The organism is Luteolibacter yonseiensis, assembly GCF_016595465.1.
In the GTDB taxonomy this organism is placed as follows: domain Bacteria; phylum Verrucomicrobiota; class Verrucomicrobiia; order Verrucomicrobiales; family Akkermansiaceae; genus Luteolibacter; species Luteolibacter yonseiensis.
The window spans coordinates 57,672-115,342 of sequence record NZ_JAENIK010000009.1; the positions used below are offsets into that span (position 1 = coordinate 57,672).

Annotated in this window: 47 protein-coding genes (2 of these 47 cut by a window edge); 27 read left to right on the forward strand and 20 right to left on the reverse strand. The window is 61.9% G+C overall.

The features are described 5' to 3' along the window. A protein-coding gene (locus JIN84_RS07860; protein WP_200350489.1) for a hypothetical protein crosses the window boundary here: on the forward strand, positions 1-987 show its 3' portion. Its footprint begins 1,173 nt before the window's first position; the window shows 987 of its 2,160 coding nt (coding positions 1,174-2,160); the start codon falls outside the window, past its left edge; its stop codon occupies positions 985-987. A 92-nt stretch (positions 988-1,079) separates the two neighbouring features. Here JIN84_RS07860 and JIN84_RS07865 read toward each other — a convergent pair whose 3' ends face one another. Together JIN84_RS07865 and JIN84_RS07870 are read right to left on the reverse strand one after the other, a co-directional pair. Beyond that, entirely contained in the window at positions 1,080-1,256 is a 177-nt protein-coding gene (locus JIN84_RS07865; RefSeq protein WP_200350490.1) for a hypothetical protein, read from the reverse strand. A gap of 591 nt (positions 1,257-1,847) precedes the next feature. Further along, complete coding sequence (locus JIN84_RS07870; protein ID WP_200350491.1) at positions 1,848-2,114, reverse strand: hypothetical protein; 267 nt, start codon at positions 2,112-2,114, stop codon at positions 1,848-1,850. Positions 2,115-2,239: 125 nt separating this feature from the next. Between JIN84_RS07870 and JIN84_RS07875 the strand changes: the two genes are divergently transcribed. From JIN84_RS07875 to JIN84_RS07890, 4 genes are all read left to right on the forward strand, one after another. Beyond that, entirely contained in the window at positions 2,240-3,082 is an 843-nt protein-coding gene (locus JIN84_RS07875; protein ID WP_200350492.1) for a hypothetical protein, read from the forward strand. Positions 3,083-3,317: 235 nt separating this feature from the next. Then, positions 3,318-5,024, forward strand: coding sequence for a 30S ribosomal protein S1 (rpsA, locus tag JIN84_RS07880; protein ID WP_200350493.1), 1,707 nt, complete (start codon positions 3,318-3,320; stop codon positions 5,022-5,024). A gap of 127 nt (positions 5,025-5,151) precedes the next feature. Next, positions 5,152-5,355 (forward strand): hypothetical protein, encoded by a 204-nt coding sequence (locus tag JIN84_RS07885; protein WP_200350494.1) that lies wholly within the window; start codon positions 5,152-5,154, stop codon positions 5,353-5,355. Positions 5,356-5,465: 110 nt separating this feature from the next. Then, the gene (locus tag JIN84_RS07890) at positions 5,466-5,906 is read left to right on the forward strand and encodes a hypothetical protein (protein WP_200350495.1); all 441 of its coding nucleotides are present in this window, start codon (positions 5,466-5,468) and stop codon (positions 5,904-5,906) included. Positions 5,907-5,983: 77 nt separating this feature from the next. On the opposite strand, the gene JIN84_RS07895 is transcribed toward JIN84_RS07890, so the two are convergent. The 3 genes from JIN84_RS07895 to JIN84_RS07905 form a co-directional block, all read right to left on the reverse strand. Then, positions 5,984-9,148, reverse strand: coding sequence for a hypothetical protein (locus tag JIN84_RS07895; RefSeq protein ID WP_200350496.1), 3,165 nt, complete (start codon positions 9,146-9,148; stop codon positions 5,984-5,986). A gap of 95 nt (positions 9,149-9,243) precedes the next feature. Further along, positions 9,244-9,672, reverse strand: a complete 429-nt coding sequence (gene rpiB / locus JIN84_RS07900; RefSeq protein WP_200350497.1) for a ribose 5-phosphate isomerase B — start codon at positions 9,670-9,672, stop codon at positions 9,244-9,246. An 18-nt stretch (positions 9,673-9,690) separates the two neighbouring features. Further along, positions 9,691-10,368 carry a histidine phosphatase family protein gene (locus tag JIN84_RS07905; protein WP_200350498.1) on the reverse strand — a complete coding sequence of 226 codons (678 nt, stop codon included), beginning with the start codon at positions 10,366-10,368 and terminating at the stop codon, positions 9,691-9,693. Positions 10,369-10,546: 178 nt separating this feature from the next. Between JIN84_RS07905 and JIN84_RS23365 the strand changes: the two genes are divergently transcribed. Continuing rightward, positions 10,547-12,040: an esterase/lipase family protein gene (locus tag JIN84_RS23365; protein ID WP_200350499.1), complete on the forward strand. Its 1,494-nt coding sequence runs from the start codon at positions 10,547-10,549 to the stop codon at positions 12,038-12,040. On the opposite strand, the gene JIN84_RS07915 is transcribed toward JIN84_RS23365, so the two are convergent. After that, positions 12,037-13,623 (reverse strand): rhamnogalacturonan lyase B N-terminal domain-containing protein, encoded by a 1,587-nt coding sequence (locus JIN84_RS07915; protein WP_200350500.1) that lies wholly within the window; start codon positions 13,621-13,623, stop codon positions 12,037-12,039. The two genes, JIN84_RS23365 and JIN84_RS07915, sit on opposite strands and share 4 nt — an antisense overlap. Before the next feature lie 137 nt (positions 13,624-13,760). On the opposite strand from JIN84_RS07915, the gene JIN84_RS07920 reads away from it, so the two are divergent. The 4 genes from JIN84_RS07920 to pyrG all read left to right on the forward strand — a co-directional run bounded on the left by JIN84_RS07920 (position 13,761) and on the right by pyrG (position 18,312). Then, positions 13,761-14,117, forward strand: coding sequence for a hypothetical protein (locus tag JIN84_RS07920; protein ID WP_200350501.1), 357 nt, complete (start codon positions 13,761-13,763; stop codon positions 14,115-14,117). Positions 14,118-14,606: 489 nt separating this feature from the next. Next, positions 14,607-15,749: an RNA-binding protein gene (locus JIN84_RS07925; RefSeq protein WP_200350502.1), complete on the forward strand. Its 1,143-nt coding sequence runs from the start codon at positions 14,607-14,609 to the stop codon at positions 15,747-15,749. 162 nt (positions 15,750-15,911) lie between these two features. After that, positions 15,912-16,670, forward strand: a complete 759-nt coding sequence (kdsB, locus tag JIN84_RS07930) for a 3-deoxy-manno-octulosonate cytidylyltransferase (protein ID WP_325099574.1) — start codon at positions 15,912-15,914, stop codon at positions 16,668-16,670. Positions 16,671-16,695: 25 nt separating this feature from the next. After that, positions 16,696-18,312 carry a CTP synthase gene (gene pyrG, locus JIN84_RS07935; RefSeq protein WP_200350504.1) on the forward strand — a complete coding sequence of 539 codons (1,617 nt, stop codon included), beginning with the start codon at positions 16,696-16,698 and terminating at the stop codon, positions 18,310-18,312. Between the two features lie 72 nt (positions 18,313-18,384). Here the strand turns inward: pyrG and JIN84_RS07940 are convergent, their stop codons facing one another. The 4 genes from JIN84_RS07940 to JIN84_RS07955 form a co-directional block, all read right to left on the reverse strand. Beyond that, positions 18,385-20,838: a hypothetical protein gene (locus tag JIN84_RS07940; RefSeq protein ID WP_200350505.1), complete on the reverse strand. Its 2,454-nt coding sequence runs from the start codon at positions 20,836-20,838 to the stop codon at positions 18,385-18,387. Positions 20,839-20,955: 117 nt separating this feature from the next. Continuing rightward, entirely contained in the window at positions 20,956-21,522 is a 567-nt protein-coding gene (frr, locus tag JIN84_RS07945; protein WP_200350506.1) for a ribosome recycling factor, read from the reverse strand. A gap of 18 nt (positions 21,523-21,540) precedes the next feature. Next, complete coding sequence (pyrH, locus tag JIN84_RS07950; RefSeq protein ID WP_200350507.1) at positions 21,541-22,278, reverse strand: UMP kinase; 738 nt, start codon at positions 22,276-22,278, stop codon at positions 21,541-21,543. A gap of 63 nt (positions 22,279-22,341) precedes the next feature. Then, entirely contained in the window at positions 22,342-22,905 is a 564-nt protein-coding gene (locus tag JIN84_RS07955) for a hypothetical protein (protein WP_200350508.1), read from the reverse strand. Between the two features lie 88 nt (positions 22,906-22,993). Between JIN84_RS07955 and JIN84_RS07960 the strand changes: the two genes are divergently transcribed. Continuing rightward, complete coding sequence (locus tag JIN84_RS07960; protein WP_200350509.1) at positions 22,994-23,965, forward strand: KpsF/GutQ family sugar-phosphate isomerase; 972 nt, start codon at positions 22,994-22,996, stop codon at positions 23,963-23,965. 141 nt (positions 23,966-24,106) lie between these two features. On the opposite strand, the gene rpsI is transcribed toward JIN84_RS07960, so the two are convergent. From rpsI to gloA2, 3 genes are all read right to left on the reverse strand, one after another. Further along, the gene (rpsI, locus tag JIN84_RS07965; RefSeq protein ID WP_200350510.1) at positions 24,107-24,502 is read right to left on the reverse strand and encodes a 30S ribosomal protein S9; all 396 of its coding nucleotides are present in this window, start codon (positions 24,500-24,502) and stop codon (positions 24,107-24,109) included. A gap of 18 nt (positions 24,503-24,520) precedes the next feature. Further along, a complete protein-coding gene (rplM, locus tag JIN84_RS07970) occupies positions 24,521-24,952 on the reverse strand; it encodes a 50S ribosomal protein L13 (protein WP_200350758.1) in 432 nt (143 codons plus the stop codon). A 102-nt stretch (positions 24,953-25,054) separates the two neighbouring features. Further along, the gene (gene gloA2, locus JIN84_RS07975; RefSeq protein ID WP_200350511.1) at positions 25,055-25,441 is read right to left on the reverse strand and encodes an SMU1112c/YaeR family gloxylase I-like metalloprotein; all 387 of its coding nucleotides are present in this window, start codon (positions 25,439-25,441) and stop codon (positions 25,055-25,057) included. Positions 25,442-25,543: 102 nt separating this feature from the next. Between gloA2 and JIN84_RS07980 the strand changes: the two genes are divergently transcribed. Continuing rightward, positions 25,544-26,473 (forward strand): GNAT family N-acetyltransferase, encoded by a 930-nt coding sequence (locus tag JIN84_RS07980; protein WP_200350512.1) that lies wholly within the window; start codon positions 25,544-25,546, stop codon positions 26,471-26,473. Between the two features lie 541 nt (positions 26,474-27,014). Further along, the gene (locus JIN84_RS07985) at positions 27,015-28,799 is read left to right on the forward strand and encodes a sulfurtransferase (RefSeq protein ID WP_200350513.1); all 1,785 of its coding nucleotides are present in this window, start codon (positions 27,015-27,017) and stop codon (positions 28,797-28,799) included. 642 nt (positions 28,800-29,441) lie between these two features. On the opposite strand, the gene secD is transcribed toward JIN84_RS07985, so the two are convergent. The 3 genes from secD to tgt are packed head-to-tail and all read right to left on the reverse strand — an operon-like array spanning position 29,442 to position 33,404. Further along, positions 29,442-31,880: a protein translocase subunit SecD gene (gene secD / locus JIN84_RS07990; protein WP_200350514.1), complete on the reverse strand. Its 2,439-nt coding sequence runs from the start codon at positions 31,878-31,880 to the stop codon at positions 29,442-29,444. 52 nt (positions 31,881-31,932) lie between these two features. Next, positions 31,933-32,274: a preprotein translocase subunit YajC gene (gene yajC, locus JIN84_RS07995; RefSeq protein ID WP_200350515.1), complete on the reverse strand. Its 342-nt coding sequence runs from the start codon at positions 32,272-32,274 to the stop codon at positions 31,933-31,935. Continuing rightward, the gene (tgt, locus tag JIN84_RS08000) at positions 32,271-33,404 is read right to left on the reverse strand and encodes a tRNA guanosine(34) transglycosylase Tgt (protein WP_200350516.1); all 1,134 of its coding nucleotides are present in this window, start codon (positions 33,402-33,404) and stop codon (positions 32,271-32,273) included. Before tgt ends, yajC begins: the two co-directional genes overlap by 4 nt. On the opposite strand from tgt, the gene JIN84_RS08005 reads away from it, so the two are divergent. The 6 genes from JIN84_RS08005 to JIN84_RS08030 all read left to right on the forward strand — a co-directional run bounded on the left by JIN84_RS08005 (position 33,391) and on the right by JIN84_RS08030 (position 38,842). Beyond that, a complete protein-coding gene (locus tag JIN84_RS08005) occupies positions 33,391-33,738 on the forward strand; it encodes a hypothetical protein (protein WP_200350517.1) in 348 nt (115 codons plus the stop codon). The genes tgt and JIN84_RS08005 overlap by 14 nt on opposite strands. A 68-nt stretch (positions 33,739-33,806) precedes the next feature. Continuing rightward, positions 33,807-34,301: a hypothetical protein gene (locus tag JIN84_RS08010; RefSeq protein ID WP_200350518.1), complete on the forward strand. Its 495-nt coding sequence runs from the start codon at positions 33,807-33,809 to the stop codon at positions 34,299-34,301. A 117-nt stretch (positions 34,302-34,418) separates the two neighbouring features. Continuing rightward, on the forward strand, positions 34,419-34,805 hold the full coding sequence (locus JIN84_RS08015; RefSeq protein ID WP_200350519.1) for a (deoxy)nucleoside triphosphate pyrophosphohydrolase: 387 nt from the start codon (positions 34,419-34,421) through the stop codon (positions 34,803-34,805). Positions 34,806-34,871: 66 nt separating this feature from the next. Further along, positions 34,872-36,788: a DUF1549 domain-containing protein gene (locus JIN84_RS08020; protein ID WP_200350520.1), complete on the forward strand. Its 1,917-nt coding sequence runs from the start codon at positions 34,872-34,874 to the stop codon at positions 36,786-36,788. A gap of 22 nt (positions 36,789-36,810) precedes the next feature. Continuing rightward, complete coding sequence (locus tag JIN84_RS08025) at positions 36,811-38,109, forward strand: DUF1501 domain-containing protein (RefSeq protein ID WP_200350521.1); 1,299 nt, start codon at positions 36,811-36,813, stop codon at positions 38,107-38,109. 88 nt (positions 38,110-38,197) lie between these two features. Continuing rightward, entirely contained in the window at positions 38,198-38,842 is a 645-nt protein-coding gene (locus JIN84_RS08030; RefSeq protein WP_200350522.1) for a thioredoxin family protein, read from the forward strand. Between the two features lie 69 nt (positions 38,843-38,911). On the opposite strand, the gene JIN84_RS08035 is transcribed toward JIN84_RS08030, so the two are convergent. The 4 genes from JIN84_RS08035 to cimA form a co-directional block, all read right to left on the reverse strand. Further along, complete coding sequence (locus JIN84_RS08035; RefSeq protein WP_234043321.1) at positions 38,912-39,361, reverse strand: type II toxin-antitoxin system VapC family toxin; 450 nt, start codon at positions 39,359-39,361, stop codon at positions 38,912-38,914. Further along, positions 39,303-39,515, reverse strand: coding sequence for a hypothetical protein (locus JIN84_RS08040; protein WP_200350524.1), 213 nt, complete (start codon positions 39,513-39,515; stop codon positions 39,303-39,305). Before JIN84_RS08040 ends, JIN84_RS08035 begins: the two co-directional genes overlap by 59 nt. A 56-nt stretch (positions 39,516-39,571) precedes the next feature. After that, a complete protein-coding gene (locus JIN84_RS08045; protein ID WP_200350525.1) occupies positions 39,572-41,863 on the reverse strand; it encodes a tetratricopeptide repeat protein in 2,292 nt (763 codons plus the stop codon). Positions 41,864-41,979: 116 nt separating this feature from the next. Beyond that, positions 41,980-43,548: a citramalate synthase gene (gene cimA / locus JIN84_RS08050; protein ID WP_200350526.1), complete on the reverse strand. Its 1,569-nt coding sequence runs from the start codon at positions 43,546-43,548 to the stop codon at positions 41,980-41,982. 261 nt (positions 43,549-43,809) lie between these two features. On the opposite strand from cimA, the gene JIN84_RS08055 reads away from it, so the two are divergent. The 8 genes from JIN84_RS08055 to JIN84_RS08090 all read left to right on the forward strand — a co-directional run. Next, positions 43,810-46,224, forward strand: coding sequence for a DUF1549 domain-containing protein (locus JIN84_RS08055; RefSeq protein ID WP_200350527.1), 2,415 nt, complete (start codon positions 43,810-43,812; stop codon positions 46,222-46,224). Between the two features lie 20 nt (positions 46,225-46,244). Further along, entirely contained in the window at positions 46,245-47,681 is a 1,437-nt protein-coding gene (locus JIN84_RS08060; RefSeq protein ID WP_200350528.1) for a DUF1501 domain-containing protein, read from the forward strand. A gap of 299 nt (positions 47,682-47,980) precedes the next feature. After that, positions 47,981-49,033, forward strand: a complete 1,053-nt coding sequence (locus tag JIN84_RS08065) for a hypothetical protein (RefSeq protein WP_200350529.1) — start codon at positions 47,981-47,983, stop codon at positions 49,031-49,033. Beyond that, a complete protein-coding gene (locus JIN84_RS08070) occupies positions 49,030-50,451 on the forward strand; it encodes a hypothetical protein (RefSeq protein ID WP_200350530.1) in 1,422 nt (473 codons plus the stop codon). Before JIN84_RS08065 ends, JIN84_RS08070 begins: the two co-directional genes overlap by 4 nt. 200 nt (positions 50,452-50,651) lie before the next feature. Continuing rightward, on the forward strand, positions 50,652-55,277 hold the full coding sequence (locus JIN84_RS08075) for a LamG-like jellyroll fold domain-containing protein (protein WP_200350531.1): 4,626 nt from the start codon (positions 50,652-50,654) through the stop codon (positions 55,275-55,277). A gap of 79 nt (positions 55,278-55,356) precedes the next feature. Next, entirely contained in the window at positions 55,357-56,013 is a 657-nt protein-coding gene (locus tag JIN84_RS08080; RefSeq protein WP_200350532.1) for a TPM domain-containing protein, read from the forward strand. Continuing rightward, positions 56,010-57,047 carry a hypothetical protein gene (locus JIN84_RS08085; protein WP_200350533.1) on the forward strand — a complete coding sequence of 346 codons (1,038 nt, stop codon included), beginning with the start codon at positions 56,010-56,012 and terminating at the stop codon, positions 57,045-57,047. The genes JIN84_RS08080 and JIN84_RS08085 overlap by 4 nt, the downstream gene beginning before the upstream one ends. Before the next feature lie 135 nt (positions 57,048-57,182). Beyond that, positions 57,183-57,671 carry the 5' end (the start) of a hypothetical protein gene (locus tag JIN84_RS08090; protein WP_200350534.1) on the forward strand. Its footprint extends 3,798 nt past the window's final position, so 489 of the gene's 4,287 nt are visible here — the first part of the coding sequence; it begins with the start codon at positions 57,183-57,185; its stop codon lies beyond the right edge, outside the window.

Here is a 57,671-nt window from a genome sequence, read left to right on the forward strand (position 1 = left end):
ACGGGTATCATTGGTGAACATGCTTCCTTGACGGTCCTGCACGAGTGGGTGGCGGAGCAACCAGCTCTGAAGGATGACGACATCGCCCCCAGGCGGTTGCTCGATCACGAGTATGTTTCCCACATCGGTTTTTATATGGCGCTGGGTGGACTGGGGGTGGTCGGCATCATGCTGTCGCTCTATCGTTTTTTCACGCCGAAGGTGACCCGCGGACTCGCCCTGCGGATGGCCGTGCAGATGACGCGCGTTGATTGGCTGTGGACGCTCGGACTCGGGATCTTCCTGCCGTTTGTCGTGGTGATCATCATCAACCGGCTCACACCGCTGGGAGGCCGGGATCTTGGGATTGTCGGGAATCTGGGATTGCTGCCCATGGCCCATTTTTTCGCACTGCTGGTGTTGTGGCTCATCGTGCCGGTCTGGGCGGTTCACTGGCGGTTGGGAACGCGCCTGCGGATTTTCGGATTCGGAAACTGGAACACGTGGGTGACCGGGTTCGCCGTCGCCTGTGCGGCCGCTTCCCTTTTTGTCATCAAATGGGCGGTCGTTACCGGGACGGTCCCCGAGCTTTGGACGCGCGAGCTGGATTATCCGCATTTCATCATCGCCGGACGTACCGCGTCGGAAGCCCCGCTATGGATCGCGGCGGGACTTTTGATTGTCCCCGTGCTGTGGTTGCTTTACGGAACGGGAGCGGCCTTGCTGAGCGCCACCCGCCGGACGCTTTATCGCGCGACCGCCGCCCGTGTCCTGATTCCCGTTTATGCCAGTGCGATGGCGCTCTGCCTCGTGGCGGCCCCTTTTTACAAAATGATGGAAAACCATTGGTTCCTGCGGGATGGGATGAACCGTTTCGATCCCCAGATGCCTTCCTGGTCGCGATACGAGTACCGCGTCGCCACGCAGGTGCGGAAGGAACTGCGGGAGGTGATGGGGAATGAGGGATCCATCCCCCGCACGCAGAATCAACTCCCAAGGGAACGATGAAACCAAGCAACGCCTTTTCCGCCGGGTAGGATCTTGAAAATGGGAATTTCAAAAAATCGTTTTCTGGAAGCGGCGACACGACCGTTCGGCGATCAGGCCGAGACGCGGGTTGCGGCGAACGTCTGGTTGGATGAGGCCGTCCAGGCGGATGACGCGGAACTGGATGAGGCGGTGAAGCGGTGGGACGAGGTGGACGGAAACCGCCGCCGACGGGCCTGGAAAGCGGCGTTTTCCGGATTGGTGGCCCTGGTATCATTGCTGGTGGGCATTTCATGTTGGGAGAACACGTGGAATCATCTCCGTTCCGCACGGATTTTAATCACCCGGGATTTTAGAGATAACACGGGAGCGAGGGAGCGGATCCTGCCAAGGCTCACCGAGCTCGGGAAATCGTTGTTTCCGGAAAGCGGTCCCGTTCGCGGGGGCGGGTATGCCAAGGAAAAAATCTGGAAGAGCCACCCGGAAAATCCCGCGTATTTCGCCGAGTATGTGCGGAGCTTCAAAGATGAAAAGGACTACCCTACGGGAGGGTTCCTGGAGACCGCCCGGAAGTTGGATGGGAACAACGCATGGTTCACCTACTTCGCGGCGGAGCAGGCGGCGAAAGGAGCGCTGGAACAGAATCCGGACAAGAGCTGGAAAATCCTCGATCAGGCCAGGTTCGACCGGGCGGTGGCACTGTTTCGCGAGGCCCGCACGCAGACCGTGTGCGAATCATACGCGGCGGAAATGCTGGCCCTCCGGATCGCGGCCCTGCCTGCCGGGAACTTTCCTGAATCCTTCGACAAATTGATGGTCCTGGCATCGGCGGATACGGTGACATTTTCGATTTTCTTGAATGTTCAATCCCTTGTTTGTGCTCAATCGTGGATGGCGGCGGAGTCGCACGATGTGGCGAAATTTCGTGAGGTTTCCCAGGATGCTGTGAAGTTTCTCGCGGACATTTCCTCCATCAGGGTGGAGACACTGTTTAACGAGGTGATCAGCTTCGGTGCCGCTGCCAGTGTCAGCACCCGGCTTTCGAAGGACGCGGAGAGGCTGGGGTTGTCCGCCGAAGCGGGATACTGGAAAGCCGTGCTGGCGAGGCTGCAGGAAAACAAGAGAGCCAGGACATCAGGGATATTCAAGCTGGATGGCCGGGAGGCGGATCCGGTGGAATTCGAACCGATTTTGTTGAACACCACCTTGGGGGGGGGCGAGGGCGGCGAAAAATCCTCCCGCGCTGGGTCGGGCGGATCTGAAGCCGGGATGGATGGTGGATCATTTCTTCGCCGCGCGGATTTCGGGTTATGCGACGTGGTTGTTCATGGTGCTGTGCCTTGGAGGTGCCGCGCTATACAGGCTGCGCGTGGGTGGGGTGCCGCGCGGGATCTCGCGTCGTGCGGTCGATCTGCTGGACCGGAAGGACTGGGCGTGGATCCTCGGCGCGGGCGTTTTCCTTCCATTTGTCTATGTCATGGTGGTCATTTTCGCGACGCCCCTGGGTGGGCATCATTCCGGGCTGAAGGGGACGGGCCTGTTATCGCCCTTCGGGCAGTTTCTGGGATTATGGCTGCTGTGGATCACGGTTCCGGGGCGGATCGCAGCATGGAGGCTCCGGAGCTGGGCGGCGGTGCTGGGATTCCCGAAGTCCGGCTGGTTGGGATGGATGGTTGCCGGCGCTGCGGTGGTGTTTGTTCCCATGGCCGGGTATGCGGCCATCTCCCATTCGTTCCCCGGTTTCTGGAGGGATTGGCTGGCTGAACATTATCTCGAAATCGTGGAGCCGTGCGTATTTCCTGTTTCGTTCTGGATCGCGTCGGGGCTGGCGGGGGCGGTCCTGTTGGCCATCTTGGGAAGAATGTCGTTCGCGGTTTTCACCCGCCCGGACCGGATGATTCCCCGTGCGGCCGTTTCCAGGGTGCTGACTTCTGTTTTCGCGTCCGCCCTGTTGCTCACCGCCCTGGCTATTCCGGTGTTTCAAGCCTGCGGGCAATATTGGTTCGTCAGGGACACCTTGGTGAAATGTGACCCGGCGTTGCCCAGGTGGACCGGCTATGAAGCGAAAATCGCCAATCAGGCGAGAAAAGAGCTCCGGGAGGCTCTCGGGCTTTGATTTTTTTGACTCACTACCAAGTGGTTATATCCGGACTTGCGCATGGGACTCTGGCCAAAACCTGGTCTTTTCCTGCGTTTGGCCTTGCCATACCCGGTCCGGAGGCTAGTTTCGGCGTCCGTTTTTCTTTCTACTGGCAGACGGTTGGCGCCCCGGTGTCTGTCAGTTTTATCTTCCGGGGCAATCGCAGGAAGGAAACGCAACCAACAACACAACCCCAAACCAAACCAAAATTATGGCTTACGCATGTGCGGAACCCACTAACACTGAACTGAACGAACTCATCGATTCCAAGTTCCGCGAATTTCGCGAAGGATCGATCGTGAAGGGCACGATTCTCGAAATCCGCCCGCAAGTCGTCCTCGTCGACATCGGCTACAAGTCCGAAGGCGCCATCCCATCGAACGAGTTCGAGGATGAGGAAATCGAAATCGGCGACGAGATCGAAGTGCTTCTCGAAAAGCTTGAAAACGACGAAGGCATGGTCGTCCTCTCCAAGGAAAAGGCCGCCCACAAGCAAAACTGGGAAAAAATCGTCAAGGTTTTCCAAGACGGCGGTCTCGTCCGCGGCAAGGTCAAGTCGGTCGTCAAGGGCGGTCTCACCGTCAACGTCGGCGTCGAAGCCTTCCTTCCCGGCTCACAAGTGGACATCATTCCACCAAAGGATCTCAACGAATACGTCGGCAACGTCTACGAATTCAAGATCGTCAAGGTCAACGACGAGCGCAAGAACATCGTCCTTTCCCGCCGCGAGGTCATCGAGGCCGAGCGCTCCGAACTCCGCCAGACGTTCCTCCAGGGCGTCAAGATCGGCGACAAGGTCACCGGTGCGATCAAGAACATCACCGACTTCGGTGCTTTCGTCGACCTTCAAGGCATGGACGGCCTTCTCCACATCACCGACATGTCGTGGGGCCGCATCAACCATCCTTCCGAACTGCTTCACATCGGCCAGAACGTGGATGTCATCATCCTCGACGTGGACAAGGACAAGGAGCGCGTCTCCCTCGGCCTCAAGCAGATGTCCGACAATCCATGGGAAGACATCGAGCGCAAGTACCCCATCGGCCACAACGTCAAGGGCCGCGTGACCAAGCTCCTGCCATACGGCGCGTTCATCGAGATCGAGCGCGGTGTCGAAGGCCTCGTGCACGTTTCCGAGCTCAGCTGGGTCAAGCGCATCACCCGTCCTTCCGACGTCCTTGAGATCGGCCAGGAAATCTCCGCGGTCGTTCTCGGCATCAGCATCGAGGAGCAGAAGATCTCCCTCGGCGTGCGCCAGCTCGACTCGAACCCATGGGACGAGATCGAACTCCGCTACCCGGTGGGCGCCACCATCAAGGGCCCTGTCCGCAACCTCACCGCCTACGGTGCGTTCGTGGAACTGGAAGAAGGCATCGACGGCATGATCCACGTGTCCGACATGTCCTGGACCCGCAAGATCAACCACCCTTCCGAAGTTCTCAAGAAGAACGACGAAGTGGAAGCCGTGGTGCTCGCCATCGACAAGGCGAACCAGCGCGTCTCCCTCGGCATCAAGCAGACCGAAGGCGACCCATGGAGCCTCATCGACAGCCGCTTCAAGGTCGGCGACCTCGTCAAGGGCACGGTTGCGAAGATCGCATCCTTCGGCGCGTTCGTCTCGCTCGACGGTGACATCGACGGCCTCATCCACATCTCGCAGCTCAGCGAGGACCACGTGGAGAAGGTCAAGGACATCATCAAGGTCGGCGAGGAGATCGAAGCCCGCGTCATCAAGGTGGACAAGGTCGAGCGCCGCATCGGTCTCTCGATCAAGGCCGTCAACTACTCCGACGAGCAGTTGAAGAAGGAAAGCGCCAGCTTCGAGTCCCTCCGCCCATCCAGCGAGATGGTCGGCCTCGAGCAAGCGTTCAACCTCGCCGCCGCCGCCTCCGAAGACTGGAGCCCGGGTCAGGACTAATCAAAACCGCGGCGGCCTCCGGGCCGCCGCGACACCTCAAGGCCGATCCGGGAAACCGGATCGGCTTTTTTGTTTCCCGACGGGAATCCGTTTACAAATCCCGCCGATCCCTCCTAACATCGCGGCCATGAAGAAACCCGTTCTCTGCTTCTGCGCCGCTCTCGCCATTTTCGCCCCTTCATGCGCGCCAAACGCCCGTGAAACGGCGGAAGACCAGGCGAACAAGATGCGCCAGCACCGCATCGCGCCTTCCGAAGATGCCGTGGAAACCAAGCGCACGAGCGAGGGATATCCGCTGCCATCCGCGAGCGACAGCACGTGGCGGTTCTGATCCCGGTCCGATCGCGATCGGTTGACACGCGTCGCTCCTTGTCCGCCGCACGATTGGCTGGCCAAACGCTCCTTTTTGATCGATACTTGTGCGCTGTCTGAAGCGCAGGCATGGGAAATTCACCAGATCCATCGACCGACTTTATTCAAACCGGGGATGACCATCACTTCCGTCGGGAGGATCGGGTTTGCCGTTGGCAACGTATCTCAGGGCACATCGCGGAGCATCCCGAAGAACTTGCCATCGTTCTCGGCAATATCGACCGCTGGCTTGCGCTCGGCCGGGTTCACCCGGCTCCCCTGCATGAATGGCGGGAGCGCATTCACGCCGCGCGGCGTTCTCCAGACGAATTCCGTGCTTTCCTCGATTTTCTCTCGGCGCCGAATCACGACACGGAGCGGATCAAATCCTGCTCTCCATTTGTGGGGCTCACCAGCCATGCCGGTTCCATCAATAAGACGACGTGGGAATCTGAAACGGGTGCTCCTCCGTTTGTAATCCAGCCCTTCAGGGCGTCTTTCGGGCGCACGGAAGACGCCTTAAAAGGCTAAACTACGTGCGGGAAATCTCTCGTAAGCATGCGCACCGGTAATTGAGAATCACGTTATTTGCTGGAACCGGTATCCGTTCATTCCCCGGAAGATCCGAGGTCCTTCAGCCACGTTTTCGCGTCGGTGGAGTAGACCGGCATGGGGATCAGCGAGAGAGCGGTGTCGATGGCCTCCCGACGCTGAGGCCCGGGCAGGTTGCGGATCTGGCCGGCGGCGAGATCCGTGAGTTGTTCCGCTAGAGGAGAACGGTGCTGTTTCTGGCCAAACGAGGTGGGATGGGCCGCGACGAAGCATGTCCACAGCCGTGCCCTGGCTGCGGGATCGGTCTCGGACCACAGTGCCGTGATCTCCCGGGCGACGTGGTAGCGTTGGCCGACGGGACTCTTGAACCCGCCTCCGTAGTAATCGGCGCCGTCACCGTCGCGGACGCCGGGACCTTCGGAGGCGAAGGCGGCGATGTCCGGCGCGAGGCTGCGGAGATCGTAGGCGAGGGCGTAAAGAAAGAGATCATTCATCGAGCCGTTGCTTTTGGTGAAGCGCGGACGGATGAAGTCGGCGAGAAGCCGGCTGCGGTCCGTCCGGTCTTTCGCCATCCGCACGATGGCTTCGAACCCCTCGGCCAGGGCGTCGTCCACGATGCCGGGGGTGGTGGTGATGAGTTTCAAATGGCCGGCGGTTCCGCCGGCTTGGGAAAGGGCGAGGACGGCGGAGGCCCGGGTGTTGGAGCCATATTCGCCCCGCTGGGGTTGTTTGATCTCCCGTACGAGGAGCTCGGTGAAATCGTCAAGCTGGGCGGGTGTCAGTGTGAGTCCGGCCAGTTCGGACATCGCGCTGCCCCGCCGGTAGAGTTCGGCCTCCTTGTCCTTGATGAGGGAGATGAGGAGGGGGATGTCTCTGGCGATTTCGTCCGCTTCGTGCTCGCGATGATAGGAGGTGATTTCAAGGATGAGGGCCTGGCGGTCGGCAGGAGATAGGTCTGCGATGACGCGCTTGGCGAAGGTAGGGGCTCCCGAGACCAGTGTTTGGAAAATCGTATTGCGGGATTTCTTGTCCGCCTTGTTGAACTTTCCGATCATGATTGCTGCCCACGCTTCGGGATTGTTCCTGAGAACTTGGTTGAGGGCCCAGCGGGAGTCCGGACCGTCCGCCGTGGCGGCTTTCGCCAGATTGGCGGGATCCCCTGCGAGGCGAAGCTGACGGATGACGCCCGTCAGTGGCTCCCTGAGTATGGCGGCGGGAAGGAATTTGCGCTTGTCGCCGAGTTTCCAGTAGCGTTCCTGCGCTTTTTCATCCTCAGGACTCTTCCCGTCAAACGGACTGCCGGAAGGGTCGTCCTGCACACGTTTCCGCAAGGCGTTGTATTCCTTGTCCTCATCGGTGACGGCGGGAAGGGCCGCGAGCAGGGTTTCCAGTGCGGGAAGAAGATCCGTGAGGGCTTCGTAGCCGGCCGCATAGGCCAGCCTTTCCAGCGCTTGGGGCGGGATGGGTGATCGGGCGTGTTGAGCAAGGATGGCGGCAAAGGAATCCGACAGTTGCCGGCGGGCTTTGGCATCGACCCGTGGGGTGAGGCGATCCTTGGTCGAAGTGGCGAGGTTTTGGAAGCCGATGTCCGGTGCGGTTTTCCACCGGTCCCCGAGTTTCTCCGGGAGGCTTTCTCCGACCAGGAATCCGGAGAGATTGGTAAACACATTTCGTGTGTACCCTCCTCCCCAGTTCCCCGAAATGGAAGACGCCGCCCAGACGGTGCCGCTGGCTATTTCACGAGGAGGCTGATCCGAATACAGGGTGAGGGTTCCGTGCCCGTCCGCCGTGGAGCTGACGTTGCCGTAGCCATCCCTCTCGCTTTTCCGGGGTGAAAACGTGCGGATGCGATCCAGCCAGAAAATGGTGTCCGCGAGGAACCGGGCTTCCTGGCTGGTGAGCTTGATGACGCGCACATTGTGCATCGGCTGGTCCGCCCAGGGATTCCGCCCGACCGCTCCGATGGTGTTGTAGCCGAAGACGATGAGGCTGGGGTCCTCCACTCCGAAGTGCAGGGCGGTGAGGCTCGAGCTGAAACTATAACATCCGGACGACCCCCAATCATATACCAGCCATCCCGATGAGGGCGGCGCGATGCCATTGCGGTCATCCACGGCGAGCATCCATTTTTCACGGTGGGCGGGGATGCGGTTCTCCCCGGCAAGGGAGAGGGCCGCCTGTTTCGCGGGGAGATCCCAGAATTTTTCCGGCAGACGGGTGGGGAATGAATCTTCGGGATAATAGTCATCCCGTCGTTTTTTCCCTAGGAAAAACGCCGCGGTTTCCGTGGTGGGACGATCTTTGAATGAAGTGAAAGTATAAGGGAGCTGGTTTGAAACGGGAGGAGGTGTTTTTTCCGGGTCCTCGTCCGATGGCTCTTCGTTGACAGGATAGCCAAGCCCTCCTGCCTTGGCGATGGATGCGAGCGTTTCGCCCGGCTTGACGACACGGATGTGAGACCGGGCGGGGATGTCTCCCGCCGAATAACGTTTTGCCTCCGCATCCCAACGGAAGGTGAACCGGCGCTGCTCCCGTGGATCGGTGGCGCCCTCGGGTCCGAAGCCGATTTCAGCAATGCCATCCTTGTCATCGTCGAAACAGGTGAAGGCCCATTCATTCCCATCGTCGGCGGATTTCGGATGCCAGTTGAAAATGACTTCAAGCAGGGTGCGGGGCGTGGCTTCGAGGGTTCTCAGTTCGAACACCGAGACGGAATCATTCTTCGCTCCGTCGACCGAATGGCTCGAGGCATCCGCCCGGTCCAGGATGCCATCCTTGTCGAAGTCGAAATAATAGCCCTCGCTGGTGTAATCGTCTCCATCGAAGGGACGGATCTCCCCACCCTTGGAATTGAAAATCATCAGGACCGCGTCACGCACCGGATCAAGGTCAGGTGTGGTCCGGAACGGAGCGGGATTCGCGACGATGGAGAAGAGCTCTTCCGGTTTCTCCGTCTCATATTCACCATCGATGATCGACCCGACGGATGATTGATACTCCCGGGAGGCGGTGAGCACCAACAGGGGGGCGGCACCGTTTTTCTGTGGTGCGGTGAGAAGCCTTGTTTCAGTGAGAATATAAGATTCGGAGTCGGTTTTCGTCAGCCGGATGACTTCCGCCTCGCGTTTGGAAGGATCGCGCAATTTCGCCAGATCCGCGGTTTCGAGGGACTCCGCGTGGGCTGCTACGGAAGCGAGCACGAGGGCGACGAGAGGTTTCATATGAAATAAGAAAACCGCTGTGGGGATTTATGGGAAGTGAAACCTTGAAAGGCTTGGAGTCCGTGGTCGCAAGACGCGCCTTCACATTCCCATGATCATTCATCGATCGCCCGGATGCGGTCCACGTGGCGACCGCCTTCGAATCCGGTTGTTAGAAAAGTGTCCACGATGGCGAGCGCGGTGGGCAGGTCCATCATGCGTTCGCCGAGGGAGAGCACGTTCGCGTCGTTGTGGAGGCGGGTGAGTCTGGCGGATTCGATGTTCCAGCAGAGGCCGCAGCGCACGCCCTTCGTCCGGTTCGCGGTGATGGCTTCGCCATTTCCCGAGCCTCCCAGCACGATGCCGCGTTCGTACTGCCCGGCCGCCACCGCCTCGGCGACGGGCCGGATGTAGGTGACATAGGAAACGGATGCCTCGGAGTCCGTGCCGAAGTCGGTGACATCATGGCCGGTGGATTGCAGGTGCGCGATGATTTCCTGCTTGTAGCGGAACCCGGCGTGGTCGGAGCCGATTGCGATTTTCATAAGACGATTTGATAAGTTTCAATGGGTCCACCATTTCGAGAGACATTTCTCGGTCGGTTGTGGCAGGGCTTGGCCGGTGGCCGAGTAGTGGGAGGTGTCGTTGAACAACATCAGCCGCGCGCGGACAGGACCCTTGAAGTCCACGATGTTGAGAGCGGCGGGATCCTGGTCGAGATTGTCACGGTAGCGGCGCGGATCGAAGCCTAACAAGGAACTCAGCAGCAGGCGGATGGTGGCCTTGTGGGAAACCACGATCACCGAACCTCCTTCGTGGTGGCGGACGATTTCGATGAGGGCGGGCAGCGCCCGGGCCGTCACCTCCAGGCCGCTCTCGCCGCCTTCCGGCGCGAAGGTGTAGGGATCTTCCTCCCACGCGGCGGCTTCGGCCGGATACTTTTCCTCCACCTCATGGCGGGTGAGTTGTTCCCAGTGCCCGTGGGAAATCTCGCGCAGTCCGTCGCGCGGCTGGATCTCCATGTGATGGGGGGCTGCCAGGATGCGCGCCGTTTCCATCGTCCGGCCGAGGGGAGAGGCATAGACGGCGGCGATCGGGATTCCCGCCAGCCGGTCCGCCAACCGCCCCGCCTGCCGGCGTCCCTCGTCCGAGAGTCGCACGTCGGTGGCTCCTGCGAAACGATCCTCCGCCGTGAGGGTGGTCGCTCCGTGGCGGATCAGGAAAATGCGGGTCTGTGGCATCGGCATGGGATGGGGAAAGGATCGGACGGCGGAAGCTTTAACACAATCCATGCCGGACCGCAGTGTGAAATCCTCGGAAGGCTCGAATTCCCGACGGCGTTTCATCGCGAGCGGAACGGTGGCTTGCCCATGAGCGGGCGGGCCCGTTAGAATGGAACCGCCAAGCCTCACTCCTGCCGTGAAACCCTTCCTCGTCTTATGCCTGTTTCTCGCCGCATGCGCTCCCGCGCGTCTGGAACGCCTGTCCGACCGGAACAACCGTTCATCCTTTGTCAGCACGGATCTCGCCCGTGCGTTCGATGGTGCCGACGATGAAGCCGCCAGCCGCAGCCTTGGGAAATGGATCGCGCGAAACGCCCGTGGCGGCGCGGCGGATTCCGTGCCCGGCTACCATGTCACATGGCATCCCGGCGGCCCCGGCATTTTCGCGCCGGATTATTTCGACCGGATCGAACCCGCGTCGCGCTACGAGGTCAACGGGCTGAAGCACCACCGGGTCGATGGCATCGGCGTGGCGCTCGCCGGTTTCCGTGAAAACCGCGGCCGGACCGCGGTCGAGAAATGGTATCCGCCGGAAGGCATCACCCGCGCGGTCACCGCCGTGGCGATTCCCGGACCGTCGCGGAACGGCGTGCGGTCCGTGGAGATCCGCCTGATCGACCGCATGCGGACCGAGACCTTTGGGAAAAACCGCGCGACCCTCGCAACGGATTTCACCGTGCCATTCACCACGCTGCTGGAGAAAACCGGGCCGCTGCAAACCTCCGGCTTCACCTCCATGGTGCGGATGAAATCCGGCCGCGATCCCGGCTTCGCACTGATGGAACCCTATGATCCGAGCCGCACCCCGCTCATCCTCATCCACGGTCTGTTTTCCACTCCGCTCGCCTGGGCGGAACTGACGAACGAACTCTGGGCCGTGCCCGCCGTACGCAGGCGCTACCAGGTCTGGCACTACCTCTATCCGACCAATCCGCCCGCGCTTTACTCCGCCCGGGTCATGCGCGGCCAGCTCGACGAACTCCGCCATTTCCTCGATCCCGATGGCAGCGATCCCGCGATGAAGCGCAGCGTGGTCGTCAGCCACAGCATGGGGGGACTGCTCGCGAAGACGCTGGCGGTGGAGCCGAAGGACGCCTTCTGGGATGCTGTTTTCACCCGCCCCCTGTCGTCGCTGGATGTCACGCCCGCCGAGCACAAGACCTTGGAAGAAGCGTTCTACTGGAAACCGCGCGGCAATGTGGACCGCATCATCTTCTGCTCCGTGCCGTTCCGTGGCAGCAAGCTGGCCAGCTCGTGGATCGGCAAGGTGGGCGGTCGTCTTGTCGCTCCGAGTCCCAAGTTCCAGGACTTTTTCCGTCAGGTGGAGAAGAAGAACCCCGGAATGCTCCAGCCGGATTACGCATCCCTCACGAAAGGGCGGGTCAGCAGTGTCACCGCGCTCGCCCCGCACCAGCGGTCGATGGAAATCCTCGACCAGCTCCCGCTCACCCGCGGCACCTCCGCGCACATCATCACCGGCTCCATGGACTGGATCGTCCACCGCTCCAGCGCCACCGTCGCCGATGCGGAGTCGAATATCGAGGTTCCCGCCGGGCACGGATCGTTCCATCACCCGAAGGCGGTGGATGAGATCTTGAGGATTCTGGAATTGCCGGACGCGCGACCCTAGTCCCGCAGGCCGATGTAATCAAAAACGAACGCGTTGCTCAGGAATTTCCCCGCTCCCGATCCGCTGCGGTTGTCGATGACCAGGGTGTTCGTCCCCACCTTGAACGCTGATTTCGGGATGCGGTAGGTGAACACTTTTCCGTATCCGCGGTAGATCCCGAAGGTGATGCTGCGGCTGTCGTAGGACGGAGGGGCTCCGGGATCGCGGTTGCTCCATTGGTCGTTCACGCGGACCATCGGTCGCGAGCCGTATTGGGAAACGGTGATGCCGATCTCCAGATCCCGGTCCTTGATCTCCTTGTCCGCAAGCTTGAAGACGATGCGGTTGCCCGCATTCACATCGCCCCACTGCGCGGCGGGGAACTCCGTGAGATTTGAGGGGATCCGGTCGCGGATGGCGAAGGTCACCGGTCCCCATGGGGCGAGCCGCTTGTCGGAGGGATGCATGTCGGTCATCTTGTCCGCGTTGCGGAATCCCGACGGAGTGCCGTCCGGCAGCCCGAGACGCCAGAGGTAGGCGGGGAGTCCCGGATCGGCGAGTGTGGTGGCGATGGCATCCGTGCCGACGGCGATGTCGCCGTCCGCCACCGGGAGTTCCCCCCGCATCAGATAGATCCGGTAGCTTCCCGGCTTGATGGCGGTGGTGGTGAATTTCCCGTCGGGCGTGACCCGCGTCCAGTATTGGGCGGATCTGTTGGACAGATAGACGGTGTAGGGCACCCCGGGGATCCGGCCGGTGGCGGTGCCGGAGACGCGTCCGCGTTCGGAAACCCAGCCCTTGAGTCCGAGGTCCTTCATCCAGCCCATCGCCGGCATCCGGGGGGGCGGCCCTGCGGTGAAACAAAGCGCGTAGGGGCCGTGCAACTGGTTTTTCCGGAACGGCTCCATCTGCGCGTGGCCGGAGAACATGTAGAAGTAGATTTCCTCCGTATCTCCCGCGGTCTGGCTGTTGATGTCCCGGAAGAACGGCCCGCCTGACGAGCTTTCATAGGAACCGATGGCGAAATACGCGCCGATGCCGGACCCGCGCGAACCATGGATGGCGTCGTCGATGAATGGCACGCCGGAGTAATACTTCGAGGTCGTGCGGCCGTCCTTTTGAATGAAGATGTCCTTGGACTCGATGGCTTTTCCCGACGCGTCGTCGCCGGGGCGGTCGAGGTTGCCCTTGTCGAGCACGTCCGAATCCAGCCGGGCGATGAACCGCATTTCGCCGGGATGGGGGCAGTCCGCCGCCCATGTGGCCATGAAGACGTCGGGCTCGCCCTTTTTGAAGGCGTAGTAGTGGGTGACGAGCGGGCTGTCTACGGTGACGAGGATGTGGTCGTCGCCACTCTGTTTCGCGGTGACGGTGGATTTTCCAAACCCCGAGTTGATGTGCGAGCCGCGCGGGTTCGTCTGGAGCTGGGTGCCTTTGACGAGGATGGACTGGAGATTGCCGCTGGCCTTGTTGACCTGGACCACGACGGGAGGCTTGGAGTCGCAATCGATGGTGAAATATTTCCCATCGTCCTTCAGCGAGAATTCCGCGTTTGCCAGTTGGGCGAGCAAGAGCAGGGCCGGGAGTGGTTGGAAACACGTCACGTGCCGAGACTGATGGTTTCCGGGAGTGTTTCCAGATACCCGATCGGGTATGGCGGTTCGGGCGGATGGGTGGTTTCGCGGAGCGGTCGGGCTATTTTTTCTTTGCCTGCCTCCCGCGGTTTTGCCACCGTGTTGTCATGACAAGTCTTTTAAAGTCATTGAGATTGGGTTTCCTTATCCAACTGGTTGCGGCGGTTTTTCTGCTGCAGGTGGCGGGCCACGCGCAGACGGAGAAGCCTGCGGATCCGGTGGTGGGCAAATGGTATTGGATCGAGGAGCAGGTCGTGGAGTGTCTTCCGGACGGGACGTTCACCGTTTTTCCGACCCAGCGCAAAGGCAAGTGGCGCGTCGTCGAAAGCAAGAATGAGTTGCTGAAATACGAGTTCACCTGGGACGAGGGCAAGTTTGTGGATGTCCTGCTGATGTCGCGGGACAAGAAATCGCTGTCCGGAAAGAACAAGGATAAGAAAAAAATCACCGCGACCAGGGTCTGACAGGCCGGCGCGCGCCGGTAGCGGGAAATTCTTGAATTTACCGGTGCCGGGCTTGGGCTGGCGAAGGGAATGGGGGGCTTTCGTCCGGTTGCGGAGCATCCCCTGGGAGGTGGAAAACCTGCCCGCGCCCCGGTTCAGGCCTTGCCATGGTCGGAAAAACCCCTAGATTCCGCGCCGAGCAGGTTTTTCCCGAACCTCCGACACCCGCAAACCGGCCGAGCGCCTATTGATTCACCCCATGCCTTCCAGGGTCGTGAAATCGGCCTGCGGTGCGGAAAAACCGGAACCACCTGCCTCACGGGCGGCGGCGCAAAGCTGACTTGTCCCGGCACCGGTGAAGTCTCCTTCCGCAAGCTGCGGAGCTTCACCCCGGCAGCAAGAAAGCCGGTATCGCCGGGTGCATGTCGGTCAGCACGAGGTCCTTCCAGCATTGCCGGACTCCTGGGTCCGCCGCGCCGGGCCGCCTGAAACCACGACCCCACTGACAACATGTCAAACGCAACACAAGATTCCCGTAACTCGGGAGAAAGCCGTCGCCGCCGCTCACGCGGAGGTTCCAACCGCAACCGTAACAACCAAAACAGCAACGACCGCCGCAGCGGTGGTGAGCGCGAGCCGCGCGAAAACCGCAGCGGTGACAACCGCGGCCAATCCCAGCACCGCCGTCAGGAGAGCCCCCGCTCCGAAGAGTTCCGCCCCCAGGCTCCGCGCAAATACGCCCCCGCGAAACTGACACTCTGGCAGAAGATTCTCAAGGCCGTCGGCCTCTACAAGGAACCGGCGCCGCCGTCCCGCCTTGATCGGAGCGACCGCGCCGAGCGTCCGGAACGGTCGGAGCGTCCGGAACGCAAGGTGGAGTCCACGCCATTCCCGAAGAGCGGTTCCCCCAAGTCGAACACCCGCAACGCCCGCACCGGCGATGGCGAGGCACGTCCGCCTCGCGAGCCGCGCGAAGCCCGTCCACCGCGCGAGCCGCGCAAGGAAGGCGAGCCACGCCAGCCCAAGGAGCGCACGCCACGCGGCGACCGCCCTCGCGGTGGTGATCCGAGGAGCGTCGAGTCCACCCGTGTCTACGTCGGCAACCTTTCCTACGACGTCACCGAGCAGGACCTGCAGGAACTCTTCAAGGGCGTCGGCGCCGTGCGGAACGTGGAGATCGTCTACAACCGCAGCACCCACCGCTCCAAAGGCTACGGCTTCGTGGAAATGCTCCGCATGGACGAGGCGATCCGCTCCGTCGAGGTGCTTCACGACCAACATTTCATGGGTCGCAAGATGACCGTTTCCGGTGCCAAGTCAAAGGGGCAGGACGAGCGTGAGGACCAGGAGCCGCAGAACGAGCCGACCCGTGTGGTGCTCGCCTCCACCAAGCCTGCCGTCGCCCCTGTGGAAGCAGCCGCCGTAGAAGCCGCCCCAGCCTCCGAGGCTCCCGCCGCCGAGCCGGTCATCGAGACCATCGTCGAGCAGGTGGCTCCCGCAGCGGTTGAAGCCTCGCCGGTGGCCGAGGTTGCTCCCGCCGCCGAAGCCGCTCCTGCCGTGGAGTCCGCAACAGTGACGGAAGTCTCCGCCACCGACCTCGAGGCCAAGTATGGCTTCGACAAGTCCAAGGAAGAAAAAACAGGGGACGCCTGATCCGCTTTCCTGATTTTTCCGAAAATCATTCCAGCCCCCGTCCGGTCCGCCGTGACGGGGGTTTTGTTTGGGAGAAAGTGTATGACGTCGGGATACTTTTTCCGAAACCGCTCTTGTCCCCTGCCTAATCCGTGCCATACGCTCGCCCAACTTTTGCCAAGCGTGTCCTTTTCCTCCACTCCCACCTACATCCTCGGCGTGCTTCCGTCGCGCTGGGGCTCCACCCGTTTTCCGGGGAAGCCGTTGCATCTCATCGCCGGAAAGCCCCTGATCCAGCATGTCTGGGAGCGTTGTCAGAAATGTTCCAAGCTGGATGAGATCATCGTCGCCACCGACGACGAGCGCATCCGGGACGTGGTGACCGCCTTCGGCGGCAAGGTGGCGATGACCTCTCCCGACCACCCGACCGGAACCGACCGGATCGCGGAGGCGGCCCGGGCCGTGCCGCAGGCCACGCACATCGTGAACATCCAGGGTGACGAACCGCTCATCGATCCCGCGCTCATCGACGAGCTGGCCACCGCCATGGCGGAGGACGCCTCGCTGGACATGGCCACCGCGGCGAACCCGCTGGACCCGTCCGATCCCGCGGTCCAGGACCCGAATGTGGTGAAGGTCGCCCTCGCCCTGGACGGGCGCGCGTTATATTTTTCCCGCTCGGCCTTGCCATTTTTCAGAAATCCTGTCCAAGGACTGCCCGTGTTGCGACACAAGGGGATCTACGCCTATCAACGCAGCTTCCTCGAACGATTCATCACCTGGCCACCATCACCATTGGAGAGGGCCGAATCGCTCGAGCAGCTGCGTGCGCTTGAAAATGGAGCGACCATCAAGGTCCTCATCACCTCGGATACCTCCCCCGGAGTTGACACCCCTGAACAGGCGTTGGAAATCGAACGCCTTCTCGCCGCTGAAAACTGAATACTGAACACATCAACTTCACACCATGAAATACATCTTTGTCACCGGCGGCGTCGTTTCCTCACTTGGGAAGGGGCTGGCTGCGGCTTCCATCGGCACGCTGCTCGAGCACCGCGGGCTCACCACCCTGATGCAGAAATTCGACCCGTATCTGAACGTCGATCCGGGCACGATGTCGCCCTTCCAGCATGGTGAGGTCTACGTGCTCGACGACGGTGCCGAGACCGACCTCGACCTCGGCCACTACGAACGGTTCACCTCCGGCGTGCTCTCGCGGATGAACAACCTGACCTCCGGGCAGGTGTTCGACTCGGTCATCAAGAAGGAGCGCCGTGGCGAGTTTCTTGGCAAGACGGTGCAGTTCATCCCGCACGTGACGGACGAGATCAAGCTGCGCATGCACAAGGTGACGGAGGACAATCCGAACACCGACGTGCTCATCACCGAGATCGGCGGCACGGTGGGGGACATGGAGGGCCTGCTTTTCATCGAGGCGCTGCGCCAGTTCGCCCTGGAGGTCGGGAAGGAAAATGTCTGTTTCATCCACGTCACGCTGCTGCCCTACATCAAGGCGGCGGGCGAGGTGAAGACCAAGCCCACCCAGCAGTCCGTGGCGAAACTCCGCGAGCTCGGCATCCAGCCGGACATCGTCATCTGCCGGACCGAGGCGGACCTGGACGAGGACAACCGCAAGAAGATCGCGATGTTCTGCAACGTCGAGCGCAAGAACGTCGTGGCCTTCCGCGATGTCGCCCACACCATTTACGAATGCCCGCTGGACCTGCGGCGCGACAAGATCGACCGCCTCGTGGTGGACAAGCTGGGCCTCGGCCACACGCCTTCGCCCGCGCTGGAGGATTGGGAGCGCTTCGTGCAGCGCGTCATCCACCCGAAGCACAAGGTGACCATCGCCGTCGCCGGCAAATACATCGAGCTGCAGGACGCCTACAAATCCATTTACGAATCCCTCATCCACGCCGGTGCCCACCACGACACGAAGGTGCAGATCATCCGGGTCGAGGCGGAAGCCATCGAAGACCGCGGGGCGAAGGAAGTGATCGGTGACGTGGACGGCATCCTCGTCCCCGGCGGTTTCGGCGACCGTGGCATCGAGGGCAAGGTCCTCGCGGCCAAGTACGCGCGGGAAAGCAACATCCCTTACTTCGGAATCTGCCTGGGCATGCAGATCGCCACGATCGAGTTCGCACGGAACGTGTGCGGCCTCAAGGACGCGAACTCCACCGAGTTCGACAAGGCGACGAAATATCCCGTCATCTGTCTTCAGGAAGAGCAGAAGGGCATCGAGGACATGGGCGCGACCATGCGTCTCGGCTCCAGCGAATCCATCCTCTTCACCGGCACCAAGGCGGCGGATCTCTATGGCAATGTGGACCGCATCCATGAGCGCCACCGCCATCGTTATGAGTTCAACTCGGACTATCAGGACCGTCTCCAGGAGGCAGGACTGGTGATTTCCTCCGTCTCGGCGGAAGAAGGATTGGTAGAAATCGTCGAGCTGCCGGACCACCCGTTCTACGTCGGCGCACAGTTCCACCCGGAATTCCAGTCCAAGCCGAACCATCCCCACCCGTTGTTCGCGGGCTTCGTGGCCGCGGCTCTTGAGAAGTCATCGAACGCCTGAGGCTTCTTCTCGGCTTTGTGATTCGATAGTACGGGGGCTCGACGCCGGTTCTGGCCATTGGATCCACCTGACTCAGTCCTTGCGGATCTCCAAGCGGTGCCCGCCTTTCGGGATCATCACAGTTTTGCAATCTGCCAGGGCGGTGTCGATTGATGCTGCGGGCTTTCCATCCAAGTAGATTTGTGACCCGGCCGGGATGCCGCTGACGATGGCTTTTCCGGCCCGGTGGGCGAGTAGCGAGGCCGGCAGCGAGCGATTTCCCACCGGCCCTGATTTTTCGCAATTCGTGAACAGCAATTGCGGTTGGTCGATCTGGCGGGTGACGTGCAGCAGCTTCAGCGAACGCCCTGAAAGGAAAAGCTCCAGCCCACCTCCGGCGTTAGTCTTCCGGCTGGCCACGGTTTCGGCCAGTTGATCGTGGATCAGGTATCGGGTGTCTGGCTCAAGTTCGAGTGACAATTTTGATGCAGGGTCCATGGAAGAGGTTTCTTCCGTGAAGCGCTCCACCTCCACCCGTCTCCGGTCGAGGAGGAAATAGGTATGACCACCGGCGACGTCGTAGCGGGCGCAGGCCCAGTCTGCGGATCCTTTCGCTTGGGCCTTGATCCCGTTTTTTCCCGCGATCATTTCCATAACCGCGAGATAGAGCCGGCTGGTGTCAGTGTCCGCACCAGCATGACGTTCCGGCGGGGTGAAATTCAGATAGATTACGGAGCCTCCTCCTTGGGATTCGATGAGTGAAACCAAGGGGTGTTCATCCAGTTTTAACAAGACTGTGCCGGGAGAGGAGGTCAACGGTCGATCCAGTTTCAAATGGGTGCCTGCGGGGATCGCGAACCTTGCAGTCCATCCGGGATCGATCAAATCGATTTTCCCCTCCGAAACAGAAGTCGTGCCGATCCCCTGAAGTCCCAGTTCCTTTGCGGCATCCGGTTCATCCACGGTGGGGTTCGGTTTGCCGTCCAAGCCTTTGCATGGTCTTGTCGGGACAAAACTGTGGGTGACCAAAATGCGTGCCGGATCTTCCAGCAGCCATCTGCGAAGGCTTGGCAAAACGTCGCGAGGATAATCCCAAGGGGCGAAAAGAAGGATCTTGCGCCCTGCCAACATGTTATCGCCAAGTGGAAAGCAAGCCTGCTCGAAGTCGATGTGCAGATCCACCAATGCCGGAGCCAGGCTGAACTTCTGCCGCACGGATTGTTCCGAATTGTCAGTCTCGTGGAGGATCGACCGGTTCACGATCGAGAGGATGGGAGCGACTGGGCGGGATGGTGAGTCCAACGCGTATTGCCAGAAGCCATCCATCGCCCTTACCTCGCCTCTCCAGCAATCGGCGTGAGGGCCGGCGGGATCGAAGGTTTCCTCCGGAGAGGCCCATATGTAGTCTTCTTCTCTATCATCAAACTGTCCGGCGGCGCTGATCGCCCATGTGATGGCGTGGTTGCTATTGGGGTCCCAATAGTGGGGACGCGCCGGTCCGAATCCCGAGTCCGGGTGTCCGCCTGCGGCTGCGGTTTCGCCGATGAGACCGAGCCTCTTGTTTCCACGGTAAGGTTCGGAGAAATAGCGATAGGTGTGGTAGCCGGTGATTGCGTTCATCGGACTGCCCCATTGTTCCCACCATGCCGCGCCGGTGTCTCGCAGCCGTCCCCATGTGAGGAGGTCGGTACCATTCGCCATGTTCTCCGGATTGAGCGATGCTTGGAGTTCTCCTCCCAACGATTTGGCATGGGCGCCGGCTTCTTGAGCATACTTCAACCAGCACCAGTGGATCAATCCGCGGTAGACGAACTGGTTCCTCTTTTGGGAATCGGTCGGTCGGTCACCTACCAAATTTGGACGGACAGGCTCGTATTCCTTCCATGTTTTCATGCCGAGATCAGCCGGTGTGAAACGCAGACCGGAAAGTTCGGCGAAGTAATCCCAGAAGGAAATCGTGCGGTTGCTCCCGGACTCCTTGATCCGGAGGCCGCCATCGGTTCCATCCAACGCCGCGCGATAAGCTTTGAAGCATGATTCGGAATATCCCCATTGGCCACCGACCCAGGGCCATACGAAATCGACCATGGTGAAGGATTTCGCACCGACTTTGGTGATGGCGGTGTCGATGTTCTCCTTGATCGCCGCGATGGTCGCCGGATGGCAATAATCTGCAGCTGGATGTCCGAATCCGAGTTCCGGAGGCTTCCGGTTCAGAAAATCCAGAGCCCACGCACCCTGGCGATCCAGGTAACCTTCAGCCACCACCGGTCCGGCGGCTTGCAGCGAGAATTGCATCGACCGTTCCCGGGTTTCCGAAGAGAGGGCGGCCATATCAGGAACCTTATCCCGGTCGTAAGCCCTGCAGTAGTCCAGGTTCGGCCACATGGCCGACAACGCATCCAGAAGTTCTCCATTCCCGCCGAAACCACAGAAACGCATCCGATGTTGCCGGGGATCGTCTCCCGCGGGGGCGTACTGTGCTCCTATCTCCAAAGGAATGAATGAAAGCAGCAGGGTGGGGAGAATGATTGGAAGGCAACGCATGAGCCCAAGGAACGGCACGGAAAAACGAATCTTTCTTCCTCACGAAAAAAGGCACAGGAATGGAACTCCAGTGCCTTCTGAGGGTCCGGACAACTTGCCGGGCGTGCCGCGTGCCGACTAAACCTTCATCAGATCGGCTTCCTTCGCCACGGCGTGGTCGTCGATCTTCTTGGTGTATTTGTTCGTCAGCTCCTGGACTTCCTTTTCGAAGGTCTTCTGGGTGTCCTCGGTGAGGAAATTGTCCGCCTTCATCTTCTTCGCGGTGTCCATGCCGTCCTTGCGGGCGGCGCGGAGGCGGACCTTGGCTTCCTCGGCGAGCTGCTTGATCATCTTCACCATGTCGCGGCGGCGTTCCTCGGAGAGTTCCGGGATCGGCACGCGGATCGAGCGGTCCGCCGCGGCGGGGTTCAGGCCCAGCTTGCACTCGCGGATGGCGCGCTCGATGTCACGGGTGGTGACGGGATCGAAGGGCTGCACCATGAGCATGCGGGGCTCGGGAGAGTTGATGATGGCGAGGCTCTTGAGCTTGGAGACGGCACCGTAGGCATGCACGTGCACGTCGAGGTTCTCGATCAGCGCCGGGCTGGCCTTGCCGGTCCGGACGCCGGCGAACTCGTGGATGAGGTAATCCACGCACTTGTTCATCGCGTCTTCGACTTCGAAAATTGCTTCTTCTGGATCCATGATGGCGGTGGTTGAAAATTACTCGCCGTGAACGAGCGTGCCGATGGGCTGGCCGCGCAGGGCGTGGGAAAGGTTTCCATGTGGCGCGAGATCGAAGACCACGATGGGCACGTCATTGTCCATGCACAGGCTGAAGGCGGTGGCGTCCATCACGTTCAGACGTTGGGAAAGGCACTGTTGGAAGGTGACTGTGTCGTAGCGCTTGGCGTCCGGGTTTTTCCGCGGGTCGCTGTCGTAGACGCCGTCCACCTGGGTGGCCTTGAGGATGACATCCGCACCCATCTCGCTGGCGCGGAGGGCGGCGGTGGTGTCGGTGGAGAAGAACGGATTGCCGGTGCCGGCTCCGAAGATGACGACCTTGCCCTCGTCGAGCTGCTTCTCGGCCTTGCGGCGGATGAAGGTCTCGGCCACGTTTTTCATCTCGATGGCGGACTGCACCACGCAGGAAACGCCGTGGTGTTCCAGCGCGCCTTCGAGCGCGAGGGCGTTCATGACGGTGGCGAGCATGCCGACGTAGTCCGCGGTCGCACGGTCCATCCCGCGGGCCGAGGCGCTCGCACCGCGCCAGAAATTCCCACCACCCACGACGATGCCGAGCTGGAGCCCGCCTTGGACCGCCTCGCGGATTTCCAGGGCGATGCGATCGACGATTTCAGGCGCGATATTGTCCCGCGAACCCGGCCCGCGCAGGGCCTCACCGCTGAGTTTGAGAATGGCGCGTTTGAAAGGACGTGGATCTTTAGGAGGGGTGCTCATGCGTGGTTGGTGCTGACGGATGAAAGCGGAATCCCCCCCGGCTTGAAAAGGGAAAACACGGAATCAATTTGTCCCCGCCTCTTCGGTGATGACAAATTTCGTCCCGAGATCGCGCAGGCTGGCCTTCGCCTCGTCCGCACCGTCGATGCCGATCTCCACATCGAGCGGCTGCGTCTGGCCCCGGTGGTACTCGTCGAGCGTCTTCCGCAGCGCGAGGATGGCGAGCTTCAGGATCTGCCGGGAGGTGAGGTCCACATCCTGGGGAATGGCGAGATCCGCCACGTTCAGCTTCACCTGCAGGACATTGTCCTGGATTTCCCCGCTGATTCCGATGTTGCAGAGCACCAGAAGATTGGTTTCCTGGACCTTGTAGTTCGGGTTGTTGGTTGGAACCAGGTGGGGGGTGCGGATGGCGTCCACCAATACTTCGGGAAAAGCGCCCGTCAGCGCCATCGGCCGCGACATGACGGACGCCTGGAGAGTCTCGCCGATGTCGCTGATGGCGTCGTCCACATCGGTGCCATGGAGGCTGAGGGGTTCGAAAATGGGTACCATCGAGATCGTGGAGGCCATGCCGAGGCAGCCGAGAAATCCGCTGAGAATAACCGAAGTGATCGCAGTTTTCATATCGGGATACTGGGAGGGGATTCCCTCACTTGCGAGAGCAAAGCTCGCGGGACTTGCAAAGCGTCCGGTTCCGGGTTTGTCATGGGCCATGGATTATCTGGCCCGGGCCCGTTCTGTGATAGAGATTGAAATCGATGGCCTCAGCCGCGTGGCCGGACGTTTGGACAATTCTTTCGTCGTGGCGGTGAAAATGCTCCAATCCACCCTCGACCAGCGGGGGAAAATCGTCGTCATCGGCGTCGGCAAATCGGGGAACGTCGGCCTGAAGATCGCCGCCACCCTGAATTCCACGGGTGCCACCGCGGTGGTGCTGGACTCCCAGAACGCGCTGCATGGCGATCTCGGGCTGGTCTCGGACGGGGATGTCATCATCGCGCTTTCCTACTCGGGCGAGACCCGCGAGCTCCTGGACCTGCTGCCGTTCATCAAGCGTTTCGACGTGAAGATCATCTCGCTGACCGGCAAATTGAATTCCACGCTGGCCCGTCTCAGCGAGGTGACGCTGGACACCTCCGTCGAGCGAGAAGCCTGCCCGCTCAATCTCGCGCCCACCTCCTCATCCACCGCCATGCTCGTGATGGGGGACGCTCTTGCGATGGTCCTGCTGGAGTCGCGCGGTTTCACTGAAACGGACTTCGCCCGTTTCCACCCCGGCGGATCGCTCGGCCGCGCGCTGCTCACCCGGGTGTCCGACATCATGCGGGCGGATGCGGAGGTGCCGACCGTGGCGGAGGATGCGGATGTTTTCGCCACGCTGGACGTGATGAACCGCGCGCGCGCCGGTGCCTGCCTGATCTTGAAATCCGACGGAGACCTCGCCGGCATCTTCACCCACGGCGACTTCGCCCGCAGTTTCCGGAATGACCCGCTGCTCGGGGAAAAGCCCGTGGCCTCCCTCATGACGCGCCAGCCCATCACCGTGCAGGCGGACGCCCTCGCGGTGGAGGTGCTCAGGACCATCGGGGAGAACCGCATCGACGACATCGTCGTGCTGGATGAAAACGGCAAGCCGGTGGGGCTGATCGACACCCAGGACTTCGCGAGGCTCAAGATCGTCTAGGGCAAAGGGCCCGGGTTTTGATTCGAAAAAGAGGAAGAGCCGTGTGGCTTCCTCTTTTTTTGTGCCGCCCCGGCGGAGCGGATGTCCGCAAAACAAAAAACCGCACCCCGTGAGGAGTGCGGTTTCTTGAAAAGCTGAAGATCAACGCTTGGAGAACTGGAAGCGTGCGCGTGCGCCCGGCTGACCTGGCTTCTTACGCTCCTTCATGCGAGGGTCGCGGGTCAGGAAGCCGAGAGGCTTGATCGTCTTGCGGTGTTCCGCGTCCACCAGGGTGAGGGAGCGGGAAACCGCATGGCGGATCGCGATGGCCTGGGCTTGCTTGCCGCCGCCCTTGACGACGACGTTCAGGTCGAACTTGTTCGAGAGCGAGACAGCGAGGAACGGTGCGAGCACGGCGTTCTGAAGCTCGATGGTGGGAAGGTATTCCTCGAACGAGCGGGAGTTGATCGTGATCTGGCCGGATCCTTCGGTCATCCAGACGCGGGCGACTGCGGTTTTGCGGCGGCCGGTGGCGCTTTGAGTGGTGGTGGCGGACATTTTGGGAAATGGATGGGATTATTTGACGACGTACTCGGCTGGTGCTTGTGCTTCGTGCGGGTGTGACTCACCGGCATACACCTTGAGCTTGCCGAACTGCGTGCGACCAAGGCGGGTCTTTGGCAGCATGCCCCAGACAGCGCGCTCGACGAGGAGGATCGGACGGCGCTCGCGGACGATGCGGGGAGTCTCGACCTTCTGACCGCCGACATAACCCGAGAAACGGGTGTAGATCTTGGACGTTTCCTTGGTGCCGGTGAGGACAACCTGATCGGCATTGATGACCACGACGAAATCGCCGGTATCAACGTGGCTGGTGAAAATAGGCTTGTGCTTGCCGCGGAGGAGGCGTGCTGCCTCTACAGCGACTTGGCCGAGGACCTTGCCCTTGGCGTCGATCACATACCACTTGCGCTCGACTTCGTGCGGCTTGGCGGAAAACGTCTTCATGTGCTTGTAATAAAAAATGACTTCGGACACACGCAATGTGCGAAGGGGTGGGGAAACTAGGGAGCCGGTTTCCGGGTGTCAACCGGGAAATCTGGAGAAATTTCACGCCTCATAAAGTTCGACCGGCAGGCCGTCCGGGTCCGCGAAAAAGGTGAACCGCTTCCCTGTCAGCTCGTCCACGCGGATTTCCTCCACGGCGACGCCCTGCCGCACGAGCGAGGCGACCTCGCCGTCCAGATCCTCCACCGAGAAGGCGATGTGGCGCAGCCCCTGCGCTTCCGGATAGGAGGGGCGGGGTGGCGCGCCGGGGAATGAGAACAGCTCGACCTGCGTCCCACCCGGGATTTCGAGGTCCAGTTTCCACGAATCCCGTGCGGCCCGGTAGACCTCCGAAATGACGCGGAGTCCGAGGATTTCGGTGTAGAATCGCTTGGATGCGGAATAGTCCGAGCAGATCACGGCCACATGGTGGAGTCCGGAAATTTTCATGACACCAAACTGCGGACCCGCCCGGGACGCGTCAAGGCTGCGGAGCCCGGAGGCCGCGTTTGTCTTCTTTTCGTCCGCCGGAGCTTGTGTTAGGAGATCCGCATGAGCACCTTCGCCATCCGTCCCTACCGCCTGGAAGATATTGACGAGGTTTACGCGGCTTCGGTCGAGTCGCGGGCGGAGATCGCTCCATGGATGGGGTGGATGACTCCGGAATATTCACGGGAGGACACCGCGAAGTGGGTGGCGCAGGCGATCGCGACCCGTGAAAACGGGGAGGCCTACGAATATCTCATCGTCGACAGCGCGGACGGCGCCATGGTCGGGTCATGCGGGCTGAACCATCTGAACCTCGTCAATGGAACGTGCAATCTCGGCTATTGGGTGCGGACCTCCCGCCACGGCGAGGGGGCGGCGTGCCAGGCGGCGTTGCTTTTGCGGGATTTCGGATTCGGGACGCTGGGCCTGAACCGTTTGGAAATCGTCGCCGCCGTCGGCAATGAATTCAGCCGGAAAGTGGCGGAAAACACCGGAGCCGTCTACGAGGGAGTCAACCGGTTGCGGTTGAAAGTCGGGGAGATTTCCCACGACGCCCACATGTTCGCGCTGCTGAACCCGACTGCCAGACGTCCGGAATCCGCCGCCGACGCTGCCACCACCGCAACGGTCAACTGGCTGGACATGATCGTGGGGAATCCTGATCGCGTCTCACGATTCTACACCGAGGTCGCCGGACTGTCCCGCGTGGCGGTGCCGGAGGATGAGAGCCACACCTCGTATTCGCTGAAAAATGCAAACGGCCGGGAGGTGCTGGGGATCTGCGATGAGGCGATGTTCCCGGACTGGCCGCACGGCTGGCTTCCCTACATCGATATTCCGGACTTCGAAGCACGCGTGGCCAAGGTGGAGGAAACAGGTGGCGAAATCCTTCGGCAGATGAAGATGGACTATCATTGGAAAGGCCAGCGCTTCTGCCTGGTCCGGGATCCATCCGGTGCGCCGTTCATGCTGTGCGAGGAGAAAGGGGAGTGAACGCCTTTATTCTGAGGAAGGGCAGGACGGTAGGGATTCACGACTCTCATTGACATGGGAGCTGTATAAAACCACTTTTTGAGGCATCAGTATGAGATCCTCGAATTCCGTGGAAGTTCTCAGGTGGAGGGAGATACCGGTGTGGCTTCGCGTGATCGTTATCGTCGGAATCGCTAATTTTGCCACATTTTGCGGTACGGACATCTATTTCGGAGGGAGTGCTTTGAATGGATACCACAGAGACAATCAGTTCTATATCGCCAGTCATGGCCGCCACACCCAAGTGACGGAGCGATTCTGGACCTTCAATTATGTTCATGGAATTTCGACGTATGTGACCCATTTTTCCATGTTCGTCGGATTGGCGGTATTCCTGAACACAGGCAGATCAAAAATCAGAGAAGGCCGACCTTCGATCACCGGTTAAATCACTTGAGCATTTCGGCCGCATGACTGGGATACTGATCCGAAACCCCTCCGATTAAACGCGCGACCGAAAGATTCACTGGCATCGTCACGGGCTTCGTGCTGTTTTTCCGCCGTGTCCGCCGTCACGAACATTTCCACCTACCGCTTCGCCGAACTTTCCGGTCTCAAGGATCTGCGCGAGGAGCTGATCGCCGATTGCAAGTCCTGGGAACTCAAGGGGACCATCCTGCTGAGCATCGAGGGTATCAACATGTTCGTCGCGGGCGATGCGGCGTCGATCGACAGGCTGCTGGAAAAGCTCCGGAGGATTCCCGGCCTCGAAGGGTTGGAGCCGAAGGTGAGCATCAGCGACAAGCAGCCGTTCAACCGGATGCTGGTGCGCATCAAGCGCGAGATCATTTCCTTCGGCATGGAAGGCATCCGCCCGGCGAACTACACCTCTCCGAAGCTCCCTGCGGCGGAGCTGAAGCGGTGGCTGGACGAGGGGCGTCCGGTGACGCTGCTCGACACGCGCAACGACTACGAGGTGAAGCTCGGCACCTTCAAGGGGGCGCTCATCCCGAACATCAACACCTTCCGTGAGTTTCCCGATGCGGTCCGGAAGCTGCCGGAAGAGCTCAAGGACCAGCCGGTGGTCATGTTCTGCACCGGCGGCATCCGCTGTGAGAAGGCCGGGCCCTTCATGGAGCGGGAGGGATACAGGAACATCTACCAACTGGACGGCGGCATCCTGAAATATTTTGAAGAAGTCGGAGGAGATCACTACGACGGCGAGTGCTTCGTCTTCGACCAGCGCGTCGGAGTCGATCCCGCCCTGCGCGAGACGGATCACGCCATCTGCTACGCCTGCCAGGCACCGCTCGACGCCGCGGACCAGGAAGATCCGCGCCACGTGGAGGGGGTGAGCTGCCCGCATTGTTTCAAGAGCGCGCCCGAGCGCATGGCGGAGCGGATTTCCTTCCTGCACGAGGCCATCGCGAAGGTGGCGGATCCGCTGCCCGGCTCGATCCCGCAGGAAAACCGCCGTCCGGTGAACATCCCCGCCGCCCAGGACCGCAAGACGCTGTTGGAAGCGCTGGTGGAGATTTTCCCACAGATTTCCGCAGGGGAATGGGAGGCGCGCTGCGATGCCGGCCGCTTCGTCAATTACGGCGGCACCGTGCGCGGCAAGGACCACGTCGTCCGTGCGGGCGAGCGCGTGGTGCAGATTTTTCCGGCGGACACCGAGCCGCCGGTGTCGGCGGACATCCGGGTGGTTTACGAGGATGAGGCCATCGTCGTGGTGCGCAAGCCCGCGCCGCTGCCGATGCATGCCAGCGGCCGGTTCCACCGGAACACGCTGCAGCACATCCTGAACGAGGTCTATGCGCCGAAGTATCCGCGTCCGGTGCACCGGCTGGACTCGAACACCACGGGGCTGGTCGTCTTCGCCCGCACCCGGAACTTCTGCCGGGTGCTGCAGCGGCAGTTCCTGGACGGTCTGGTGGACAAGCGGTATCTGGTCACGACGCAGGGGTTGCCGGAGCACGACTCGTTTTTCTCCGAAGCCCCCATTTCCGCGGAACCGGACGTGATGGGTACCCGCGTGATCGATGAAACCGACGGCCTGCCCTCGCGCACCGACTTCCAGGTGCTGGAGCGTCGCGCCGACGGGACCGCGCTGCTGGAGGCGAAACTCGGCACCGGCAGGACGAACCAGATCCGCGTGCACCTTTGGCAACTGGGCCTGCCTGTCGCGGGCGATCCGGCCTATCTGCCCGGTCATCAGACGGGCGACACGCAGACGCTCGATCCGGCGGCGGCACCGCTCCAGCTTCATGCATGGAAACTTTCCTTCCGCCACCCGGCGAGCGGGGAAATGATGACCTTTGAGACGGAGCGGCCGGACTGGGCGTGATACCCATCTCCGCCCGGGCGGCGGGATCTGCGTGCGGCATGAGGTCCTGCCGGAGCTGGCGGAGCCGCTTGGCAGCGGCGGCATCTCAGCACCACGGGTGAGGAATGGGGCAGCCTATGGAAACGCCACGGTCTTATACATACACCATTTCGGGCACCGGCGCATCGATTGACGACAGGCACCAAGCGCATCGATTGACGGCCATGCGTCTTCTCCAGCACCAAAGGTGCGGAATGGGAGAGCCCGGGGTGAGCGAAGCGGAACCCCGGGGCATGGACCGCCCCATTTCCCAAGTCCTGAAAGGACGAAATCAAGGGTGCTGCTGCGCGCCATGGATGCCGTCCTTTCAGGACTCCATATGCTTTGTGGTTCACTCCCAGGGCGTTGCCCTGGGCTCTCCCATTTCGCACCCTTGGTGCTGAAGATGACACCTTTGGTGCTGGAGATGACACCCTTGGTGTTGGAGATGACACCTTTGGTGGTGAAGATGACACCGCGCAGGACCGTCGTATGAGACGCCGACTTGGGATGGAGGAAACGATGCCACCAGGCGATGCCATCTGGCACCACCGCGTTTCCAAAAACAAAGGCTTCCGGAATGGAAGCCTTTGTCGGTTTTGGGAATTCGAGCCGCTTGCCGTCTCAGGGCGCGGCGGACATCGCTTCGGCCTTGGCTTCGGTGGCGAGCACCGAATCCCGGATGTTTCCACCCTTCCGGTTGCTCCACCACAGGGCGACGGGGGAGGCGATGAAGATGGAGGAGAAGGTGCCGACGACGATACCGATGAAGATGATGACACCGAAGTCACGCAGCGAGGAACCGCCGAGGACGCCGAGGATGAGCACGCTGATAAGTGTCGCCGAGGAGGTCAGCAAGGTCCGTGAGAGCGTGGCGTTCACCGCCTCGTTCATGATCTTCTCTTCCGAATCGTTGCGGATCAGCAGCATTTCACGGACCCGGTCGAAGACGACGATGGTGTCGCTGATCGAATAACCGGCGATGGTCAGCACCGCGCCGACGTGGATCAGCGAGAGCTCCCCGCCCATGAGGACGACGAAGCCGACGCAGATGATGATGTCGTGGAAAATCGCGACGAATCCACCGAGCGCGAAGGAGAACTCGAAGCGCATCGTCATGTAGATCATGATCCCGATGAGGCCGAGGATGATGGCGATGATGGAGTCCCTCATGACGGAGCCGCCGATGAGCGCGGAGACCTCCGTCTGGCTGGCGTCGATCTTGTAGTCCTGCGAGTCCGCCTTTTTCTCGGCGAGCGTGGGGATGGACTCACGCAGTTTCGCGATGATGGCGGGGGCGTCCTTGGTCGCGCAGCGCACGGTCATCAGGGTGCCGGAGGTCGGGTTGTATTCCTGCTGCGGGTAGGCTTCCTTGGAAAGGGTCATTCCCTCCACGGACTTCTTCACGTCGTCCAGCACGACCTTGTTGTCCTTGCCGAGCTGGAAGGTGATCATGGTGCCGCCGGTGAAGTCGATGCCGAAGGCCTTCTCTCCGCGGAAGGCGAAGGCCGCGACGGAGATGAGGAGGGTGACGACGGCGAAGGTGATGGCCGCCCGGCGCTTGCCCATGAAGTCGAAATTGCGGGACTTGATGAGGTTGAGGAAGGTGAGCTTCTTCAGGATGCCGAGGTCCACACCCCAGCGGAAGATCACGCGGGTGACGAGGATGGCGGAGAACAGCGAGGCGGTGACACCGATGAGCAGGGTGACCGCGAAGCCCTTCACCGCGCTGCCGCCGAAGTAGAAGAGGATGCCGGCGGTGAGGATGGACGTCACGTGGGAGTCGAAAATCGCGGAGAACGCGCGGTCGTAGGATGCCTCGATGGCGTTCTTGAGGGTCTTGCCGTGGGCGATTTCCTCACGCAGGCGCTCGTAGATCAGCACGTTCGCGTCCACCGCCATGCCGATGGTGAGGATCATCCCCGCGATGCCGGGAAGCGTGAAGGTGAAGCTGAACATCGCCATGATGCCGAAGAGCATGATGGTGTTCACGATGAGGCCGATGATGGCGATGAAGCCGGACATGCGGTAGTAAGCGAGGACGAAAAGGAAGGTCATCAGCAGCGAGAGCACGCCGGCGTAGAGACCCTGCTTGACGACGGCCGAGCCGAGGGTGGGGGAGATGTTGCGCATCTCGTCGATCGTCAGCGCGTTTTCCAGCGGGTTCATCAGCGAGTTCGCGAGCTTCTGGGGTTCGCCGGGATCACGCAGGCCGGTGATCTCGAACTGCTTGCCGAGGGGGACCTGGTTCACGACCGGCGCGCTGAGCACGGTGCCGTCGAGCACGATGGCGATGCGATCCACCTTTTCGTGCATGTGCTCGGTGAGGGCGATCATCTTGTCCGTGCCCGCGTTGTTCAGGGAGATGCTCACGGCGGCGGAGTCCATCTGGGAAGGGTGCGCCATGGCGATGTCCTTGCCTCCGAGGGCGGGACGGCGGTTGAGAAGGATGTAGGAGGTGATTTCCGTGCCGTCCTCGGTCTTGTGGACCATGGGGAATGCCTGATAGCCGGGAACGATTTCCAGTTTTTCATGCACGCGCTGGGCGAGCGACTTGCGCTCCGGCGCGGGGCCGGGCTCGTCGGTGCGGGGGCTCACCTCGCGCAGTTCGAGCTTGGCGACCTTCGCGAGCTCCTTGCGGATGCCTTCCGATTCGCTCGGCTCGACGCCGGGCATCTGCAGGATGATGCCGTTGGTTCCCTGGCGGGCGATGAGCGGCTCCTTGTTGCCAAGCCCGTTCAGGCGTTTTTCGATGACCTCGATGGCTTTTTCAACCTGCTCGTTGGTGATCGGCATCTCCTCGCCGTCCGAGCCGATCTTCGGCTGGATGTGGAGGGTGAACGACGAGCCCCCGATGATGTCGATGCCGCCCTTGAGCCGCTCCTTCGGCGGTATCACCGCGGCGATGCAGAGGGCGCAGACACCGATGAGCAGGACGGTGCCGATGTTCCGCCTCCGGTTCTCGATTTCTGTGGCGAAATACCAGAAAAACAGGATCAGCAAGGTAAGTCCCGCGAGGAACAGGGTCAATGCGTCATTGTAGAAGGCGTAGGCGGCGAGCATGGTGTGAAACTACGGGTTTGGCTCCAGGACGGGGAGGAAAAATGGAGAATGGTTATTTCGCGGAGTCCTTCTTGTGGACGATGGTGATGGCGGCCTTGTCGAACTCGAGCATGGTGCCCTCCGCGACCTTCACGATCACGGTGTGCTCCTTCACGTTGTGGACGATGCCGTGGATGCCGGCGGAGGTGACCACCCTGTCGCCCTGGACGAGAGCGGCGACGCGTTCGGCCTGCTCCTTGCGCTGTTTCTGCTGCGGACGGATGAGCAGGAAATAAAACACGACCACCATGACGACCATCATCACCATGGGATTGCCCAGGATGCTTTGCGGGCCTGTCGGGGCGGCGGCTTGCGCGACGAGATTGGTGGCGAAAAATGCGAGAATCGGTGTCATGGGGTGTCTGTTCGGGTGTAGCGCCTGATGAAGGAGTCCTTGTAGGCGGGGAAGTTCCCCGCGGCGATGGCTTCCCTCGCCCCGGCGACGAGGGACAGGTAGAAATGCAGATTGTGGAAGGAAAGCAACCGCAAACCGAGGATTTCCCCCGCCCGGAAAAGGTGGCGGAGGTAGGCGCGTGAGAATCCGGCCACGTGGGGATGGGCGCTTTCGCACAAGGGGCGGGGGTCTTTCGCGTGGATCAGGTTCTTGATGTTGATCGGTCCGTCCAGCGTCATGGCCATGCCGTGGCGGGCGATCCGGGTGGGCATGACGCAGTCGAACATGTCCACGCCGCGGGAAATCATCTCCAGGATCTGCGGGGGAGTGCCGAGTCCCATCGCGTAGCGGGGCTTGTCATGCGGCAGGAACGGCACCGCGTTTTCGATGGCGCGGAACATCTCATGCTCCGGTTCGCCCACGGAAACCCCGCCGATGGCGTATCCGTCGAATCCCAGTTCCACCAGCTCCCGCGCGGACTGTTCGCGCAGGTCCGCGTAGATGGAGCCCTGCACGATTCCGAAGTGCTGTTGCCGGCCCTCGCCGGAGCGGGGCTCGTTTTCCGTCACCCAGTCCTTGCAGCGTTTCGCCCAGCGGGTCGTCAGCGCGAGGGATTTCGCCGCGTAGGCCTCGTCGCAGGGGTAAGGCGGGCATTCGTCGAAAAGCATCGCGATGTCCGAGCCGAGGGCCCCCTGGATTTCCATGCTGAGCTCGGGGGTGAGCAGCATTTTCGAGCCGTCGAGGTGGTTTTGGAAGCGCACGCCTTCCTCGGTGATCTTGCGGAGCTTGGCCAGCGACCAGACCTGGAAGCCGCCGGAATCCGTCAGCATCGGCTTCCGCCAGGTGCTGAATCCATGGAGTCCGCCCAGTTCGCGGATCAGTTCATGGCCTGGCCGCAGCCACAGGTGATACGTGTTTCCCAGAATGATTTGTGATCCGAGCTGCTCCAGTTCGGCGGGGTGGAGCGTTTTCACCGTCCCCTGGGTGCCGACGGGCATGAAGATCGGCGTTTCCACGGTGCCGTGGGGCAGAACCAGCCTGCCACGGCGGGCGGAGGTCGTCGGATCGGTGGCAAGAATGGAAAAGGACACGGGAAGAGCGGCGGGGAATAGGCTAAATGTCCGCCCCGGCCAAGCGCAATCGAAAGCGGTGCCGGGGATGGCCGGGGGATCAGCGGGCGGCCCCGATTTTTTTCAGATCGAATACGTGAACCGACCGGTTGAAGGAGCCGGCGATGATTGGTGCCTCATCCGGGGAGGGATTCAAGGTGGTCGCATTCCATCCCGGCGGCAGGTCGGAATTCAGGAAATACCGTGTGAAATCCGTCGAAAAATCGTGATTTTCCCGAAACCTTTCGGGTTTTGTGGCGTTGATGTTGCAAATACCGACATTTTTTATCGCGGGCTGGGATTTTTTTCCGAATAAATTCCGCAGGTCCTCTTCTCAATGTCGGGAATTGCCCAAAGAATCGAAATCCAACCAACCACACAAATATGAAACTGCTCCTCACCGCGCTCTGCGCGTCATTCATGGTCGTCCCAGCCTTCGCCTCCGAGTGCGAGAAGGGCAAGTGCGACAAGGAAAAGAAAGAAGAAGGCACCGTGCTCCTCGCCGGTGACTGCGACAAGTGCAAGAAAGGCGAAGAGAAGAAGGAAGAAGGCGCCCTCGCCCTCGCCGGTGATTGCGACAAGTGCAAAAAGGGCGAAGAGAAGAAGGAAGAAGGCGCTCTCGCCCTCGCCGGTGATTGCGACAAGTGCAAGAAGGGCGAAGAGAAGAAAGAAGAAGGCGCCCTCGCCCTTGCCGGTGACTGCGAAAAAGGCAAGTGCGACAAGGACAAGAAGGAAGAAGGCACCCTCGCCCTCGCCGGTGACTGCGAAAAAGGCAAGTGCGACAAGGACAAGAAAGAAGAAGGCACCCTCGCTCTCGCCGGTGACTGCGAAAAGGGCAAGTGCGACAAGGACAAGAAGGAAGAAGGCACCCTCGCCTGATTTTTCCGGACCACCATCCCTCTCAAAAACCGCTGGAACTTCTCCGGCGGTTTTTTTGTGCCCGCGCGGAGAGCTCCCGACGGTTGACCCCATCCTCCGGATTCATACTCTGCCCACATGTTGGAGGTCGTTTGCGGAGTGATTGAAGATTCGGAAGGCAGGTTCCTCGCCTGCCTCCGCCCCGCCGGAAAGCACCTCGGCGGCCTGTGGGAATTTCCCGGCGGCAAGATCGATCCCGGTGAATCACCCGACGCCGCCCTCGTCCGCGAGCTGAAGGAGGAGCTCGCGGTGGACGTGGAGGTCGGTCGCGCGCTTACGCCGGTGGTATGGAACTATGGGGAAATCACAATCCGTCTCCAGCCCTTCATCTGCCGCATCGTCTCCGGTGAATTGCGGGCCCTTGAACACGAGGAACTCCGCTGGTGCGCGCCTGCGGACTTTCCGCGCCTCCCTTGGGCGGATGCCGATATTCCCATTTTGCGTGAAATTTTTCCCACGGGATGAATAATATGGCAAATTGACTTCGTAGTCGGGTGCCGCTATTTTCGGCATCAGTTTCCAAAAACCCAAATGAAACGCGTAACCTCCTTAGCCGTATTGGTCTTGGCCGCATCCCTCGGCGGCCTGTGTGCCCAGAATCTCAAGCCGAAGGAAGATCCCGCCTACTTGAAAAAAGCCGCGCTGCAGGTGGACCAGTTCATCGCCGCTTTCTACCGGAGCAAGAAACTCCCGGTGCCCGAGGTCACGGATGACGCCACTTTCCTCCGCCGCGCCTTCCTGGTTTCCGTGGGCCGCATCCCAACCGCCGAGGAAGCGGTCGCCTTCCTCGAAATCGAGGACCCCACCAAACGCGAGGCGCTCATCGACTATCTCCTGAAGTCGAAGGGCTATTCCAGCCACATGTCGAACTGGGCGTTCGACCTCCTCCGCATCACCGACGGCCGTCCCGGCACGACGGCGCACAACGAGCCCTACCGGAACTGGGTGCGCACGGCCATGTCCAACGACATGCCGTGGAGCGAGTTCACCACCAGCCTCATTTCCGCCAGTGGCGATGGCTGGGACCCGAAGACCGCCGCCGTCGGCTACTATACCCGCGACCGCGGCATGCCGCTGGACAACCTCGCGAACACGATGCGCGTGTTCCTCGGCGCGCGCATGGAGTGCGCCCAGTGCCATGACGATCCCTTCGGCACCACCGAGCGCCACGATTTCTACGAACTCGCCGCCTTCACCCATGGACAGGACGAGATCAACCGGGCGCAGATGAAGCCGCTCTGGGATGAACTGGCCGACGACCAGGAGAAGCGCCGCCAGGAATACGAGGCCGCGCGGATCCTGTGGGACCGTGTTTACGGCATGTCACTTTCGGGTGGCGGCAGCGGCCAGATCAAGCTCCCCGAGGACTACCAATACAAGGATGGAACCCCGGGCGAGATGGTCGGGGCCCGGACCCCCTTCGGCAAGGGCGTCCGGATGTCGGAGAAAAAGGAAGGGGACGACGGTCGCCTGCAGCTCGCGCAATGGATCGTCGGCAAGACCGAAAACCAGTTCCCCAACGTCATCGCCAACCGCATGTGGAAGCGCGTCATGGGCAAGGGCATCTACGAACCCGTCGATGACTATATCCCTGCCGACAAAACCGTGCACCCGGCGCTGGTCACCTTCCTCGGCAAGCTGATGATGGATCTCGATTACGACCTCCGCGCCTTCCAGCACGTCCTCCTCCTCACCCGCACCTTCCAGTTCGGCACCAATCCGAACGCGTCCGTTGTCGAAGGAGGCGACGATTTCCACGGCCGCAAGATCGAGCGGCTTTCCTCCGAGCAGATCTGGGATTCGCTGATCACCCTTTCGTCGGGAAATCCGGACAAGCAGGCCGGCCGCACGCTGGACGACCGCATCTACTTCGGCAACAAGCCGGTGCTCGTCGGTAAGAAAAACATGGGCCAGCTTTCGAAGGAGGTGCTCGCGCTCAAGTCGGAGACGGAGGTCCGCGCCTATTTCGACAAGCTCCTGCACGAGATCAAGACCGCCTCGCCCGGTTCGGACAACTCCTCCGCCATGTCCATGAGCATGGGGATGGCACCCATCCGCAACTTCGACAAGGATGCGAAGGTCCGCGCCTCCGAGCTTCCCTCTCCCGCGCCGCGCGAACATTTCCTCTACCTGTTCGGAGCCTCGGACCGCGAGGTGGTGGACGGCTCCAGCCGCGAGCCGAACGTCGGCCAGGTCCTCTCGCTCATGAACGGCTTCGTCCAGCGCGAACTGGTGAACAAGCCCACCGCCCACCTTTACAAGACCTTGGAAGGTGCGAAGAGCGACGAGGAGAAGATCCGCCGCCTTTACATCGCCATCCTCAACCGTCCTCCGACAGCGGAGGAAATGACATGGATGCAGGAGGAGGTGAAAAAGCAGGGCGAACCCGGTTACCGCAACATCGTATCCGCCCTCGTGATGTCCTCCGAGTTCCTTTTCCTCCAGTAAAAACCCACACCCTTTCAAACCCATGAATCCATTCAACAAGGCCGACGAACTCACCCGCCGCCAGTTTGTCTCGAACGCCGCCCGCGCCTACCTCGGCGTCCATCTTTTCCCGATGCTCGGCGGCACGCTCGCCAGCGCCGCGCCGGAAGGAACCGTGGCCGGCGGCGGCAAGGCGAAGAACGTCATCTACCTCTTCATGTCCGGCGGCATGAGCCATGTGGACACCTTCGATCCCAAGAAAAAGAAGGAGATCATGGGCAAGACCGAGTCCATCGCCACCAAGGCGGACGGCATCCAGCTCGGCCACTATCTCAAGAAAACCGCCGAGGTCACCGACAAGCTCTGCGTCATCAACTCGATGAACTCGACGCAGGGGGCCCACGAACAGGGGGCCTACATCATGCACACCAGCTATGACATGCGCGGCACCATCCAGCACCCTTCGCTGGGTTCGTGGGTGGTCCGTCTCGGCGGCCGCATCCACCCGGAGCTTCCGGGCTACGTCGCGGTGAACAGTTCTCCCGAGGTCACAGGTGGCGGGTTCTTCGGCGCGAAATTCGCGGCGGCGCCCATCGGCAGCCCGGACCAGGGGTTGCAGGATTCCACCCGCGCCGGCGCCGTCACTCCGGAAGACTTCGAACGCCGCCTCACCCTCGCGGACAGGATGAACCGCCAGTTCCACGGCCGTTTCCCGAATGCCGATGTGAAAGCCTATGAGGAACTCTACCGCGAGGCCATCGCCCTGATGAATTCGAAGGACCTCAAGGCCTTCGACCTCCGCCAGGAGCCGGAAGCCACCCGCAAGCTCTACGGCGAGGGCAGCTTCGCCCAGGGTTGCCTCCTCGCCCGCCGCCTCGTGCAGAACGGCGTGCGCTTCATCGAGGTCCAGCTCGGTGGTTGGGACACCCACTACGACAACTTCACCGGCGTCGAAGGCCGCTGCAAGCAGTTCGACCAGGCCTACGCCGCCCTCATCACCGACCTGGAGAAAAACGGGATGCTCGACAGCACGCTCGTCGTCGTCGCCACCGAATTCGGCCGCACTCCTGAAATCAAGACCGAGCACTCGAACGGCCGCGACCACCACCCCGGAGCCTTCTCCTGCGTGCTCGCGGGCGGCGGCGTCAAGGGCGGCATCATCCACGGCGCGACCGATCCCTCGGGCGGAAAGGTCAAGGAAGGCCAGGTCAGCGTGCAGGACTTCAACGCCACCATCGCCTACGCCCTCGGCCTGCCTTACGAAACAATCCTCATGTCGCCGACCAAGCGGCCCTTCAAGATCGCGGACAAGGGCGTGCCGATCACCACGCTCTTCGCGTGAGGGTCCTCACCGAGGTGGGGTGTTCCTTTTGGCTTCCCTTCGGCCCGCGCGTCGGTGAGTGTGGAAACAGATTGAAACCCCATCTCTCATGAAAATCCCCGCCATCCTTTTCCTCGCGGCAGCCCCGTTGATCTTTCCCGCCTCGCTCCAGGCGAAAACATGGAAGGAAGCCGGTTCGGAGCGATCGCTGGAAGGCGAGTATTCCAAGACCGAGGGCGACCAGGTCGTCATCCTCCGTCCGAACGGGACCACGGTGAAGATCCCGTTGGCGAAGCTCACACCCGAAGACCGGAAATTCGTCGCCGAAGCCTCGGCCGCCAAGCCCGCTGCACCGGAAGCCGCAGCGGCCGCCGACACCGATGTCTTCAAATGGGAGACGGATTACGAGGTCGCCAAGAAGCGGGCCAAGGATGAGAAAAAGGACATCCTCGTGGACTTCACCGGTTCCGACTGGTGCGGCTGGTGCATCAAGCTGAAGAAGGAAGTCTTCGATAAACCGGAGTTCCAGGAATACGCGAAGAAGCACCTCGTCATGCTCGAACTCGACTTCCCGCGTAAGAAGCAACTGCCGGCGAAGGAAAAGGAACAGAACGAAAAACTCTCCCAGGAATTCCAGATCGAAGGCTTCCCGACCATCCTCCTCCTGAAGGCCAGCGGCCGGGAAATCGCCCGCACCGGTTATCAGGAAGGCGGCCCGGAGAAATACATCGAGCACCTGAAGGGGCTGAAGTAGGGACAAAACGACAAGCGGTGGATATCTCCAAACAATTCGCTGTCTGACTTCAATCTGTTGCGAAGCCAATCACCACTTGATCACTTTCAATCCATCGATCCTGTCGAAATGGGCATCCCGCGTCGCGAGCGGCATATCCAGCTCCAGAGCTACGGCGGCGATCCATAGATCATTTTCAGGAATCGGTTGTCCTTTTGCTTCCAGCGCGACGGATGCCTGAGCGTAATGTTCGGCGGTAGCGCTGTCGGGGTTGAGGACTGCGACCACCTTCAAGAGTGATTGGATTTTTGCCTGATGTTTCGGAGGGTTTGCTGATTTCAGCGCACCTTTCAAGAGTTCCCCCAAAGCCACCAACGGCATGAAAAGCGGTTCACCCGGGCCGATGAGTTGGAACAAGTCCAGTTTGCCCCGGAAATGAGCGATGATCACGCTGGAATCCAGCAGAATTCCGGAAGTCCGATCAGCCACAGGTTTCGATCCGGCGTGAGGTTTCCAATGCCTGCTCGAAGATTTCAGCATCCTCGTCCGAGAGATATCCGTAAGTTTCTTTGAGGACTTGCTCGCGTTCACGTTCCACGGTTTCGCTCAAGCGATGGACATAACGGGCTACCTCCACCTGCTTGCGCATCGGCATGCCATTGAGATCCCGGACGATGGATTCGATAACCGTCATGCAGACATTCTGGCGGATGGATGAAAAATTGCGAGCCGAGTTTTACAGATCCCTTCTCACCTCGCCAGCATCTGCAACAACTGCTTCGCCTCCTGGAAATCCGGGCGGAGCTGGAGGGCGCGGGTGGTGGCGTTGAGGGCCTCGTTTTTCTGGCCGAGACGGGCGTGGATGGTGGCGCGGGCGTAGGGGATGGAGGGGTCCGATGGATCGGCGGCCTCGGCCTTGAGCAGGGCTTCGATGGCGGCGCGGGGCTGGTTGGTGCCGCTGCGGGCGAGGCCGAGGTTGTACCAGGCGCGGGCGTAGCTGGGATCGAGTTCGACGGTTTTTTCGAGTTCGGCGGTGGACTCGGCGCTGGAGCCGGTTTCGTTGAGCGCGAGCGCGAGCTTGTAGTGGTACTCGGCATTTCCGGGATCGAGGCGGATGGCTTCCTTGAGCGAGGTGACGGCCGCCTGCGGGTCGCCGGTGGTGCTGAGGAGGATGGCGAGGTCGTGATGGAACGGCGGGGAGTTCGGGTCCCACTCGATGGCCTTTTTCATCTGGCGGATGGCGGCGGGAGTATCGCCACGACGCATGGCGAACTGCGCGAGTTGCATGCGTCCGGTGGGTTGGTCGGCATTGATGTCCAGCATGTGGACCAGCTCCTTGCCGGTGCGGGTGGTGAGATCGACTTGTTCGACCAGGGCCCATGCGGCGGCGATGCGGACGCTGCGGGATTCGTCTTCGAGCAACGGCTTGAGCGCGTCGCCGACGGCGGGGTTGTTCTCCCGCACCGTGATGCCGAGAGCGCGCACGGCGGCCTCGCGGACGAGCGGGTTTTCATGGGAGAGCTGGCCGCGCAGGGCCTGGATCGCGGCGGGGTCCAGGGCCCAGCGTTCGAGCAGGCGGCAGGCGGTGGCCTTCCATGCGGGGATCTCGTCACTTGCGAGAAGTTTGATCAGGCCGTCGCGTGCGGCGGGTTCGCCCCGGCGGGCGCTGGCGACAAGCAGGGTGCGGGTGCGTGACGGGCGGTCGGGTTTCTCGCCGTAGAAATTCTTGTATGAGGCGATGGCCCAGTCCGCGTCCTTGTCGGTGTGGCAGCGGTTGCAGGCGTTCGGCACGCCGAGTTCCTTGGTGAGCTTCGGGTCCGGAATGCTGAAGCTGTGGTCATGGCGCGGGTGGCGCTGCATGTAGGTGGTCACCGGCATATGGCAGGAAACGCACTGGTTTCCCGTGCTGTCCGCGCCGTGGTGGCTGTGCGAGGTGGGATCGATGACCGGAGCCGTGGGGTAGTCGCCCCGGCCGCCGGTGTGGCAGTTCATGCAGAGCTGGTTGCCGGTGGAGACGCGCTTGGCGTTGTGCGGGTCGTGGCAGTCCGCGCAGCGTACTCCGGCGTGGTGCATGCGGCTGGAGAGGAAGGAGGCGAATTCGTAGTCCTCGTCCCGCACCTGGCCGTCGGGGTGGTAGATGTCCGTGCCGTCGGTGATCGTGAGGCTGAAGTGGTCGTAGAACGATTCCCCGGGGACGAGGTCGCCGGTGAGCTCCGAGCGGCGGGAATGGCAGGCGGCGCAGGTTTCCATCGTCTGGTCGCGGGTGAACTTGTGCACCGTAGGGTCTTTGGTTTTCTTATCCAGCGGCGGTTTTTCCTGCCACTCGACGTGGGCCTTCATCGGGCCGTGGCAGGCCTCGCAGCCCACGCTCATCTCCGCCATGGACGTGTGGTAGCTGTTGGTACCGGGTTCGTAGTTTTTCCGCAGGCGGGTGTTGTGGCACGCGGCGCACATGGCGTTCCAGTTCATGCCTTGGCCCGTCCAGTGCCCCCAGTCGCCCGGCGCTCGCTCGTCGTCATTTCCATAAACGTCGAACCATTCGTTCTTCGCGGGGTCCAGCGAGACATCGAGCGTCTGCAGGCGTCCGCCGGGAGCGGGGATGAGGAACTGGCGCAACGGATTGTTCCCGATGACCCGGACGGGCTTGAAGACCTGGCGCTGGTTGTCACGGCCGAGGGTGAGGAATTTCGCCAGTCCATCCGCATCGACGAAGGCTTCGGTGGTGTCCTTGCCGTGGGCCAGGGTTTGTTTCGGGGAGAACGCCTTGTGGTCCTCCTCCTTTTTCACATCACGCTCGGCGAGTCCATGGTTCGAGTTCAGCCACTTCTCGTAAGCCACCGCGTGGCATTTCTGGCAGCTTTGGGAACCCGCGTATTGAGCGTGGATGTGATCGTCCGGCGCGAGGATCGGGGCGTCCGTTTTTGCGGTGGCGGCGACCGCTTTTGCGGGAGGCCCGGGAGAAGGGCGGAACACGAAGATGCCGACCGCCAGGGCGATGACTGCGAGAGCGACGGGGATGACAGGCTTTTTCAAGATGTTCATGGGCGGAAACCAAGGACCGCGGACATTTCCGTCCGCGGGTCCATGTTACGTGAATACGATGAACGAAGCTCGCCTCTTTTGCGTCGCGTCGGTCGGGAAGACGAGGTGTCCCCCCTTTATCTCTTGCGCTGGAGGAACAGGTCAATGCCATCGACGAGCGCCAGCCAGCTTGCCTCGATGATGTTGTCCGACACGCCGACGGTGCCCCAGGTGGATTCACCATCGGTGGAAACGATGAGCACGCGCGTCTTGGCGGCGGTGGCGTCGTGACCGTCGAGGATGCGGACCTTGTAATCCGCGAGCGAGACGTTGGAAATTTCCGGGTAGAAGGGCAGCAGCGCCTTGCGCAGCGCGAGGTCCAGGGCGTTCACCACGCCGTGGCCTTCCGCGACGGTCAGTTCCGGCGTGCCGTCGACCGAGAGCTTCACCGTGGCCTCGCAGACGGGCGGGTGGCCGTCGCGGTACTGGCGGAAGCTGGTGTGGTATTCCGTCAGGTCGAACGGCTTCCGATAGGTGCCCAGCTCGCGGCGGATCAGGAGCTCCAGCGATCCACCGGCGGCCTCGTAGGAGTAACCGTCGTTTTCCAGCTCCTTCACGCGGCGCAGGATGGAGCCGGCTTCGGGGGAACCTTTTTCCAAGGGGATGCCGAGTTCCTCCGCCTTGATGAGGATGTTCGACTGTCCGCTGAGTTCGGAAACGAGGATGTTCTGCGAATTTCCGACGCTGCCGGGGACGATGTGCTCGTAGCTGCGGGCGAGCTTCTGCACCGCGTTCACGTGCATGCCGCCCTTGTGGGCGAAGGCCGTGCGGCCGACGAAGGCGGCGCGGGCGAAATGGGGATTGTTCGAAACGTCGTCCACGAAATACGAGAGATCCCGCAGCTGTTCGAGGTGCGGGACGACCGGGATGTCCATCTTGAGCTGGAGGATGGGGATGACGGACGTGAGGTTGCAATTTCCCGTGCGCTCGCCGTAGCCGTTGATGGTGCCCTGGATCTGGGTGGAACCCGCCTTGACGGAGGCGACCGCGTTCGCGACGGCGAGTTCGCAATCGTTGTGGGTGTGGATGCCGATGGGGGTGTCCGGCAGGTGCTTTCTCACCGCACCGCAGATCTCCATCACTTCGTGGGGGAGCGTGCCGCCGTTCGTGTCGCAGAGGACGAGGCAGGCGGCACCGCCCTCGGCGGCGGCTTGCAGCGTGGCCAGGGCGTGGGCCGGAGAATCCTTGTAGCCGTCGAAAAAGTGCTCGGCGTCATAGATCACCTCGCGGTCGTGCTTCGCCAGGTAGGCCACGGTGTCGCGGATCATCGCCTGGTTTTCCTCCACGGTGGTGCGGAGGACCTCGGTGACCTGGAGTTCCCAGCTTTTCCCGAAAATGGTGACGACGGGTGTTTCCGCCTCCAGCAGCAGGCGCACCTGCGGATCCTCCTCCACCGGCGTGTCCGCGCGGCGGGTGGAGCCGAACGCGGCGAGCTTGGCGTGCTTGAGTTTCAGGTTCTTGGCCTCGCGGAAGAACTCGATGTCCTTCGGGTTCGAGCCGGGCCAGCCGCCCTCGATGTAGTCGATGCCGAATTCATCCAGACGTTTCGCAATCCGCAGCTTGTCGAGGCCGGATAATTGGAATCCTTCGCCCTGCGTTCCATCGCGCAGGGTCGTGTCGTAGAGAAATACTTGTTTGGAGCTCATCGGGGCAGGGGCGCGGAGACTACGGGCCGGATGGCGGATGGGCAAGGGAGAAGAAAGGGGGTGGGAATTGGAAAAAATCCGGGTTTGGCATATGCTCCGGCGGTGGTTTGGACGCCTCCGGCACGGTCTGGCGCGGGAAGCGCCGGCCACATGATAAGAACACGCGCCGGTCTCCGTCTCTACCTCCTTGATTCGGTAGGATGCGCTAACTTTGTGGCGTTCCTCCCGTTTTTCGTGTTTCTGGAGATTCCTTTCAAACCCATGACCCTTTCCCAACCGGCTTCACGCAATCGACTGGTGGCATACGGAACCTGCGGCTTCGCCCTGTTTTCCTCGCTGGCGGCGGCACCGGACTTCGTCCACGAGGTCGCGCCGATTCTCAAAAAACACTGCACCGAGTGCCACACCGCCACGAAGAAAAAGGCGGGTTTTTCGATGGATACCGAGGAATCGTTCCGCGCCGGTTCGGAAAACGGTGCGGTCGTCGACGCGGCGCACCCGGAAAAAAGCCTGCTGCTCGAACTGATCTCCACCGACGACGAGGACGTCCGCATGCCGCCGAAGGGCAAGGGCCTGAACGACGAGCAGGTGGAGGTCATCAGGGCATGGCTCGCCGAAGGGGCGAAATGGGAGCCGGGATTCGCCTTCAAGAAACCCGCCTACGAACCGCCGCTGCGCCCACGGAATCCCGAGCTTCCCGCCGCCGTCGATGGCCGGACGAACCCGATCGACCGCATCATCGACCACTACCTGGCTCAGAAAAACGCACCCCGTCCCGCGCCCCTCGACGACACCGCGTTCATCCGGCGCGTCCACCTGGACCTCGTGGGCCTGCTGCCGGACGTGGAAACCGTGCGGACCTTCGCCGCCGACACCTCACCGGACAAGCGGGAGAAACTGGTGGATACCCTGCTCGCCGACAAGACCGCCTACACCGAGCACTGGCTGACGTTCTGGAACGACCTGCTGCGGAACGACTACGCGGGCACCGGCTACATCGACGGCGGGCGCAAGCAGATCAGCGGCTGGCTTTATCAGGCGCTCTACGACAACATGCCGTACGACCAGTTCGTCCGCCAGCTCGTCGCTCCGACGGCGGAGAGCGAGGGATTCGCGGATGGCATCAAGTGGCGTGGCAGCGTCTCCGCCGCGCAGATCACGCCGATGCAGTACGCGCAATCGGTGGGGCAGACCTTCCTCGGCATCAATTTGAAATGCGCCTCCTGCCATGACTCGTTCGTGGACCGCTGGAAGCTCAGCGAGGCCTACGGGCTGGCGGCGATCTATTCGGACGAGCAGTTGGAAATGTTCCGCTGCGACAAGCCCACCGGGAAAAAGGCGGAGCCCGCCTGGCTGTTTCCCGAACTGGGCAGCGTGGACGCCAGCCTGCCGCGGGCGGAGCGCCTGAAGCAGCTCGCCGCGCTCATCACCCACCCGGAAAACGGCCGCACGCCCCGCGCGGTGACGAACCGGCTCTGGCAGCGGCTGATGGGGCGTGGAATCGTGCATCCCGTCGATGCCATGCAGTCGGCTCCCTGGAACGAGGATCTGCTGGATTTCCTCGGGGCGAATCTGGCGGCGAACCATCAGGACCTGAAACAAACCCTGCGGCTGATCTGCCTCTCGCAAGCCTATCAATCCAAGTCCGAGTCGTTCGAGGAAGCGCCGAAGGAACTCGACTATGTTTACAAGGGGCCGCGTCCCAAGCGCCTGACGGCGGAGGAATTCACCGACGCCATCTGGCAGATCTGCGGCACCGCTCCGGGGAAAATCGATGCGCCCGTGACGCGTCATTCCACCGCCGACGGGCCCGGTATTTCCCAGACGGCGGCGTGGCTGTGGTCGGATCTGGCGGAGGTTCCCGCCGGGAAAAAGATCACGCTGCGGAAAAATTTCCAGCTCGCCAAGGTGCCGGATTTCGCCGCCGCCGTTGCCAGCGCGGACAACAGTTTCGAACTTTATGTGAACGGCACCAAGGCGGGCGAGGGAACCAGTTGGGAAGACCCGACCTCCATTCCACTCAACGGCCTGCTGAAATCCGGGCAGAACGAGGTGCTCTTCGTGGTGACCAACGGCGGTGCCGGGCCGAATCCGGCGGGCGGTATTTTCCACGCTTTGCTCAAGCAGGGGGACAAGTGGGCGGAGATCGCCAGCGACACGGGTTGGGAAGCCACGGCGGAGATTCCCGACGCCCGGGGCCGCTTCAAGTCACCGCCGCGCGATTGGAAACCGGCGGTCGCCATCGCCGCAAACCCATGGGCGAAGGCCACGCAGCAAGTCTCCGCCCGGCTCGCCGCGACGGTCACGCCGCTGCCGATGGTGCGTGCCTCGTTGCTGAAGTCCGACCTGCTGATGCGGACGCTCGGCAGGCCGAACCGCGAGCAGATCGTCAGCACGCGCCCGACCGATCTCGCCACCCTGGAGGCGATGGACCTGAACAACGGCGCCATCCTCGACATGCGCCTGGCCGAAGGGGCGAAGGCCCTGCTGGATCGTAAATTCGCCTCCTCCGCCGCGCTGGCCAGCTACGTCTGGCAGGCCGCGCTCGCACGGGACCCGACGCCGGAGGAGATGAGGCTCGCGCTCACCCTGCTCGGCACCAAGCCGGGAGTCACCGCCACGCAGGATTTCCTGTGGGGCATCTTCATGCTGCCGGAGTTCCAGATCGTCCGTTAATTTTCACAAAACCACCCGCCATGTCACCGCTTCCGCTCGACCCCGACCAACCGCGCCGGGATTTCCTGAAAAAACTCTCCGCCGCCTCGGTCGCCGCGTTGATGTCCCGTGGTCCGCGCGCGTCCGCCGAGACGATCATCCAGCCGAAGGCCACGGCGGATGCCTGCATCCTGCTCTGGATGGGCGGCGGGATGGCGGCGCCGGAGACCTTCGATCCCAAACTTTACCAGCCGTTTGAAAAGGGCGCGCCCGTTTCCAAAATGCTGTCCACCTTCCCCGCCATCGATACTTCGGTGGACAACATCAAGATCTGCAAGGGCCTGGAAAAAATCGCGAAGGTGATGGACCGCGCGACGCTCATCCGCTCGGCGGTGCAGCCGGACCTTGGTTCGATTCTGCACTCGCGGCACCAGTACCACTGGCACACCGGCTACGTGCCGCCGCAGACCGTCGCCGCGCCGCACATCGGCGCGTGGATGGCGAAGGTGCTCGGGCCGAGAAATCCGGTGATGCCCGCTTTCATCAACATCGGCCAGCGGCTTGAAGGCGTGGGTGAGTCCGAGGAACTCAAGGCCTTCACCACGGGAGGATTCTTCGGCTCGGAGTTCGGCCCGATGAACCTGCCGTTCCCTTCGGAAGCGATGCTCGCGGTGCGCCCGCCGAAAGGCATGGAACCGGGACGTTTCTCCAACAGGCGGGCGTTTTTCAAGAATCTGGTGGACCGCAATCCACACCGCGACCTGATGTCCGACTACCAGCAGGAGTCCATGCTGCGCTCGTTGGAAAGCGCGCACCGCCTGCTGTCCGCACCCGAGGCGAAGGCCTTCGATCTCAGTCTGGAATCCGCCGCGACCCGTGCCGCCTACGGCGACAGCCACTTCGGCCAGGGCTGCCTGCTCGCACGGAATCTGGTGGCGAATGGAGCGCGCTTCGTGGAGGTCACCACGGAATATGTCCCCTTCCTGAACTGGGACACCCACGCGGACGGCCACGCGGTGGTGGAGCGCATGCACCGGGAGATCGACTCACCCGTCGCCCGCCTGATCCAGGATCTGGAGGAAAGGAAATTGCTCGACCGCACGCTGGTGATCATCGCCTCGGAATTCAGCCGGGACGCGATGATCGAGGGCGTGCCCGGGTCCACCGCCAAGGATCAGGCGACGGTGCAATCGGATGTTTTGCTGGAATCGAAACACTACGGACTGCACCGCCATTTCACCGGTGGTTCGTCGGTCGTCATGTTCGGCGGTGGGATGAAGCGCGGCTTCCTCTACGGTTCCACGGCGGACGAGCGGCCGTTGATCGCGACGAAGAACCCGGTCTCCATCACCGATCTCCACGCAACCATCTTCACGGCGATGGGCATCAGCCCGAAGATGATGTATGAGGTGGAGCAGCGTCCGTTTTATGCGACCGAGGACGGCAAGGGCGTCGCGGTGAAGGAGATCTTCGCGTGAGGGGGCAGTGGTTCGGATCGATCCGGAAGTGGTGATGGCGAGGGATGCCTAGCCGCTCGTTCCCGAGCAACTGAAGTTCCCTCGATACCCGTTTACAAAGAATTTACAGAAGTCTCCGGAGTCTCGGGGGAGGTGCCAATCCCCGCAGGATCAATCCTTTCTATCAGATTTGCCGTCGCGACGGGTGTCGACCCGCGTGGAGAGATCTCGACAGATCGAATCGTCCCGTTAGTCAACGTGAATGGTTGAAACGCCCCGCATGATTTGCATCCGGGGAATTTCCGACAACTGATCAAACAATGGATACCACGTGTCATTCATGGTGGAAAATAGCCGGCGGTATCGGGTTGGCCGCGCTGGCGGCGGGCATTGTGGTTTGCATCCGTCTGGCGGCAGCCACCCCGCTGGCGGTGCCGCCGCCCGCGGCCCCCGCTACTAGGGATGGCGTAGTCGAAAGGACGCCCGAACCGGCTGAGATGCCGCGGGATCTGCTGCTGCCGGAGAAGAATGCGGCGCTGGTAAGATGGATGGAAGAGCACCCGGACCAGATGATGGACGGGATCGACAGGATGGAAGACCGTGAGCAAGCCGCCGCCTTGGCGAAGGTGCTGGTGGAAGCGGTGGGTGGAATGCATTACGATCTCCTGCTGGATTGGCTGGCGCGGCAGAAGGATCCGAAGCTCGCGGCGTTGGTTTTCCGCGGTCTGATTCCGCGATTGATCCGTGAGAACCCGGATCAATGCATTTCCATCGCATTCGCCCTGGGCCACGGCGAGGAGGCGAGACTCGCGCGAGATGAATTTTTCTTCGCCCTGCCGCTGGAGCAGCGCGTGCGCTTGGTGAAGCGGCTGGGCCCGGAGGAAAGGGCGTGGCTCCTGAGCCGGCGCGCCACCGGTTTCGGCGAGAGGGCACCCGAGCTCTGTCTGGAAATGATCCGCGAACTGCCGGAATTCGGGCACACCCGCGAGGCGCTGGCGAAGCTGGTGAAGGCCTGGGCCGGCGGTGCGAATGTCTACCACCTGGCCGACCCCATGTCCGCGGTGAGAGGTGTGATGACGATCGAGAACGCGGAGATGCGTCGGCAGGGCCTGCGGGTGGCGACCTTCGAGTGGTCAGGACCGGACCCGGATCTCGCTGCGGCATGGGTGAACAAACTCCCCGCCGGGCCGGATCGGGACGCGGCCATCGAGGGAATGGTAAAACGCTTTTCCGCGGATCATCCGGAGAGGGCGCAGGAATGGGCGGCTGCGATCACGGACGAAACGCTGCGCCGGAAAGCAAGCGAAGAGGCGGCTCAAAAAAAGACTTCCGCCAAGGATAAGGAGAAGGAGAAGGAGACGGGCAAACCATGAAGACGTCATTTGGAAAAAACCTCAAACACGCGACCGCCTGGATCGCGATTGGCACGGGTGTTCTGACCGGTGTTTTGCTTCCACTCCCGCAACGGGAAACATCCCCCGGCGACGCGGCGACGAGAAGCGCGTCCGCTCCTGCGCGCGGAGACGAGGTTTCCACCAGAAGCCGTCTGGAGATACCGGAACAAATCACCGGCGCGTGGGCCGCCGCCTGTGCGAAATCCAGGCCGGAGGAATTTTTCCGCTGGCTGCTCAAGGCGGATCCCCAGCCGGCGCCGGAGGTGGTGGAGGAGTTCTTCAGCGCGTGGATCGCGCGGAATCCGGACGCCGCCTACCGCGCCGCCCTCCGCCTTCCCCCGCGCTTCGGCTATGACCGGGAGAACCGGTTTTTCTTTAACAAGCTGCTCCGGGAAACCCTGGCCAGCGATCCGGCGGCCGCCCTGCGCTGGGCCGGGCGGCTGGACGGGGTCGTCACGGGAGGCTTTACCCTGAGATTGGCGGATGAAAACTTCAAGCACCTCGACCGACTGAACCCCGGAGAGGTCCGGGTCGCGCTCGACAATCTGCCCATCGGCGGTCTGACGGTGGCGATGGCCGATATTTACGCGAGTTTTCTCGCCCGTACGGACGCGGCTGCCGCCCTCCGCTGGGCGACGTCCTTGGGTGTGGACCACCAGAACGCCCTGATGCCGATGGCCCTCTACCATCTGTTGAAAAAAGATCCCGCCGCGGCACTGGAATTCATCAAGACCGCTCCTTCGAGCATCCGGCAATACGCCGCGACCAGCGCTTTCGACACAAGCTCGGCTCCCGCCATTTTCGCCGGAATGAAATGGCTGCAGGAAGAGATGGGAGTCTCCGCCTACACCGGCCTCAGCAACCTGTTGAACCCTCTCTACAGGGCCGATCCCAAGGCGGCGCAGGCATACGTGGAATCCCTCGGCGAGCGCGGCCAGCAGGTCGCGGCCGTGCGGGGACTGGCGGAGGCCGCATCTGACAAACCCGAGGATTTTGTCTCGCTGATCGGCGGTCTCCGGGAGGATATGCAACTGGAGGCGGTGAACTCGGCGATGCTGCATCGCATGCCCTCATGGTATCCCGCCTTCCTCGGCCCGCTGAACGACGGTTCGATCCGCGAGGAGAATATGGAGGGCTACATCCACCAACTGGCGGTTTTTCTGGATGGAGAGACGGGCCCGTCCTACGGGGGAACGCAGATGACCTGGAAGGTCACGGACGTCCCTGAGCACCTGGCCGAGTTTCAGGACTGGATCCGGGATCACCCCGGCCCGAACCGCGACCGCTTCATCCGCGAGGCCTACAAGGTGCAAAAGGACCAGCCGGAAGTCCTGCAAAAGGCGTTTGAGAAAGTCCCCGCGGAGGAGCTGAAGAGGATTTTGGACGGCAGGGATTGAAAGGGCGGGTGCCGGGGAACGGGAGCCGAGCCATCACCCGTGGGCGGGCTGGTCCGGAAAACCGTCACCGAGCGCGGCTTGATCTGCGGACCCCGGCCACTAGAATCCGGTTGTCACATGACGGACTGCTGATTTTCCAGCTGTCCAAAACCCCAAACCCAATGACTCAAAAAACGCCTTTCGCCGGGATTCTCCGGTGGATGAAATCGTTGCCCGTGATGATCGCGGGCGGGCTTTCGCTTTCGCTCGGTGCGATGGCGGGCACGCCCGGCCTCAACGCTCCTGAGGCCGTCGGACCTTTCCTGAACAACGCGTTCCCCCATGCGGAGCCGACCGGTGCCAGCGATTGGACGGTGCAGGAGACCTTCAACGGCATCAACATCCGGCTGCCGATGTGTCTCGCGCCCTATCCCGGGACGAACCGGCTGATCTGCGTCGCGAAGGAAGGGCGGGTTTATACTTTTGAAAACGACCCGGCGGCGAACACGACGCATCTGTTCCTCGACCTGAGCAACATCGTTTTCACGGACAGCGACTGCGGGATGACGTGGCTGGTGTTCCACCCGGAGTTCGGCCAGCCGGGTTCGCCGAACCGCGACTACGTCTACATCACCTACAAGTGGAAACCCGCCGGGGGAAATGGCAACGAGTCCTATTGGCGGCTGGCGCGTTTCACCGTGACCACCGGCGGCAACGGCCTGCCGGTCGCGGATCCCGCCAGCGAGCAGATCCTCATCCAGCAGTACGACCAGCAGCAGTGGCATGACAGCGGGTGCATGGTCTTCGGTCCCGAGGGGTATCTTTATATCGGCATCGGTGACGAAGGCGGCTCGAACGACCAGTATAATGACGGCCAGAAGATCAACGACCGCCTGTTCTCCGGCATCCTGAGGATCGATGTGGACAAGAAGGCGGGCAGTCACCCGATCCGCCGTCAGCCCCTGCGCCACCCCGCGACGCCCGCCGCCTGGCCGGACAGCTACACCGCGAATTACACGATCCCGGATTCGAACCCGTTCGTGGATGCGGGCGGTGGAAACCTCGAGGAGTTCTACGCCATCGGCCTCCGCCAGCCCTACCGGTTTTCCTACGACAACGTGTCCGGCCTGATGTGGCTGGCGGAAAGCGGGCAGGACACCCGCGAGGAGCTGGACATCATTACGGCAGGGGCGAATTTCGGCTGGCCGTTCCGCGAGGGCAGCATCGCCCGGCCGACCGGGCCACAGCCGCCGGTGGTGCCGAGTCCGCTCATCGGGACGCTGAAGGAGCCGATCTGGGATGCCAGCCACGCCACCGACGCCTGCACGGTGGGAGGATTCGTCTATCGGGGCACCACCCATCCGGCGCTGGTGGGGAAATATCTCACGGTGGACAATGTCACCAGCCACATCCGCGCGCACACCTACGATGGCACCATCGCGACCAACGACCTGCTGACGGACATGCCGAGCGGCAGTGTTTACAGCGGGACATCCACCATCGGCTGGGATCAGGCGGGAGAACCGATTTTTGTGAAAATCAATGGCACGGGGACACGCGGGCGTTATTTCAAGCTGGCGACCGTCCCTGCGGCGACGACGCGCGCGGGCTGGTTCCGTTTCGAGGATCAGGCGGCGGACAATGTTTCGGGATACGTCGCGGACAATCCGGAGCACGCCGCGGAAAACACCGTGGCCCGGGGAGTGAGGTTGCTGGCGGATGACGACGGGGAGGGAGCCAGTGCGAACGTTTTTTACAATGAGGGCAGCGGCCTGGGCCCGACCGGATTTCCCGCCAACACGCGGGGTGTCCACATGGCGGCGGGGGATGCGGACGGATGGCCGGGCAATCTGGCGGGGGATCTGCACACGGAATCGAAGCTCGGGGTGATCAACGATTTCACCGTCGAGCTGAGCTTCCGGCCCGCGGCGGGTTCGCTCGGCGGAGGCTACCAGTGTTTCATCGGGCTGGACGGACAGACCGGCACCACACCACCGGCGGATGGTGAGGACGGTCCGGCGCTCCAGCCGTTCCGCCTCATGCGCTGGGGCCGGAACGATGCCGGTGCCACCACCTTTCCTCTCGCGAACGGGGATCTGTTCCTGAATGTGCGGACCATCAACCCGGCGACCAACACCTGGACCACCGTGCCGCTCAAGGTGCTGCCGGCCGGGTCATTCACCGGTGACACTTGGTATCACCTGGCGATCATCGGGGATGTGGCGGCTGGAACGCTCACCGTTTTCCGCCATGACGCGGGAAGCTACACCCAGATCGCCCAAGCCACCGGCTACGTCGGAAACCTGCAGTCCGGCGTGTGGTCGGTGGGGCGGGGATTTTACAATGGAAATGCGGCGGACTGGGTGACGGGCGCCGACTTCGACGAAGTCAGGATCACCGACGAAGCGCTGCCACCCTCCAAATTCCTCTATGGCAGCCAACCGGTCATGCCGATGATTCCGGTGGTGGACCCGCCGCCGTTGCTTTCGCAGACGGGAGCGTTTTCAAATCTCGCCACGCTGGCCCCCGCGCCGGGCGTGGTGCCCTACACGGTGAACGCGCCGCTGTGGTCGGATCGCGCGGCGAAGATGCGCTGGATCGCGCTGCCGAACGACGGCGCGCACGACACCCCGGCGGAGAAGATCGTTTTCCAGCCCGAGGAAAATTGGAAATTCCCGACCGGCACCGTTTTCATCAAGCACTTCGAACTACCGGTGGATGACGCGGCTCCGTCCGTCCACCGCCGTCTCGAAACCCGCTTCATCATCATGCCCACCGAGGGCGAGCCGTTCGGATTCACCTACCGCTGGCGGCCGGATGGCAGCGACGCGGAGCTGCTGCCCGCCGGGCTCGACGAGCAGATCGACATCGCCACCACGGACGGGGGAGTCCGCCAGGAAACGTGGACCTACCCGGGCAGGAGCGACTGCCGGTTCTGCCACAATGGCAACGCGGGCTACATCCTCGGCGTGAAAACCCAGCAGCTCAACGGCGACATGACCTACCCGCTCACCGGACGCACCGCGAACCAGCTTGAGACGCTCGGCGCGCTCGGGTGGTTCGATGGCTCCTACCGGCCGGACCTCGTCGGCTGGATGTTGAAAAGCCACAACGTCGCGGAGACAACGGCGGATCTCACCGAACGCGTCCGTTCCTACATCGATTCAAATTGTTCCCAGTGCCACCAGCCGGGCGGGGTGCGGGCCTTTTTCGACGCGCGGCTCACGACTCCCATCGAACGGCAGGGACTGATCTTCGGCGAACTCGAAACCACCTACGGCGACGACCTCAACCGCATCATCCGGCCTGGTGATCCGGGCCGTTCCATCATGCTGCGCCGAATGGGTTCGCTGGCGGAAATCAAGATGCCTCCCATCGCCAAGCACATCGTGGATCAGGCGGCGATCCAGCTCATGACGGATTGGATCAACAGCCTCGGCACCGGCCCTCTCGTCAGGCTGACCGGCCCGGCCACCACCACGGGGCCGTTCGCGGTGGACGTGCGTTTCACGCAGGAGGTCACCGGCCTCACGGTCCAGGACTTCGACATCCGGGGCGGCACCGCGACAGGATTGACCGGGAGCGGGACCGACTACGTGCTTTCGGTCGCTACCGCCAATGTGGATCAGGTGAAAATCACCCTGCCCGCGGACGCGGCTCGGAATGCGGGGAACGCCGGCAACTACGAGTCCAACAGGTACGTGCAGGCGGTGGTCGAGCCGCCGGGCGTCGATCCGGACGGACTGCTGGCCTGGTACCGGCTGGATGACGCCAGCGGCACCGTGGCCAAGGATGTTTCGGCGTCGGGCGGGCATCATGGAACGCTTGTCGGGACGACACCACCCGCGTGGGGTGCCGGAAATTTCAACGGCGGGCTTGTTTTCAACAACTCGAACCGGGTGGAGATCCCGAACATCGTCGGCAACGATTTCTCATTCTCCTTTTGGATGAAAACCTCACAGGGCTTCCCGAGAGCCGACTCGGGCGCGCAGGGAGCATCGCTGTTTTTCTGCGATACTCCGGGCAATGCCTCGGATTTCATCATCGCCGGCACGCGTTCGTCGGGGGCGACGGGGTCGGTCAACCGGATCACCGTGATGACCGGTGTGAACAGTGCGACGGCGTCCATCCAGAATCACGGAGTCACGAGCGTGAACGACGGCCAGTGGAAACATATCGTCGTGACCCGCGCGAAGACCTCCGGCGAGGTGAGGATTTACATCAACGGAACCCTGGACAAGGCGGGCACCGGCAGCACCACCACGCTGGTGTCGAATCCGGTGATCTCCATCGGCGCCACTCCGGGAAACCCCGGCGCCAGCTACGTCGGTGGTTTGGATGAGATCCGGATTTACAACAAGGTGCTTTCCCAAGCGGAAATCACGGCACTCTTGTCCGGACCACCGGACCCTCCCGCTCCGACGTTGGCCGCCGCGTCCACGGCCTACGACGACTGGACGAAGGCATGGTTCCCCGGCATCCATCATCTGCAGGGCGACCGGACCGCGGGCCTGGATTTCGATCACGACGGGATCACCAACTTCGGCGAGTTCGCCTACGGGGTGAATCCCCAGGTCCATGATGGCATCAGCGTTCCGCTGACCCGGGCCACACCGGACGGCCCGGTGGTGCTCAGCTACATCGCGCTCAGGGACAAGTCCGCCGCCGGATACCAGGTGATGGTGTCGGACGATCTTCTCGGCTGGACGGACGCCGCGCCGCACATCATCTCGTCATCCGCCGAGCCTTTGGCGGGGACCGACTACGAGAGGGTGACGGTCACCTACGCCCCCCCGCCGGACGGGGCCGGAAAACAGTTCTTCAGCATCCGGGCGATCCAGCGTTGAGGAAGGTAATTAGCGCATCTTAAATGATTCGCTTTGACCTGCCATGGAACTTTCGTATAAGAATACATCCTTTCCGACCATGAAATGTCCCCGTTGTGTCCAGCGCATCCACCGAGCCGCGGCGTCCTGCCCGCACTGTGGATTCACGCTCGCTGACGCCGATGCGAATTTCGGTTCGGAAGACGTTCGGCTCCGTTGTCTCACGGACAGCGCGGGGATTCTCCGCCGTGGCGACCGCCCGACGGTGGAGGCGGCGATGGAGAAGATTTCCCGCCGTTTCCCGCAGATTTTCGTCGCGGTTTACACCGGTTCGCTCGGTGAGGTCGCGAACATCCGGCAGTTCGGCTTCTGGCTGCTGAACCGCGCCGCGTTCGAGGACGTGCCGGTGGAGAAACCGAATGAAGCGGGCATTCTGATCACCATCGATCCCGAATCCAAGGCCGCGGGCATGGTTTTCGGCTATCTGCTCGATCCGTTTTTGGATGAGTCCGATACCTTCGACTGTCTCACCCGCGCCCACTCCCACTGGCTGGAGGGCCGCTATGCGGATGGCATTTTGCGCGTGATCTCCCACCTGGATGTCGTGCTCCGCAAGCGCAGCCGCCAGGCGCGGCGCGACCCGGAACACTTCGAGCGCAAGGCGGGCCTCCGCGCTCGTCCGGGGGACGTCGTGCGTGGCATCCGTGCGGGTCACGGCCACGCGGCGGAGGAGAAAGCGGAGGAGGTCCATCGGTGAAGATTCCGGCCATTGTTGGTATCACAGCCTGTCTGGCCTCCATCGCGCTGGCCTCCGACGAACCACCGCTTCCGGCATGGGAAACCCGGCAGCGCGCCGAGCGCGAGGCGGACGGCTGGCTGGCGGGTGCGGTTTTGCTGACAGACGATCCGATCCCCGGAGAACCGGAAAGAGCCGCCGCGGAGGCCTTGGAAGCACCTTCGCCGGATGAGATCGCGGGGGATGCCACCGTGTTTCCCGAACTGCCGGAAAAGTTCCTGCCCGACTATTTTGCGGAGCGTCCGAAGAGTTTTCTCGTGGATCCCCAAGGCCTGCTGGCTCCCGCCGACTACCAGGACCGTCTGGGTTTCCTCAATTATCACGCCAGCGACTCGTCCATCGACCTCTTCGTCTACCTGCTGGAAAAGGATCAGGAAATCCCGGCGGACGTCAGGGACGAGGAAATGATGGAGCGTCTTTTCAACGAGGGCCGGCCCGCGGCCGTGGTCTTCTATTATCTGGGTGCGCCACAACGGTCCGTCATCTCGTTGAGTCCGTCGCTCACCGGTTCCATCTCGACGACCGAACAGCGGCGCGCCTTGGAAAGCTCGGTCATGCAGGCGTCCGAACGCACGATCCCTGCGGAACAGCTTGAGAAGTTCCTCGGCCAGATGTCGGTCCGCATCTATTGGATGGAGCGCATGCTTTCATCCACCCTGGACATCCGGCCGCATCCGGGCGCCGAGGGGGCGGCCATTGTTGAAAAGAAAGCGGCGGCCGCGCCCGCGCCCCATGGCAAATTCGCCTGGGTGAAGGAAGCCGCCGCGAAAGCGGCGCTGCCGGCCTCGGCACTGGCCGGGCTCCTGCTCGCGGCATTCGGATTGACCCGTTGGCTCCGGGCGCGCGCGCGTCATCGTTTCCCCGAGCTTGAGGTGGAACCCCGCTTGGGAGGATCGCACGCGGCGGGGGTGGGTGCCGTCATTTCGTTCTCCAGCGCCTCGGTGCCACCCGCCTCCCAGCGGGATCAGATGCCGGATTACCTGCGGCGCATGTGACGGGGCGGTTCCGGGCTTCGGGGAAATCACTTCCGATTTTGGAACTTGTAAAAGATCTCCGGTCACATCATTTGCATGCGCCGTCATTGCCGCTTTTTCCGCATCCCTGTCATTGTTAGGAATCCCCCTCGGAGTATGTTTTTCAAGCAAATCATCAGTATTGTCTCATCACTTGTCGTAACATCCTCCATCGCCGAGGCTACGCCGGTTCACGATGATTTCGCCAACAGCATCGGGATCACCGCACCTCTTCCCGTCTCGATCGACGGTGATAACAAGGGAGCCACGTTGGAAGCCGGCGAACCGGACCCGGGCGCGGGAGGCGGGGCTTCCGTCTGGTACCGATGGACAGCACCCTCGAACGGCGATTTCGAAATAAAGCTTTTGGACAAAGGGCCCGATGCCAACCTGAGGATTTTCACGGGCGGCTCGGTGGACTCGCTCCAGCAGCTTTCGAGAACCCGGACGAGGAGTGTCATCGCAGCCGTTTCCGGCACGACCTACCAGTTTTCCGTTCATGCGGCATTTGGACAAGAAGGGAGCTTCGGGCTGGCGATCCGTCCCATCACACCCCCGGTGAACGATCATTTCGCCAATGGCTTTGTCATTCCTCCGGGGCTTCCC

Bases quoted from the DNA above. Each gene is read 5' to 3' on its own strand.
- frr (WP_200350506.1), bottom strand. From the start codon at position 21,522: ATGGATCCAGAAGAAGCAATTTTCGAAGTCGAAGACGCGATGAACAAG.
- JIN84_RS07885 (WP_200350494.1), top strand. From the start codon at position 5,152: ATGAAGAAACCCGTTCTCTGCTTCTGCGCCGCTCTCGCCATTTTCGCC.
- JIN84_RS08015 (WP_200350519.1), top strand. From the start codon at position 34,419: ATGTTGGAGGTCGTTTGCGGAGTGATTGAAGATTCGGAAGGCAGGTTC.
- JIN84_RS08010 (WP_200350518.1), top strand. From the start codon at position 33,807: ATGAAACTGCTCCTCACCGCGCTCTGCGCGTCATTCATGGTCGTCCCA.
- JIN84_RS08025 (WP_200350521.1), top strand. From the start codon at position 36,811: ATGAATCCATTCAACAAGGCCGACGAACTCACCCGCCGCCAGTTTGTC.
- JIN84_RS08070 (WP_200350530.1), top strand. From the start codon at position 49,030: ATGAAGACGTCATTTGGAAAAAACCTCAAACACGCGACCGCCTGGATC.
- yajC (WP_200350515.1), bottom strand. From the start codon at position 32,274: ATGACACCGATTCTCGCATTTTTCGCCACCAATCTCGTCGCGCAAGCC.
- secD (WP_200350514.1), bottom strand. From the start codon at position 31,880: ATGCTCGCCGCCTACGCCTTCTACAATGACGCATTGACCCTGTTCCTC.
- JIN84_RS07940 (WP_200350505.1), bottom strand. From the start codon at position 20,838: ATGCGTTGCCTTCCAATCATTCTCCCCACCCTGCTGCTTTCATTCATT.
- JIN84_RS08060 (WP_200350528.1), top strand. From the start codon at position 46,245: ATGTCACCGCTTCCGCTCGACCCCGACCAACCGCGCCGGGATTTCCTG.
- JIN84_RS07920 (WP_200350501.1), top strand. From the start codon at position 13,761: ATGACAAGTCTTTTAAAGTCATTGAGATTGGGTTTCCTTATCCAACTG.
- JIN84_RS07980 (WP_200350512.1), top strand. From the start codon at position 25,544: ATGAGCACCTTCGCCATCCGTCCCTACCGCCTGGAAGATATTGACGAG.
- rpiB (WP_200350497.1), bottom strand. From the start codon at position 9,672: ATGAAAATCGCAATCGGCTCCGACCACGCCGGGTTCCGCTACAAGCAG.
- JIN84_RS07890 (WP_200350495.1), top strand. From the start codon at position 5,466: ATGGGAAATTCACCAGATCCATCGACCGACTTTATTCAAACCGGGGAT.
- JIN84_RS08005 (WP_200350517.1), top strand. From the start codon at position 33,391: ATGGAAAAGGACACGGGAAGAGCGGCGGGGAATAGGCTAAATGTCCGC.
- pyrH (WP_200350507.1), bottom strand. From the start codon at position 22,278: ATGAGCACCCCTCCTAAAGATCCACGTCCTTTCAAACGCGCCATTCTC.
- JIN84_RS07875 (WP_200350492.1), top strand. From the start codon at position 2,240: ATGGTGGATCATTTCTTCGCCGCGCGGATTTCGGGTTATGCGACGTGG.
- pyrG (WP_200350504.1), top strand. From the start codon at position 16,696: ATGAAATACATCTTTGTCACCGGCGGCGTCGTTTCCTCACTTGGGAAG.
- rpsI (WP_200350510.1), bottom strand. From the start codon at position 24,502: ATGTCCGCCACCACCACTCAAAGCGCCACCGGCCGCCGCAAAACCGCA.
- JIN84_RS08065 (WP_200350529.1), top strand. From the start codon at position 47,981: ATGGATACCACGTGTCATTCATGGTGGAAAATAGCCGGCGGTATCGGG.
- rpsA (WP_200350493.1), top strand. From the start codon at position 3,318: ATGGCTTACGCATGTGCGGAACCCACTAACACTGAACTGAACGAACTC.
- JIN84_RS07865 (WP_200350490.1), bottom strand. From the start codon at position 1,256: ATGCCCACCAGCAATGATACCAGGGCCACCAATCCGGAAAACGCCGCT.
- JIN84_RS08055 (WP_200350527.1), top strand. From the start codon at position 43,810: ATGACCCTTTCCCAACCGGCTTCACGCAATCGACTGGTGGCATACGGA.
- JIN84_RS08075 (WP_200350531.1), top strand. From the start codon at position 50,652: ATGAAATCGTTGCCCGTGATGATCGCGGGCGGGCTTTCGCTTTCGCTC.
- JIN84_RS08030 (WP_200350522.1), top strand. From the start codon at position 38,198: ATGAAAATCCCCGCCATCCTTTTCCTCGCGGCAGCCCCGTTGATCTTT.
- JIN84_RS07955 (WP_200350508.1), bottom strand. From the start codon at position 22,905: ATGAAAACTGCGATCACTTCGGTTATTCTCAGCGGATTTCTCGGCTGC.
- JIN84_RS08035 (WP_234043321.1), bottom strand. From the start codon at position 39,361: ATGCTGAAATCTTCGAGCAGGCATTGGAAACCTCACGCCGGATCGAAA.
- JIN84_RS07905 (WP_200350498.1), bottom strand. From the start codon at position 10,368: ATGCCACAGACCCGCATTTTCCTGATCCGCCACGGAGCGACCACCCTC.
- gloA2 (WP_200350511.1), bottom strand. From the start codon at position 25,441: ATGAAAATTTCCGGACTCCACCATGTGGCCGTGATCTGCTCGGACTAT.
- JIN84_RS08045 (WP_200350525.1), bottom strand. From the start codon at position 41,863: ATGAACATCTTGAAAAAGCCTGTCATCCCCGTCGCTCTCGCAGTCATC.
- JIN84_RS08040 (WP_200350524.1), bottom strand. From the start codon at position 39,515: ATGACGGTTATCGAATCCATCGTCCGGGATCTCAATGGCATGCCGATG.
- cimA (WP_200350526.1), bottom strand. From the start codon at position 43,548: ATGAGCTCCAAACAAGTATTTCTCTACGACACGACCCTGCGCGATGGA.
- JIN84_RS07895 (WP_200350496.1), bottom strand. From the start codon at position 9,148: ATGAAACCTCTCGTCGCCCTCGTGCTCGCTTCCGTAGCAGCCCACGCG.
- JIN84_RS07925 (WP_200350502.1), top strand. From the start codon at position 14,607: ATGTCAAACGCAACACAAGATTCCCGTAACTCGGGAGAAAGCCGTCGC.
- rplM (WP_200350758.1), bottom strand. From the start codon at position 24,952: ATGAAGACGTTTTCCGCCAAGCCGCACGAAGTCGAGCGCAAGTGGTAT.
- JIN84_RS08080 (WP_200350532.1), top strand. From the start codon at position 55,357: ATGAAATGTCCCCGTTGTGTCCAGCGCATCCACCGAGCCGCGGCGTCC.
- JIN84_RS08020 (WP_200350520.1), top strand. From the start codon at position 34,872: ATGAAACGCGTAACCTCCTTAGCCGTATTGGTCTTGGCCGCATCCCTC.
- JIN84_RS07960 (WP_200350509.1), top strand. From the start codon at position 22,994: ATGGATTATCTGGCCCGGGCCCGTTCTGTGATAGAGATTGAAATCGAT.